Source organism: Bacillus sp. GC_Bacil_1 (assembly GCF_026540675.1).
Classification (GTDB): domain Bacteria; phylum Bacillota; class Bacilli; order Bacillales; family Bacillaceae_G; genus Bacillus_A; species Bacillus_A cereus.
In genome coordinates, this window is the sequence record NZ_JALNUG010000009.1 from 55,391 (window position 1) to 111,689 (window position 56,299).

Genomic DNA, 56,299 nt, shown 5'->3' on the forward strand with positions numbered 1-56,299 from the left:
ATAAATAGTTTACCTGTTGGACGAAAGGATATCATTATTGCTAGATATATTTCGGGTGTAATATTTATTGTAGGTGGCATGATTTCTACTACGCTAGTTGTTTTTCTTATAAGAGGTATCGCTGTCATTGGTGATATTGGAGCTTATCATCCCAATTTGTATATTGAAATTCCTTGGTATGTAGTAGTCAGAGGTGCTGTATATTCTTTAGTTTATATTACAGCATTATTCCCGAGTTATTATGGGACAAAATCAAAAGTAGTACGTGGAATATTTACAGGTGGAGCCGCTGGAATAGGTGTTATTGTTGGAATGTTTATTGGTGACGGAGAAAGTGCTACGGCATCATTCATTGATTGGATTATGAATCCATTACATTTTGGCATATTTATAGTTGGATTAATCACACTAGCTAGTGCCTATATCGCTTCTATGTTTCTTACAATTAAAATTTATGAAACGCGTGATTTATAGAGAGGAGAATTCATATGCAACAGTTGATTTTGAAGGAGTTTTTTTTACAGAAGAAGATGTTTCCTTTCTATTTTTTAATACCCATTTTATCTATTTTTAAGGATTCCGTCGAACCAATGGGGATTGCAATAGGAGTATTTATAACATGTAGTACGATTATATATATTTCTTTTTATTATGACGAGAAAAGTAAAGCAGAAAAAGTGTTAGTGAGTTTGCCTATAACGAGAAAAGAGATAATTATAGCTAAATATATTTCAAGCACATTATTTATTATGGCTGGTTTGAGTGTAACTTTTATAGTCGTAATATTAGGAAATATTTTATTGGACAGAGATATAGTTATGCCTGGGTATGCAATATTTTCAGCAATAGTAGCAACTTTGATTTATTGTGCAGTAACGATACCGACTAATTACATTGGGGGATATAAAGTTATTACTGTCTTGAATTTGATTATGCTTTTTCCTTTAATGGGTATGATTGGTCTTATGTGCAATATTTTTGGTGATAAAACAATTATGTTAAAAGTACTTCACTCTCAAGAGGCTACACTAGCAATGGGTGTTCTTAGTATTGGAGTGTTAGTAAGTATAGTCATATCAATGTTTCTCTCAATGAAAATGTTTCAGGAGGCAGAGTTATAGAAGGAGCATTTTCATATTAGGAGGGGTAATACATGATCAAGCAACTAATTTTAAAAGATTTCATTATTCAATGGAAATTTTTAATTTGGTACATACTGTATCCTGTTTTCTTTTATATGGCCTTAACAGATACGGAAAATTTATTCATCATTATGTCAGTAATTATTACAATTGGGGCAACAGTAAAAACGTTTGAAGCAGATAGTAAAAATGAGAGTGAAGTTATAGTAAATAGTTTACCAATATTGAGAAAACAAATTGTGTATGCGAAATATATAGTAGCAATTATTATTCTTTTTATAAGTGTAACGGTCGGTTGTTTCACGATGGGAATGAAGAGCGGGGTTAACTTATTTGAATTTATTGAAACGACAATAGTTGCTAGTATTAGCTTTATTTTAGTGTATTTAAGTTTGGTTTTACCGCTATCCTTTTGGCTAGGGTATAAGAAAACTATTTTTATTGCGATAGTAATATTCATGGCACCGATAATTGTTTTAGAAGCTTTGTTTCAAATCAACTTAGAACAAATTCAGCTATATAACAGCTTGTTATTCATTGGTTCAATATGCATGTTCATAGCATCTATCTTCGTTTCAGTAAAAATATATGAAAAAAGAGAATTTTAAAAGGTGCCTTAAAAAAGGCACCTTCTTCAATAACGACAATACGAGAGCAGTAGTTTATAAAAAGAAACGCTATTTGGTACATCTGTCGGAGTATGTAATATAAAGCTGAAAACGATGATGAGAATAAGAAATAGGAAAAATAAAAATAGGATTTGCTTATGTATAGAATTTTGCATATTATTCACTCCTTTTTTAGGTAGTATGTCCAAAAGAAAGGAGTGTATGAAAAATTTTAGGAGGGGAGAATGATGAACAAAAGAAAATGGTTATATAGAATAGGGGTACTTTTCGTTTCAATCGGTCTCATATTAGCAAATGTTTACTCGGATATACCACTGTTATTTCCAAGTTTACATAAAGGGGTTGGTATAAGTATTGCCATAATTGGTCTGTTTTGTCTTATCACATGTAACTTCTACAGAAAGTCTGAATGAATATAAAAAAGGACAGTTATTCTTTTTCAGAAGTACTGTCCTTTTTAAATAACTTATTCCATAGCTTGGCGATACTCCATATAATGACGATTGCAATGGAGGCAATAATTGACCAAGCAATAGATGCAATTTCAAGTGCCATGCTAGGAAGGAAGGTAAGAATGGATACTACTTTATGAAACAACCATTCTATTATATGAAAACTTATTTGTAATAGAATGACGATACCAAGTGTGATCCATGCTAATATTTTCTTTCCTTTTTCTTTCCACATGACATTCACCTCACGTTAGCTTAATAGTTTTAAGCCAACAGCGCCGCATAGAATACAGCTTAAGAAAGCAAGACGACGCCAATCCGCTGATTCTCGGAAAATGAGAATGCCTAGAAGTGCACTTCCAGCAGTTCCGATTCCAGTCCAAATTGCGTAAGCAGTTCCCATCGGTAATGTGTTCATCGCAAGAGATAAGAAGAAGAAGCTTACGCCGAAGTTAGCGATTAAAATAACTTTTGGTGCCCAGCCTTTCTTTTCAGTGGCTACTTTCATAAAGAGTACACCAATAATTTCACAAATACCAGCTAGAATTAAAAATACCCAAGCCATTTTATGCGGCCTCCTTCGCTTCTTTTTCTTCTGTTACTCGTTTTAAACCAATTACTCCGAAGAAGATTAAACCGATTAATAAAACTTTTACGATAGAGAAAGGTTCTCCGAAGATGAAAATCTCTGTAAGAACGATTCCGCCAGCTCCGATTCCTGTAAAGACTGCGTATACAGTGCCGACAGGTAAATCTTTATAAGCTCTAAATAATAAGACGAAACTAATTGTAATTAATAGAGCGACACCAGCCCATTCAAGTGGTGCCTCTGCTTTTTTTAGTCCAATCACCCAAAATATTTCAATAATACCAGCGATGATTACATAAATCCATGCCATATGTCATTTCTCCTTCCTACCAGTCGTTAGGTAAAGGGCTTAAAAACGACGCATTGCAAAGGAGCAATCCGTCAGTTTGAAAGTCCGCGCCAAAATACTTTCCAAGAAGCGTCTAAACGTGTCTCAAAACGATTTAAACCTGCGTATAGTAGTTCAACCATAAGACCGTCGAGTAAGCATAGAAAAGCCTCTAAGGCGTCTTTCACTTCAATGTTATGCAACTCATCTTGTTCGCTTGCTCTTTTAAATACAGGGAATAAAAGTTTTCCGACGTTTTCAATGTGTACATTTGCTTTATTAATAATTTGTTCGCGAAATGCATCAGGCGGAAAATAAGAAGTTCGTAACCAAAACATTGATTCTTCACTTTCACCAAAGCGTTTTGCATAGCCTTTTAATAATTTTAAAAGCAATTCTTCAGTGGACGAATTGGAAAAGCTTTCGATATCGCCTGTGAAGCTCTGCAAATCTTTTTGAAGAGCAGATTCTAAGCATATGAAATATAGCTCTTCTTTTCCTTTAAAGTGTGCGTAAATCGATGGTTTTTTAATCCCAACTTCTTGAGCAATATTTGCCAATGAAGTTCCTTCATAGCCGTAGCGTGCGAAATGAGAAAGTGCTACAGCTTTAATGCGGTTTGCTGTCATTTTCATCCCCTACCTACCGTTCGTTAGGTTCATTATATGAGATAAAAAATATAATGTCAATAGGTGAAGAGCTGAAAAAGAGCGTTATAGGTAACGCTCTTTTTAGACAGTCTCTCGCTCAATTAAATGGAATGAAAGTTCTTTTGCACTGCCGCCAATTTGCTCGCTTTGGATCTGCTTATAGAATAAAGAAAAAGCATGTGAGCCCATTGCGAGACCGGGATGTTCAATTGTGGAAATTTCTAATGCCTTTGAAATTTCATGATTATCAAATCCAAGGATAGCAAGGTCTTCAGGTACTCGAATACCATGTTTTCGAGCCTCTGTTAATAAACCAGCTGCAACTTGATCGTTCGCTGTAAAAATAGCAGTTGGACGATTTTTCATATTTAAAATACGATGGAGTATTTGTGCTCCGTCCTGCATTGTATAGCATTGGTGGAAAATCCATTCAGGATGCAACGTTTTCCCTTCGTTACGAAGGGTATCGGCGAACGCTTTTTCGCGCTCCATGGAATTTACACTTGTTTTTCTTGCTAAACAAATTCCGATTTTTTCATGGCCTTTACTTAGTAAATAGGCAGTACCGAGACGGAAACCTTCATAATGATCTACGTAGATGGATGAAATGAGGGGGTGCTTCATTTTTTCACATGAAATAATAGGGGCAAATTTTGCGAAAGGTTCGATTTGTTCCCAAGAGCTCGTTCGGGAGCAAATAATCATCCCATCAAATTGTTTCATTTTCATCATTTCAAGAACACGAATTTCTTCAAGGCTATCGTAATTTGTTTGGCATAAATTAATGTGATATCCAGCTAATAATGCTTCGTTACCGATTCCTTCAATAATGGTACTGAAGTAGGGGAGGTTAATGAAAGGAAGCATAACGCCAATTGTATATGTTTTCCCTCTTATTAAATGGACAGCATTTATATTTTTTGCGTAGTTTAATTCTTCAACAGCGTCTAGAACACGCTTACGCTTTTCTTCTTTTACGTAAGGGTGATTATTCAGAACACGAGAAACAGTTGATATCGATACACCAGCAGTTTTAGCAATTTGTTTTATATTGGCCATATGTATCACCTCTTTCCCTTATTATAAAGGGAAAATAATAAGAAAGAAAAAATCTTGACCTGAAAAGCTTTTCACAAACTATGGTATTAATAAGACTTCTTTTTATTCGCGTAACCTTTTCACTTGGGCGTAAGAATGATAGGGGTCTTTTTTGTTTGCAAAAAGTGTTGTCAAAATGTGTGAGAATAACGTGGAAAGTTTTCAAAGGTGGAGTTTGATGACAAAGCGAATATGAAGAGCATATCAACGCTTCGTTCGTTAAGAGAGCGGTATGAAAGGGCGGAAACAAATTGAAAAAAAGAATCATTTGTTTCGTGTTTTCTAGTTTTGTACTTAGTTCGTGTTCGTTTCAGCAAACGATGCAAGAAGAAAAACACTTTGTGGGAACAACAGGAGGAGCTATGGATCGTGTTACGGATCCTATTCCGCTAAAGGAACTTCCAAAATATTTTCCGGTGAAGTTTAAAGTTCCAACGTTTTTACCGTACGACATTACAAGTGATGTGAAGGGTGAAGTAAGAACGCTTGGGAAAAAGAACGCAGTCTTAACGATTAAATATAAACAGAAGGAGCCAGGTAGAAATGAGTATATTGAGTTAAATGTCGCGAACTTTCCTTATAGTTTTCCGGATCTTATGGAAGAGAAGCGATTTCAAGAACAAATGAAACTGAATAATGGAACGTCTGCTTATTTTAAAAATAAAGATGATTATGAACGTGGTGACGAATTTGCTACGCTTATATGGAAAGAGAAAGGAATTGAATATCAGCTGCTGTATCGGAATGTAGAAGAGAACGATGAAAAGGTAATCAAGCAGAATTTATTATACATTGCGAATAAGATGAAATGAAAAAACTAGCTGATTTATTCAGCTAGTTTTTTGTATGTTATTATTTCTTTTTAATTTTGCCTGTCCAAGATTTAAATCCACCTTGTAATTGGTAGAAATCTTTGTAGCCTTGTTTTTTTAAGTATTGCGCTGCACGACCTGTACGGAATCCGCTTTGGCAATATAAGTAAACAGGTTGATCTTGACGAAGTTCTTTATGGCGAAGGCGAATTTGTGATAACGGAATGTTACGTGCACCTAAAATATGCCCTGCGTTATATTCGTCTGCTTCACGAATATCGATAAGCTGTGCTTTACGGTAGCCAGCGCGAAATTCTTCTTCTGTAAGAGTTTTAATTAATTTTTTCTGATAGAAGTACATCCATACAGTGTAGCCGATAAATGCTACGATTACGGCTAATAAAATAATCCAAGTTGTTGACACGATTCTATCGCTCCCTTTTTTCTTATCCTACTTTCAATATTATAATGCCCATATGTATTTATGCAACAGATTCATTTGCATATAAGAAGAAATTTCGTATTCTTTCACAAATTTTGTCGAATTTGGTAGACTAGAGAATGTGAAAAATAATTGGTTATATGAGGTGCAGGATGGGAAAAGAAAAATGGTGTTATATTAACTCTGGTCAATGTTCACCGGCATTTAATATGGCGTTAGATGAATGTTTGTTAAATTGGCAAAGTGAAAAGAAAATGCCACCAACAATTCGTTTTTATGAATGGGAAGTACCAACATTAACAGTTGGATATTTTCAACGTGTTGAGAAAGATATTAATATGGATGTAGTTAACGAAAAAAAATATGGATTCGTTCGTCGTCAAACAGGCGGCAGGGGTGTACTACATGACAAAGAGTTAACGTATAGTGTTATTGTGTCTGAAGATCATCCAAATATGCCGAAAACAGTTACAGAAGCATATCGTGTTATTTCGCAAGGCTTATTAGATGGTTTTAAGGCATTAGGGTTAGAAGCATATTATGCAGTTCCAAAAACAGAAGCAGATCGTGAAAATTTGAAAAATCCACGTTCAGGTGTATGTTTTGATGCACCATCTTGGTATGAAATTGTAGTGGAAGGAAGAAAAATTGCTGGTAGTGCTCAAACACGTCAAAAAGGTGTTATTTTACAGCATGGATCGATTCCATTAGAAATTGATTTAGATGAACTATATGATCTATTTTTATTCCCAAATGAACGTGTGAAGGAACGTATGAAGAGTATGTTCTCTTCTAAAGCAGTAGCAATTAATGAATTAACAGACCGTACATTTACGATAGAACAGTTAATTAAAGCGTTTGAAATTGGGTTTGAAAAAGGATTGGATGTAGAACTTGTTCCATATGAATTAACAGAAGAACAGTTACATGAAGTTCAAACGTTAGCGAAAGAAAAGTATGAAAGTAATGAGTGGAATTATAAAAAATAAGAGATGGCAATTGCCATCTCTTATTTTTTTATAGTAAATTAAGTACTTTTTCTACTTTGATTCCTTTATCTTGTAAAGAACGAAGACGACTTACAACGTCCATAATTTCTTTATCAAATGTAACGCTAATACCTTGGCTTTGTAGTTCTTCTTTTAAGCCTTCAATAGAATCATCTATGTCGATGCCAAGCTCGTAATCTTGACAAACTTCAATTGTCTTTTTCACGAGTTTAACATAATTTTCTTGTAGTTTTGAATTTGTTTCAGTCAAAGCAGGCTGCTTCGGTTTTGCAGGCGCAACCGGTGCAGACTCTTGCTTTGTAACTGGAGTTGGTACTGCTTTTTTCACAGGTGCTGGAGTAGATAATTCCATAGCAGCTTCTACACTTACTGGCTTCGGTGTTGGTACCGGAGTAGGTTTAGGTGCTGCAGGTGTTTCTACTCGCGTAACAGGTTTTGGAGCAGGTGTAACTGCTTTTGGCGCTTCTACAACTACTTCTTTTTTCGGAGTAGCTTCTACAACAGTTTCTTCTTGCTCGGCAGCTTCTTTATTTTCTTTACTCCACATAACGCGTTCAATTTCTAGAGAAACATTGTTTTTGTTCATCGCTGTTAATGTAACTTTACCAACTTCAGCGTTTCCAGTGAAATCAACAATTTTATAAATAACACTCTTGTTCCAATCCACGTTTCCGCTCAAAAATAATTCTTCGTTACATTTCGGCGTTAAGCCCTCGATTTTAATTTCTGCGTTTACACCGTTTTCACTATATACCATAATTAGCGAAGCATTTACATCTTCGTCTGCTAACATTAGTTCACGTACCATTTTGCCGGTGCGTACTTGCGTTTTCTTCTTAACTGACATCTAATTTCTCCTCTCAAAAATTCAGTAATAATAAAAAAATCGTATAACGAAAAATAATTGCTCACGAAGATTTATGATACCGATAATAAAAGCATCACGTCAACAATTAACTTTAATTATTTTGCATTTTTCTTATTTTCTTTATGAAATTTTTCAATTTGTAAAATTAGACAGAAGAAAAAACAGCCTTTTGAAGGGCTGTTAAAAATTTGATTTTCTATATAGTAATTTATATAAAATAAAAAATAAGATAGCAATTAAAGCATTTTGCCAAAAGTTTAGATGATAAATGAGATAAGGTTGCTTTTGGAAATAAATATTTAAGAATACAGCGGAACAAAATGGAGTAGCAAATGCGAATCCAAATAGAATTCTTCTTTTCCAATTCATTTTCTGATCAAAGGAGTAACGCTTTAATAAATATAAAATAAATAGTATACCTAGTATAATTATTGAAACAGACAAAGTAGTTCCAAGGATGCTAAAAGGCGGACTTGATAATATATTGTTTTTTTCAAAGAGAAACATAAAAAATGAAACAATTGCATTGATTCCAAACTGTATAGCAAGAAGTAAGCTAATAGAAAATCCAATTAAAGAAGTTTTTTCTAACTTTGTTTGGGTTGGTAAAGCTGATATAAGTTCATCGCAATAAGATTGTAAATCATTACCGAAAATGTCGTAAGCACTTTTATTTTCTGCTTGTGCTTCGATAAGATGATCTAATATTTCTAGTAAAAGCTCCTCCATTTGTTGCTGAGGTACGTTTGATATTCGAAGATATACTAACATATCACCATAAGCAGCTTCGTTTTCGGAAGTTAGAAGCTCACGTTTTGTATTATTCAATTCAACCATGTCTTGGGCATTCATCCCTATCACTCCCCCTGTAATAAGTTATTTACCGTAGTTGAAACCATTCCCCAGCTTTGTTTAAATTCTTCAAGCTGCTCTAATCCTTTATCGGTTACGTGATAATATTTTCGTTTTGGACCGAGTGAGGAGGCTTTTAATGTTCCTTCAATCAATTTTTCTTTTTGCATACGTAACAATAACGGATATATGCTTCCTTCGCTTACGAATGTAAATCCGTGTTTATTTAATTTTGTGCTCAGTTCATATCCGTACACTTCTTCTTGTGAAATGATGTATAGGATGCAACCTTCGAGCACACCTTTTAACATTTGGCTGTGCATGATTTCACCACCTTTTACTCAGGTAACTTGCGTTGCAAGGTAGTCGTTATCCAAATTATAACATTCAGTAACTTGCAACGCAAGTTACTGAAGTTGAAAACTTTAATGCGTGTTAATTTTTCAACGTTTCCCATACTAACGAGAGGGAGGGAAGCACATGAAACCATTTATGCCAAAACTCGTTTACTTTGAACCAAAGGCACTTGAATATCCGCTTGGAAAAGAGCTTTATGAGAAGTTTACGAAGATGGGATTAGAAATTCGTGAAACGACATCACATAATCAAATTAGAAATTTGCCAGGAGAAAATGATTTGCAAAAGTATCGTAATGCAAAAGCGACGCTTGTCGTTGGGGTGAGGAAGACATTAAAGTTTGATACATCAAAACCGTCAGCTGAATATGCAATTCCGCTTGCAACAGGGTGTATGGGACATTGTCATTATTGCTATTTGCAAACGACACTTGGGAGTAAGCCTTACGTTCGCGTGTATGTGAATCTTGATGAAATATTTGAGAAAGCAAAGCAATATATGGATGAGAGAGCACCTGAAATCACAAGGTTTGAAGCTGCTTGTACATCAGATATCGTTGGGATTGATCATTTAACACATGCATTAAAGCGGGCGATCGAATTTATTGGAGAAAGTGAGCATGGGCGTTTACGTTTCGTTACGAAATATTCGCACGTTGATCATTTATTAGATGCAAAACATAACGGGAAAACTCGTTTCAGGTTTAGTATAAATTCACGATATGTAATTAAAAATTTTGAACCAGGGACATCGCCATTTGAGGAGCGAATTGAGGCGGCACGTAAAGTAGCAGGTGCAGGTTATCCACTTGGTTTTATAGTCGCGCCACTTTATATGCATGAAGGATGGGAAGAAGGATATCGTGAACTATTTGAGCGACTGTACAATGCGCTGAAAGATATGACGATACCAAATTTAACGTTTGAATTAATTCAGCATCGTTTTACGAAACCAGCGAAAAAGGTTATTCAAGAGCGTTATCCAAATACGAAGCTTGAAATGGATGAAGAGAAGCGAAAGTATAAATGGGGACGATATGGAATTGGGAAATATGTATATAAAAAAGATGATGCAGAAGTATTGGAGGAAACGATTCGAGGATATATTCATCACTTTTTTCCTGACGCAGAAATTCAATATTTTACATGAAAGGAACTTGTATTTGAATACAGGTTCTTTTCACTTTTGCAGATTTAGGCTCGTTTCCACCTTGTCACGTTATTCTTTCTGGTGTATCATTTTATTGATTGCTTCGTACGGAATAAGCAAAATGAAATTGGATGGAGGAAACCGATGCCTACCCCTAGTATGGAAGATTATATTGAACAAATTTATTTGTTGATTGATGAAAAGGGTTATGCCCGTGTATCTGATATTGCTGAAGCGCTTAGTGTACATCCATCCTCTGTAACAAAAATGGTACAAAAATTAGACAAAGACGAATATCTAATTTATGAAAAATATAGAGGGCTTGTATTAACATCAAAAGGTAAAAAAATCGGGGAACGTCTCGTATATCGACATGAATTGTTAGAACAGTTTATGCGCATTATCGGTGTGGATGAAAGCAAAATTTATAATGATGTAGAAGGAATTGAACATCATTTAAGTTGGGAATCAATTGACCGTATCGGTGATTTAGTACAATACTTTGAACAAGATGAGGTTCGAGTGGAAACACTTCGTGGTGTTCAAAAAGCAAATGAAGAGAAAAGTAATTAAGGGGAACGGATGGCGTTTCCTTTTTTATTTCAATTCGAAAAGGATGGGAGAATTATGAAAGCAATTATTTTTGATTTTGATGGATTAATTGTGGACACAGAAACGATATGGTTTCACTCTTTCAGAGATGCTGTTCGTGAATACGGCGGGGAACTACCTTTAGAGGAATTTGCGAAATGCATTGGAACAACAGATGAGGTACTTTATGCATATTTAAATGATCAATTAAAAGAGAAGTTTAACAAAAGTGTATTAAAAGAAAAAGTGGCAACTTTACATAAAGAGAAAATGAAAATACCAGAAGCTCGTGACGGGGTAAAAGAATATTTAGAAGAAGCGAAAGAAATGGGATTAAAAATCGCACTAGCTTCTAGTTCGTCTAGAGAATGGGTTATTCATTTTTTAGAAGAGCTACAGATTCGAGAATATTTTGAAGTAATTAAAACGAGAGAAGATGTTGAGAAGGTAAAACCAGATCCAGCTCTTTATCGAGTTGCAATAGAAGAATTAGGAATTAAGCCATCTGAAGCTGTTGTATTTGAAGATTCATTAAATGGATTGAGAGCAGCAGTTGCAGCGGGATTAACGTGCGTTGTTGTACCTAATGATGTGACACGGAATTTACCATTTAAAAATCATCATCTTCGAATTGAAAGTATGAGAGAGAAAAGTTTAAAAGAAGTGCTTCAAAGTATAAAAAAAGACCGTATTTCCTAAAAGGAAGCACGGTCTTTCTTTTTACTTTTTTTGCCTTCAATGACAGTTAAATGAGACTGTTTTCTTTTTCGTTTCAAAGTGGAAGAATTTCCTTTTTTACTTTTGTCATTAGAAGTATTTGACTTAAAGAAAGAATTGCCTAGGGGTGCTACATTTTGTTTCCCATGTTTGCGGTTCGATTGTTTTGCCGCACGCTTATATGAGCTTTGCGAATTTGCGGAACCACTGGAATTTGTAAACATCTTGTATAGCAAGTAAAAGATACCGACAACAAGTAACATGTACCCGATATTTCTTAATACACCCATGGGATTTGTAATAACAGATGAAACAAGGCCGAATATTGCCAATCCAATAATAAGCACAAATATAGCGAAAGTAAACGAACGACCGTTCATAAGGGACACCTCCTAAAAACGTATATTAAAATTAGTATATTAACGATGAGGAAAGGAGTTGAACACCATTTTTAAATAATTATTGTTTGTTCTCTAAACGTAATAATTCTTCAAACGATGCAATTGCTACTTCCACTTGGTCATCTGTTGGTTCTTTCGTTGTTAATAGTTGTAGCCATAACCCAGGATATCCAAGTACGCGTAATACGGGAATATCTCTTAATCGATTTGTAAATTGCAATACTTCAAAAGAAATACCAAGTACAACTGGAATTAATAAAATTCGGTTTATAACTCGTGCCCAAAGAGGATCTGTAGGGACTAGGAAATAAACGAACATTCCAATAATGACTGTAAATATAATAAAGCTACTGCCGCATCTATAATGGAGGCGAGTTTGCTTTTGAACGTTTTCTACAGTCAGAGGAAGGTTATTCTCATAAGCATTGATTACCTTATGCTCTGCACCGTGATACTGAAATACCCGCTTAATAAGTGGGGTTAAAGAAATAAAGTATATATAGCTCAATAATAGCATGAGCTTAATGACACTTTCGACAATGATTTGCCCAGTATGAGATGGGAAAATCGGTCTCGTTAATTCAGCTAATAGTGCAGGAACTGCTGTGAAGATGACTTTACCGAATATGAAAGATAAAACGCCAACAGCTGCAACTCCTAATACCATCGTTAATTTTGATTGTTCTTCTTTTTTATTTGCAATTTGTTCATCATCTTCTGGGTGGACGTCAAATCGTTCTGAAGCGAAGTTTAAATGCTTTGCTCCATTCGCACTTGCATCCACAATAGCGGCAATACCTCGTAAAAATGGAATTTTTTTTAGGATAGATAATACTTTATTACGAACGCGTGGTAATCGATAAAATTCAATCGATTTATCTTTACGACGAACCGCTGTAACAGTATATTCTCTACCGCCAAACATAACTCCTTCTATGACCGCTTGCCCGCCATATATTTGTTTTGACTCTTCTGCCATGTTAACACCAACCTGTATTTGTTTCTCTCTTATGTAGAAAAAGAGGCAATTGTCATACTGGGTTCTGTCGTTTTGAAATAAGACAATCACCGAGTTTCCTTTATTTTATCGGCAAATACAAGTAGATGACAAGGGAAAATGTTATGAGAGTCGGACATTTCTTATTCTTTTTATAGACAAATTTCGCAGGATTTAAACATGCTTCAAAATAGTTTCGGGCATACTATTGAGCGGAGGTGTCGATGTGAGTCAAGAACAATTAGGAACAAGGAATTTTGTACAAATCGGTTTGTTTGGTGGAATCTTTTGGGGCGGGATATGGTATTTCCTTCATATATTTTCATTCACGGAGGCGGGACCGAATTATTTCCTTTTACCATTTGCGTTTGGAAGTTGGAAGGAAGGTGTATGGGGGAATGTGTCAGGAATAGTTTGTATGGGACTTCTTTCAATTTTGATTGCCTTTTTGTATAAAGCATTTTTTGCGAAGTTTGAAGGGATTATTGCGGGAATTATTTATGGATTATTTTGGTGGGCATTACTGTTTTTGGGGATGGGTTTAATGGCTCCTGTTATTAAAAGTGCGCTCCATTTACCAAAAGAGACAATTGTAACGACAATATGTATTTTTATATTGTATGGTGTGTTTATAGCATATTCTGTTTCTTACGCAGTAAATAGCAATAAAGTAGAACAAGAAGGGCGAGAGAAGACGAACTATTCAAATAAGTAACTCCTATGTTAAAATATTGTATAGATATTTAATATTAAGGAGTTTTAAGAATATGAAAAAGTTACTCCTCGTAAACGGGCCTAACCTAAATCGCCTCGGTGTTCGTGAGGTAAATGTATATGGAAAGGGCACGCTAGCGACACTTGAAGCAGATATGAAGCAAGAAGCGGAAACAATGGGAGTGGAGTTAGAATGTTTCCAATCGAATCATGAAGGTGCCATTATCGACATTATTCATGAAGCGGAAGATATATATGAAGGGATCATTTTAAATCCGGGAGCATTTACGCATTATAGCTATGCGATTCGTGATGCCATTGCGAGCATTTCGATTCCTGTTATTGAAGTACATATTTCTAACATTCATCAGCGTGAATCGTTTCGTCACGAATCTGTGACGGCAGCTGTTTGTGCAGGACAAATTGTTGGATTTGGTTTTTATGGCTATAAGTTAGCGTTATTTGCATTAATGGAGAAATTGAGGGAGGCATAAAGTAATGGAGAAAATTGAAAGATTACGAAGTGCATTTGGTGAGGCTGGCATTGACGGTATTTTGTTAACAAATGAACATAGTCGTAGATATATGGCTAACTTCACAGGAACAGCAGGTGTAGTTCTTATTTCAAAAGATCGTGCTCAATTTATTACAGATTTCCGTTACGTCGAGCAGGCAAGTAAACAAGCGGTTGGATATGAGATTGTACAGCACGCAGGATTAATCATTGATGAAGTGGCAAAGCAAGTGAAAGAGCTTGGAATTCAAAAGCTTGGTTTTGAGCAAGATACTCTTACATATAGTTCTTATTCAGCGCATAAGGAAGCGATTGATGCTGAATTTATCCCAACTTCTGGACTTGTAGAAAAGTTACGCTTGATAAAGACTGATTCAGAGATTAAGATATTAAAGGAAGCTGCACAGATTGCAGATGCTGCCTTTGAGCATATTCTATCATTCATTCGCCCGGGAGTATCTGAAATTGAAGTGTCAAATGAACTTGAATTTTTCATGAGAAAACAAGGAGCAACATCTTCTTCGTTTGATATTATCGTTGCTTCAGGTCTTCGTTCGGCATTACCGCACGGCGTGGCATCTGAAAAAGTGATAGAAACAGGAGATTTCGTTACATTAGACTTCGGCGCTTATTACAAAGGGTATTGCTCTGATATTACTCGTACGATTGCAGTCGGTGAACCATCTGATAAATTAAAAGAAATTTATAATATCGTTTTAGAAGCACAACTACGTGGTGTGAACGGTATTAAAGCTGGTTTAACAGGTCGCGAGGCTGATGCGCTAACGCGTGATTACATAACGGAAAAAGGATATGGTGAATACTTTGGACACTCTACTGGTCATGGAATAGGTCTTGAAATCCATGAAGCGCCAGGTTTAGCGTTCCGTTCTGATACAGTACTTGAACCCGGTATGGCTGTAACAGTAGAACCAGGTATTTATATTCCAGGTATTGGCGGCGTACGTATTGAAGATGATATCATTGTGACAAGTGAAGGTAATGAAGTAATTACGAAATCACCAAAAGAACTTATTATTTTGTAATACACAGGAGGATTTTTTTACATGATTTCAGTAAACGATTTTCGTACAGGTTTAACAATTTCAGTGGACAATGCCCTTTGGCAAGTACTTGATTTCCAACACGTAAAGCCAGGTAAAGGTGCTGCATTCGTTCGTTCTAAACTACGTAACATTCGCACAGGATCTGTTCAGGAGAAAACATTCCGTGCAGGTGAGAAAGTAGAAAAAGCACACATCGAAAACCGTCGTATGCAATACTTATACGCAAGTGGTGAGGCTCACGTATTTATGGATAACGGAACTTATGAGCAAATCGAGCTTGGTGAAAAACAAATCGAGCGCGAGCTTAAATTCCTAAAAGAAAACATGGAAGTAGCAATCATGACTTACCAAGGCGAAGTACTTGGTGTTGAACTTCCAAACACAGTTGAATTACAAGTTACAGAAACAGAGCCTGGTATTAAAGGTGATACTGCTTCTAACGTAACAAAACCAGCTACATTAGAAACTGGTCTTGTTGTACAGGTACCAATCTTCATTAACGAAGGCGAAATGCTTATCATCAACACTGGTGAAGGTAAATACGTTTCTCGTGCATAGTAGAAAAGCACTCGTGATAATTCACGAGTGCTTTTTTTATAGGAAATAGGGTATATAGTAAATAGCTGTTATAATAAAACTGACTAAAACAAGTGAAAGAGTACCCATAATAGATGGAGTCAAAACAATTTGAAATGGTTTTATTTCGCCAGTCTCAACACCAGTTAATGTTTTACTTATTGCGTGATCTGTAATGTTATTTCTATGGTTACTCATAATAATTAACCACATAATTGCAAATATTGCTAAACTACCAAGGAAAAAGGTCTCTATAAATGACCAACCGACCAACAATGAAAAAAGATAAATAAGAGCTAATTCTACTACAACGGTTAAACTAATTTTCAATGCCTTCATATTTTTCCTCCTCACTCTGTAATTCCAACCAGTTTAAAAAATTTTCACGTGACACGACATGCAGAGAGCAAGGTGACTTTACTTCTTTCTCTAGTGCAGCGTGTTCGTCTGGAAACTTGTTTTCCACATGCAATGAAATATAAGGTAGTTTTTCTTGTGCTTTTAACGAGCGGATATTATTCATTTTAGCACCAGCAAATACGTAGGAAAGTTGTAAGTCTAAAAAAGCGATTTTAAAGATTTCTTTTTTAGCAGCCTCGTTATAGCCTTTTCCCCAGTACGGATAGCCGAGCCAACTACCAATGTGAGATTGCTTCTTCTCATTATTAATATGTTTAAGTGTGGTGAGGCCAATTATTTCATTCTCTTCATTTACAATCATTCTCGATAATGATTTCTTTTGATGTTCTTCTTCTATTGCGAAAAGAAGAAATGTTTTCGTGTCTTCGATGTTTTCTACCGTTAGCCCTAATGCATTTTTTATATGTGGATCACTTGATAGCTCGAAAATCACATTTGTATAGCATAAATCGAGTGGTAATAAAGTGACGTGCTGCATGGCTTATACCCCTTTTAAACTAAATATACCATAATATACCACGTAAAAATATGAATCTTCAGATTAGAATGCGGGCTTTAGAGAAAAGTTATGTTTTTGCTTCTGAAATAGACAACCTCTGCATATGGTTGTACAAATATATTTTTTTTTAGAATATGAAGTTAGTAACTGTTACGGGAGAAGGTGGAAGAATGAAACAGTGGCTAGCGGCAATGGAAACATCCGTGCTTGTTATGGGAGCACTTCGATTATTTTCAGGTAGTGCGGAGATATTTGCTGCTTTGCTTATGCTTTATGTGAATGATGCGAAGAAAGCGTTGTTTATAAATGGTATGTTAGCGTTTGTTGGACCTACCGTATTAATTTTAACAATGACAATTGGGATAGCGAGTGTAGCAAGTGAAATTTCTTTCTTGAAGCTCTTTTTTCTAGCGCTTGGAATTTGCTGTATTTTTATCGCATTACTGAAATAGTAAGTCGAGTATAGTGGGGAGAAGCCGATGAAAGAGGTATTAGAAGTTTTACCAAAAACGATGAAGTATTTAATTGAAGGATGTAAGCAATACGATGCTTTAGAGGAAATTCGTGTTCGAATTGGAAGACCGCTAGAGTGTATTGCACACGGAAAGGTGTTTTTTTATGACTATATCACTACTGCAGAGGATGCTATTTACTTACTGAATAAGTTAAGTCAATTCTCAATTTATACGATGGAAGAGGAATTAAAACGTGGGTATGTGACACTTCGCGGGGGGCATAGAATCGGATTAGCGGGAAAAGTCATTACAGAAAAAAGCGCAGTGAAAATGATTCGTGATGTCTCTTCCTTTAATATTCGTATTGCTCGTCAAAAAATAGGGATTGCTGAACCGCTTTTGCCATATTTGTATGAAAAAAGATGGTTAAACACGATGGTAATTGGCCCTCCGCAAACGGGAAAAACGACACTTTTAAGAGATGTAGCTCGTTGCATGAGTCAAGGAGTAAGTGCTTCGGAAATTCCTTCTTGTAAAGTGGGGATCGTTGATGAACGGTCAGAAATTGCTGGCTGTGTGAAAGGGATCCCGCAATATGATTTTGGTACCCGAGTCGATGTGTTAGACGCGTGTCCAAAGGCGGAAGGAATGATGATGATGATTCGTTCTATGAGTCCTGATATTTTGATCGTAGATGAAATTGGCCGTAAAGAAGATAGTGAAGCAATTATGGAGGCAGTGCATGCAGGTGTTCAGCTTTTTATAAGTGCACACGGATTTTCCTATGAGGATGTTGTGAGACGTCCATCGCTAAAGGCAGTGCTAGAGCTTGGTATATTTGATAGGTTTGTGGAGTTGTCAAAAGCGAGGGGTCCAGGAACGGTTATGCAGGTGAAAGATAAATATGGAAAACCAGTGCTATCAAGTAGAAAGGCTGAGGGCGTATGGTGAAAATATTCGGTGCAGTGTTAATCGTTGCGGTCAGCACCTTTTTCGGGTTTTCATACGCTAAAAGATATAGTGAGAGGCCGAGGCAACTTAGATTATTAAAATCAGCACTTCAATCATTAGAAGCAGAAATTATGTATGGACACACACCTTTATCTGAGGCTGCCGAGCGATTAGTTAAACAAATGCCAAAGCCATTAAATTGGATATTTCAAAGTTTCGCCAGAAGACTACAAAGCGGGGAACATACAGTAAGAGAAGCGTGGATAGATAGTTTGAAAGAGAACTGGAAGTTAACCGCATTTCAACAAACTGAGTATGAAATACTGCAGCAATTTGGTGAAACGCTCGGGCAACATGATCGTGAATCACAACAAAAACATATTCGCTTATGTATTACACATTTGGAGAGAGAAGAAGGAGAAGCGAAAGCACTACAACTGCAATACGAAAAAATGATTAAGAGCTTAGGGGTACTAGCAGGGCTACTTATTGTAATTTTACTGCTATAGGGGGGAGAAAGGCGATGTCCATTGATGTTGGATTAATATTTCAAATCGCCGGAATCGGCATTGTTTTAGCTTTCATTCATACTGTACTAAAAGAATTAAAGCGGGAGGATATTGCAAATTGGGTTATCCTTGTCGGTTTTGTCGTCATTTTATTTCATGTTGCATTTTTAATTAACACGCTATTTGACAAGATTAAAAGTGTCTTTCTCTTCCAGTAAAGGAGGCGGTTCGAATCGAAATTATACAAATTGTCGGATTAGGCCTCGTTGCTACGTTTTTAGCTGCTGTTTTGAATCAGCATAAATCTAGTATTACATCTTTATTTATTGTGTTCGTAGGTAGCGTGATGTTTCTTATTTTAATCGATCAAATTCATTCTATTTTACAAATGATTGAGAGAGTAGCAAGTGAAGCGAAAGTTAGTAACGTCTACGTGGAAACGTTACTAAAGATTATTGGAATTGCTTATATTGCTGAGTTTGGAGCCCAAATTACAAAAGATGCTGGTCAAGGTGCCATCGCTTCGAAAATTGAACTTGCTGGGAAAATCTTAATTCTCGTTATGGCGATTCCTATTTTGACGGTTGTAATTGAAACTATTCTCGGATTTTTACCGACGGGATAAGGGGGAGTGAATGTTGAGGAGGTTTGGAGCTAAGCTGCTATTTGCTTGCTTCCTTTTCTTTTCTTTACCGGTTGTTGTACAAGCTTCTCCTGTAGAAACAAACGTCGTTGATCAACAATTGGATAAGCTCGGAATTGAAGATGTGAAGCAATTTTGGGACGGGCTTGTTACAAAATATGGTGGCTATTTGCCAGAGAGTCAAAAAGGGAGCTTTATGGAGTTTGTAAAGGGAGAAAAAGAATTCTCTCTAAAAGAGTGGATGATAGGGTTATTAAAATATTTATTTCATGAGCTTGCTGCTAATGGAAAACTGCTTGGCACACTTATTATGCTCACTATCTTTAGTGCATTGTTGCAATCACTGCAATCCGCTTTTTCAAAAAGTAGCGTAAGTAAAATTGCTGATGCTGTTGTGTATATGGTACTTATTATTTTTGCTTTAAATAGTTTTTATGTCGTTATGACATATGCAAGAGAAACGATACAAACAATGGTAGATTTCATATTAGCGTTATTGCCAATTTTGCTGGCGCTTATAGCAACTGGGGGCGGGGTTGTATCTGTATCATTTTTTCATCCGGTTATCATTTTCTTAATGAATACGAGTGGGCTTCTTATGAATTATATCGTTCTACCACTTTTATTACTGGCAACGATATTAAGTATTGTAAGTACAATGAGTGATCAATATAAAGTGACGAAATTATCCAAGCTTCTGCAAAACGTTAGCGTAGGGATTATCGGTGTCTTTTTAACAATTTTTTTAGGAGTATTATCTGTACAAGGGACAGCAACAGCTGTTGCTGATGGAATAGCTGTGAAAACTGCTAAATTTGTAACAGGAAACTTCATTCCAGTAGTTGGAAGGATGTTTACAGAAGCGGCAGATACTGTTATTAGCGCATCAGGATTATTGAAAAACACAGTCGGAATTATTGGGCTCGTCATTTTATGCTTAATTGTTGCTTTTCCAGCGATTCAAATTTTCTGTATTGCATTTATTTATAAATTCGCAGCAGCAGTATTGCAACCGGTTGGCGGCGGAGCAATTATTCAATGTTTAGACATTATTGGACGAAGCATCATTTACGTATTTGCTTGCTTAGCTATCGTATCATTTATGTTCTTTTTAAGTATTACAATTATTATTGCTGCGGGGAATATTACACTTATGATGCGGTAGGAGGTGAAGAGTATGCAATTTGTTACAGAGTGGATCAGAAATATTATCGTTTTTTTGCTCTTAGCAACAATGCTTCATCTTATTCTTCCAAATTCGAATTTGCAAAAATACGTTAAATTCGTTGTAAGTCTTTTGTTAGTCGTATTAATTTTAACGCCCCTTTTTAAACTATTGCAGACAGATGTAAATGAAGTAATTGCAAATTTTAATGAAGAAAAGTACGTAGCAGAAGGATCTGTAAAAAATTCAATAGATTCGAAGAAAAAAGAAATACAAGCTCTAACACGTGCATATAGTTTAGAAGAGATGGCTACCAAAATGAAAAAAGAAGTAGGAAAAGAGTTTGAGAAAAAGTATGGTATGACTGTCTCTGAAATACAAATAGTCGCAGCAGAAAATACAGAAGAAGTAAAGTCAGCGAAAGATATTCAATCTGTTGTTGTGACGTTGAAAGAAAAAGAACGTAGTAAAAATGATGCAATCGAAACAGTAAAGCCAATTGAAATTAACACGAAAGAGCCTCCAAAAAAAGTGGAAGAAACGAATGTAGAAATGAAAGATTTCTTTTCAAGCAGGTGGCAACTAGAGGGTAAACAAATCCAAGTTCAAATGGAAGGGAGGACAGGTAGAGTAAATGGACAATAAAGATAAAAATTCGAAGTTCTCATTTTTTCGAAACTTATTGAATGGGGATCAAAAAGAAAGCAACGAGAAGGGTAAAAAGGTAACACCTAAGTTTTTACTTGTCCTACTCATACTTGGAATTTTGCTTATGTTTTCTAGTAGTCTCTTTTCAAGTAAAAAAGAAGAAGTACCTGTATTTAAAGAACAAAAAACTCAAAATCAAGAAAAAGACGTACCAACTTTCGGACAAAAAAGTAATGATAGTATGTCAAATGTAGAAAAATATGAAAAAGCGTATGAACAAGAATTAAAAACTGCTTTAGAAGAAATAGCAGGAGTAAAAGACGTAACGATTAAAGTGAATTTAGATTCATCTGAAGAAAAAATTTTAGAAAAAAATACAGTGAAACGCTCACAAACAACAGGTGAAACAGATAAAACAGGCGGTAAGAGAGAAGTAGAGGACGAGTCTCTTGATGAAAAGACTGTCATTATACGTGAAGGGGATAAAGAAACTCCTGTTGTTTTACGAACAGAGAAGCCGAAAGTACGTGGTGTTCTTGTCGTAGCAAAGGGAGTGGATAATATACAAGTTAAAGCAATGGTAAAAGAAGCTGTGATAAGGCTGCTAGATGTACCGGCCCATCGCGTTTCAGTTTCACCGAAAAATTGATAGGGAGGAAATAAAGTGTTAAAAAAACAAACAGTTTGGTTATTAACGATGTTAAGTTTAGTTGTTGTACTATCTGTGTATTACGTGACAACTCCTGACAAAATGAATACAGCATCGCCGGCAACAGGTGAAAAGATTGGACAAGAAAAACAAGGTACTGATAAAGCAGTAACAAACGAAGCGCCTAAAGAAACTCCGAAAAAAGAAAATACAAGCAAGGAAACAACAAATAAAGAAACAGACAAAAAAGAAAATGCAAAAAAAGAAACAAGTAAAAAAGAGGGCAATGTATCAGTTCAATCAAGTGATGAGAATTTCACAGCTTTACGTATGCAAATGGAAGATCAACGTAGTGAAGCGAAAGCAAAATTACAAGAAGTGATGAGTTCAACAAAAGCTTCAGCAACAGAAAAGAATAAAGCAAAAGAAAATTTTGATGCCATTACGACAATGGAAACGAAGCAAGAATTACTTGAGACAGTAATTAAATCTCAAGGAGGATATCCAGATGCTCTTGTAAGAGCTGATGGTACTGACATTAGAGTAACGGTTAAAGCGGCAAAACATTCACAGAAAGAAGCAAATAAAATTATTCAACTTGTAAGAAGTGAAGGCGGATCAAAAGATGTAGGTGTGAAATTTGATCCACCAGCGAAATAAGTGAAACTTTAATCCGCAGGGATTTCCCTGCGGATTATTATCTTTTACTAAGCAAAGGGTATGCAAATAGTAAAATAGAGTATGTAAGTAAACGTGTGAATAGAAAAAAGCTATCATTTTCGATAGCTTTTTTCTATTTCGTCTTTGTAGTTATTTTTACTATGTTCAACTCGGAATGGAGAAACACGTTGCGAGTAAAAGATTAATGGTTCATGGTACTGATGATTACTTTTTCCGGATTTGACGTGGATGCAAAGAACACATGCCCAAACGATTACGGCAGGTAAAAAGAGAATGAGCCATATCATATTTCCACACCTCGACACAATATATTTTCTACACTTTGAACATACTATTCTTATATGAAGGAATGATGAACGGCGTGTAAACAAAAAAATAATATTTGGTAAAAATATGTTATTGACTATAGGTGTAGTGAAGAGTGGAGAGGGAATGGCATGTTTGCTGTGTAACGTTTTGCTAAAGTAGTGAATGTTTTTTAAGAAGTGGTCTTGCCAATTTCATGTGAAACTTGGTATTATTACTAGGTATTAAATTTTTATTGGAATAATATTTTTACAGGAGTTTCGATTTATTATAAAGAAATATAAATTGGAATGTTTAAAAAATTTATCGTAAGATGGAAATAGTAAATATTTCTATTAGTTAATGAAATATATTTTCTAATAGAATACATCGTATTTTTACAGTCAATCTAGTTTTCGTGACGAGAATCTGTAAAAACGGGACAAACAAGAGTATGGGAGTGGATTTTACATGTTTAAAATTCAAGAAGTTCGTGAATTAATTAAATTAATTGATAGCTCTAATATTGATGAATTTGAATACAAAAAAGACGGTACAACAATCAAAATGAAAAAGCGTGGTAATGAAGTTGTTGCTGTGCAAGCACCTGCAGCAAAACAAGCTATGCAACCAGTAGCGCCTGTTGAAGTTGAAACGACAGTAGCAGCAGCGCAAGCAGAAGCGCCAAAACAAGAAGAGAAGAAAACTGTTCAAGATGAAAACCTACATAAGATCACCTCACCAATGGTAGGTACATTCTATTCTTCTTCTTCACCTGATACACCTCCATATGTAAGTGTTGGGGATAGAGTATCGAAAGATTCTATCGTATGTATTGTCGAGGCTATGAAGTTATTTAACGAAATTGATGCTGATGTAGAGGGCGAAATTGTTGAAATTCTTGTTAATAACGGACAGCTTGTTGAGTATGGACAACCGCTATTTCTTGTAAAAGCGTAATAAGGGAGTCTTTGTGATGATAAAAAAAGTATTAATAGCCAATCGTGGGGAAATTGCTGTACGAATTATTCGTGCTTGTAAAGAAATGGATATTGAAACAGTTGCAATTTATTCAGAAGCAGATAAAGAGTCACTTCACGTACAGATTGCAGACGAGGCGTATTGTGTAGGACCAACGATTTCGAAAGAAAGCTATTTAAATTTGACGAACATTATTAGCGTTGCGAAGTTAACAGGCTGCGATGCTATTCATCCGGGATACGGATTTTTAGCAGAGAATGCAGATTTCGCAGAGTTATGCCGTGAATGTAACTTGATTTTTATCGGTCCAAGTCCAGAAGCTATTTCAAAGATGGGCACAAAAGACGTTGCTCGTGATACAATGAAAGAAGCAGGGGTTCCGATTGTACCAGGTTCACAAGGGATTATTAAAAATACCGAAGAAGCGATCGAGCTTGCTAATCAAATTGGATATCCAGTTATTATTAAAGCGACTGCAGGTGGTGGCGGAAAAGGTATTCGTGTTGCACGCCATGAAGAAGAGCTTATAAAAGGAATTCAAATTACACAGCAAGAAGCTAGTACCGCTTTTGGGAACCCTGGTGTATACTTAGAAAAGTACGTTGAAGATTTCCGCCATGTTGAGATTCAAATAATGGCAGATACACACGGAAATGCCATTCATTTAGGAGAGCGTGATTGTACAATTCAGCGCCGTTTGCAAAAACTATTAGAAGAAAGTCCATCACCTGCACTTGATGAAGATATTCGCAAGCAGATGGGTGAAGCGGCAGTTAAAGCGGCGGTAGCGGTTGATTATACAGGTGCTGGTACGGTTGAGTTTATTTATGAATATAAAACGAAAACCTTTTATTTCATGGAGATGAATACGAGAATTCAGGTTGAGCATCCGGTTACTGAAATGGTAACGGGAATGGACTTAATTAAAGAACAAATTCTTGTTGCTTCAGGAGAAAAGTTATCGTTACAGCAAGAAGAAGTACAATTTAATGGTTGGGCAATTGAATGTCGAATTAATGCGGAAAACCCTGCCAAAAAATTTATGCCATCTCCAGGTAAAGTAGAAATGTACTTACCACCAGGAGGATTTGGTATTCGCGTCGATTCAGCTGTATATCCGGGATATTCAATCCCACCTTTCTATGATTCGATGGTTGCTAAATTAATTGTTCACGGAAAAACACGTGAAGAGGCAATTGCAAAAATGAAGCGCGCACTTAGTGAATTTGTCATTGAAGGCGTACATACAACAATCCCGTTCCATTTGCAATTGCTAGATCATCCTGATTTTGTAAAAGGTGAGTTTAATACGAAATTTTTGGAAGAGCATGAACTTGTGACGCAGTGATACATTAAAGGAGGTTTTTTTCATGGCTGAACATATGTTAGATATGGGTCAAGATACAACTCTTGGTAAAGTAGAAATTGCACCAGAAGTAATTGAAGTAATTGCAGGTATTGCAGCTGCTGAAGTAGAAGGTGTAGCGGCAATGCGCGGTAATTTTGCTACAGATGTTGTTGAGAAGTTAGGTAAGAAAAATCATGGTAAAGGTGTAAAGGTTGAATTAGCAAACGAAGATATTATCGTTGACCTTTATGTTGTAATGTATTTTGGTGTAGCAATTCCAGTTGTTGCACAAAAGATTCAAGACAATATTCGCCAAGCACTCTTTACGATGACAGGACTTGAGCCAAAAGAAGTGAATGTTCACATCGTTGGCGTAACATTCGAAACACAAAAAACAGAAATCGAACCAGTGTAAGAATGAAAAGGTGCCTAGTAACATAGGCATCTTTTTTATCGTTTCATTTCTTCACAAATTACAACCCTCTAATTATTATACTATTTCAAAAAATAAGAAATAAACAAGAAAATGTGTCGTTTTTCCAAAAAACGTACATTGTGATAAGATATGGAACTTGAAGTTAATCTTTTTATTATTTTTCAGCCTTGTAACCCGTGTGTGAAACGATAAATTGTGTTATTATCATTGTATTATAAGGTTGGAAAATCAATGAAAACTGTAAGAGTAAGTGAATTGACGGCTTATAAATTATAATAATATAACAAAGTATAAGGAAAGACTTGAAGCATAAAGGAGAGTTACAATGAAACGTAGGACGGCTAGAGAAAGAGCAATGCAAGCATTATACCAAATGGATATTACAGGTGAATTAGAACCGAAAGTAGCAGTGGAAAACACGCTAGATGAAGGCGAAGAAACAAATGAGTTTCTAGAGTCACTTGTAGTAGGTTTTGTAGAAAATAAAGAAGCAATCGATGAAGCGATTCGTCAAAACTTAAAAAAGTGGAAGCTTGAGCGTATTAGCATTGTTGATCGCAGTATTTTACGTGTAGCTGTGTATGAAATGAAATACATGGAAGAAATTCCACACAACGTAACAATTAACGAAGCAATTGAAATTGCTAAAACATTTGGGGATGAGGAATCTCGTCGTTTTATTAACGGCGTTTTATCTAATATAAAAGATACACTGTAAATTCTTTAAGGGGGAATCTTAAAATGGTAGCAGTAATCATCAAAGGAAATGAAGTTGCGGAGAAAAAACGAGCACAATTAACAGAAGAAGTTGTGAAGTTGAAAGAGCAAGGTATTGTACCAGGGTTAGCAGTTATTTTAGTTGGAGAAGATCCAGCATCTCGTTCTTATGTGAAAGGAAAAGAAAAAGGCTGTGAACAAGTAGGGATTTACTCAGAGCTAATTGAACTTCCTGAAACAATTACTGAGGAACGTTTGCTTGCTGAAATCGATCGCTTAAATGGCGATGACCGTATTAATGGCATATTAGTGCAATTACCTTTACCAAAACATATTGAAGAAAAAGCTATCATTGAAAGAATTTCACCAGAAAAGGATGTAGACGGATTTCACCCAATCAGCGTGGGACGTATGATGACGGGACAAGATACATTCCTTCCATGTACACCGCATGGTATTGTAGAATTAGTAAAAGAAACAAATCTTGATATTTCTGGAAAACATGTAGTAGTAATTGGAAGAAGTAATATTGTCGGTAAACCAGTGGGGCAATTGTTTTTAAATGAAAATGCAACTGTCACATATTGTCATTCTAAGACGCAAAATATGAAAGAGTTATCGAAGTTAGCTGATATTTTAATCGTAGCTGTTGGACGACCTAAAATGATAACAGCGGATTATATTAAAGAAGGAGCGGTTGTAATTGACGTTGGTGTTAACCGTTTAGAAACAGGAAAACTTTGTGGTGATGTTGACTTTGACAACGTGTTAGATGTTGCGGGTTACATTACACCTGTGCCAAAGGGTGTTGGTCCAATGACAATCACAATGCTTCTTCATAATACTGTTGAATCTGCCAAACGTGCAGGTGTCGTTTGTAAATAATTTGAGTCGGCTATGAGGAGAGAGAAATGGAGAAGCAATATTTAACCGTTACAGCGTTAACACGCTATATAAAAACAAAAATAGAATATGATCCGCATTTGCAGTCTGTTTGGTTAAAAGGTGAAATTTCCAACTTTAAAAATCATAGCCGTGGCCACATGTATTTTACATTGAAAGATGAAAATGCAAGAATCGCAGCGGTTATGTTTGCGGGTCATAATCGTAATATTAAATTCAAACCTGAAAATGGGATGAAGGTACTCGTGAAAGGGAAAATCTCTGTTTACGAGGCGAGTGGTTCTTATCAAATTTATATTCAAGACATGCAGCCTGACGGAGTCGGAAATTTACATTTAGCGTACGAACAGTTAAAAGTTCGCTTAGAAGAAGAAGGACTTTTTTCTCAAGTTTATAAAAAAGCAATTCCTCCTTACGCTAAAACAATAGGTGTGATTACGTCGCCAACAGGAGCAGCGATTCGTGATATTATAACAACGATTAAACGTCGTTATCCAATTGGGAATGTTATTGTATTTCCGGTACTTGTACAAGGGGAGTCAGCGGCTCCCTCGATTGTACAAGCGATTCGTACAGCGAATGAAATGGGAGAGATAGATGTACTAATCGTTGGTCGTGGTGGAGGTTCTATTGAGGAATTATGGGCTTTCAATGAGGAAATGGTTGCAAGAGCAATCTTTAAGAGTGAAATTCCTATTATTTCGGCAGTAGGCCATGAAACGGACTTTACAATCGCAGATTTTGTTGCAGATTTACGCGCACCAACACCGACTGCAGCAGCTGAGCTAGCAGCACCTAATATTATAGAGTTACAAGAAAAGGTATTACAAAGAACTCTGAGATTGCAAAGAGCAATGAAAGAGTTAGTACATAAAAAAGAAGAAAAACTACAAGTGTTGCAAAAATCGTATGCGTTCCGTTATCCAAGACAAGTATATGAGCAAAAGGAAGAGCAATTAGATAGAGCGCTAGAACAGCTTGTTTTAGCGAAAGAGCGCTATATTGATAAAAAGGTGAATCAGTTAAAGCAACTTTCATTTTATTTAGAGAAGCACCACCCATCTCAAAAAATTATTCAAACGAAGGTAGCTGTTGAAACTTTGCAAAAGCAATTACAACGTGAAATGCAAACGTTACTTCAAACGAAAGAATTTGCCTTTGTAAGAGCTGCTCAAAAACTTGAAGCGTTAAGTCCGCTTAAAGTAATGATGAGAGGGTACGGGCTTGTATATGATGAAGAGAAGCAAGTGTTAAAAAGTGTGAAAGATGTAAGCCTTGGAGATGCTGTTTCAGTTCAATTACAAGATGGAATACTAGATTGTAGCGTATCAGGCATAGAGGAGCGTGAATTGAATAATGGAAAATAAATTAAGCTTTGAAGAGGCAATTTCGCAACTTGAGCATCTTGTTTCTAAGCTAGAACAAGGTGACGTACCTTTAGAAGAAGCGATTTCTTATTTTAAAGAGGGTATGGAATTATCTAAGCTTTGTGATGAGAAGTTGAAGAATGTACAAGAACAAATGGCAGTTATTCTTGGGGAAGATGGAGAGCTTGAACCGTTTACTGCTTTAGGAGATGAAGCATAGTGACGATTGCTTTTGATACTTTTTTGAAGGAAAGTAAAACTTTCGTAGAAGAGAAACTTGTAAGCTATGCAAATGAATTACAATGTCCAAATGTACTTCGTGAAGCGATGGCATATTCTTTAGAAGCGGGTGGAAAACGTCTCCGCCCGTTACTTTTGTTTGCAACATTACAAGCGTTTGGGAAAGAAAGAAATCTTGGAGTAGGTGCAGCTTGTGCTCTTGAAATGATTCATACATATTCGTTAGTTCATGACGATTTACCTTGTATGGATGATGATGATTTAAGAAGAGGAAAGCCCACAAATCACAAAGTATTTGGTGAAGCGATGGCAGTTTTAGCAGGAGATGGCTTATTGACGTATGCTTTTCAAGTTATTATGGCATATGAGCAAAAAGAAATTTCTGCAGAAAAAAAAGTAAGACTTGTACTTGAACTTGCAAAAGCAGCAGGACCAGAAGGAATGGTTGGCGGACAAGTGGCAGATATGGAAGCTGAAGGGAAACGCCTTACGATTGATGAATTGGAGTACATCCATAAACATAAGACCGGAAAACTGCTTGAATTTGCTGTACTTGCGGGTGCGATACTTTCTGATGCGACAGAAGAGCAAGAAGAAAAGTTGCTTACGTTTGCTAAATATATCGGTCTAGCTTTCCAAATTCGAGACGATATTTTAGATGTCGAAGGCACCGAAGAAGAGATTGGAAAACCGATTGGTAGCGATCTTTCTAATGAAAAGAGCACATATACGACGTTGTTTACTGTAGATAGAGCAAAGGATATTTTAGAAGAAACAATTGCAGAAGCAAAAGGTGCAATTAGCTCCTTGCAATTACAAGATGAATATTTACTATCTATTTGCGATTTGATTGCAAAACGTAATAACTAATATAACAGCGTTTTCATTTGTTGAGTCATTCATCATTTTATGATATAAATGTAGGAAAAGGTTTTTCTTTTCTTGTTATTGGCAAAAATATATGTAGATTACATTGCCGTTATCACTTCGTGTTAGCGGCTATTTTTTTCATCGCCTAAAGAAATATGGTTTATAATAGGATTAAGGCGCAATAGACTGGTTAATAGCGGGACAAGACGAAAAATAGAAAAGAGAATTTCTTGTTTTGTGTAAATGTTTTTTATAATATTTGACATGTTGACAGATTATGAAATGAAAGTGAGTGATCCATGTGGATCTAACGCAAATTCAAAACCCTAGTTTTTTGAAAGATATGTCTATCAGTGAACTAGAGGGATTGAGTGAGGATATTCGTAAGTTTTTAATTGAAGAGCTCTCTCAAACAGGTGGACATATTGCACCTAATTTAGGTGTAGTAGAACTCACAATTGCTCTGCACAAATTATTTGATAGCCCGCAAGATAAATTTTTATGGGATGTAGGACATCAATCCTATGTACATAAAATTTTAACTGGACGCGCGAAAGAGTTTGGTACATTAAGGCAATATCAAGGTCTATGTGGTTTCCCGAAACGTTGCGAGAGTGAGCATGATGTATGGGAAACTGGTCATAGCTCGACTTCGTTATCGGCTGCAATGGGAATGGCTCTGGCACGTGATTTAAAGAAAACGAAAGAATATGTTATACCAATTATTGGAGATGGTGCTTTAACAGGTGGAATGGCCTTAGAGGCATTGAACCATATTGGACATGAAAAAACAGACATGATTGTTATTTTGAATGATAATGAAATGTCAATTGCACCAAACGTTGGTGCGCTTCATAATGTACTCGGTCGTTTACGTACCGCAGGAAAATATCACTGGGTAAAAGATGAATTAGAGTATATATTAAAGAAAATCCCAGCAGTTGGCGGGAAAGTGGCTGCGACAGCAGAGAAAATAAAAGATAGTCTTAAATATTTACTAGTATCTGGTGTCTTTTTCGAAGAGTTAGGCTTTACATATTTAGGTCCAGTCGATGGGCATGATTATGAAAAGTTATTCGAAACGTTGCAATATGCAAAGAAAACAAAAGGCCCAGTACTTGTTCACGTTATTACGAAAAAAGGAAAAGGTTATAAACCGGCTGAGAGTGACGTTATTGGAACTTGGCATGGAACAGGACCTTATAAAATTGAATCAGGTGACTTCGTTAAGCCAAAAGAAGTTGCACCAGCATGGAGTGCTGTCGTTAGTGAAACAGTACTTAAGCTGGCGAGAGCGGATGAGCGTATCGTAGCAATTACACCTGCAATGCCTGTTGGATCAAAACTTGAGAAATTCCAAAAAGAATTCCCAGATCGTATGATTGATGTAGGTATTGCAGAACAGCACGCTACAACAATGGCAGCAGGTATGGCAACGCAAGGAATGAAGCCATTCTTAGCAATTTATTCGACATTTTTACAAAGAGCATATGACCAAGTTGTTCATGATATATGCCGCCAAAATTTAAATGTTTTCATCGGAATAGATCGCTCGGGATTAGTAGGAGCAGATGGTGAAACGCATCAAGGCGTATTTGATATCTCATTCTTACGTCACTTGCCGAATATGGTGCTTATGATGCCGAAAGATGAAAATGAAGGGCAACATTTAGTTTATACGGCGATGCAATATGAAGATGGACCAATCGCATTGCGTTATGCTCGTGGTAATGGACTTGGCGTTCATATGGATGAAGAATTAAAGGCGATTCCAATCGGTACGTGGGAGACGTTAAAAGAGGGTACACAAGCAGCTATTTTAACGTTTGGTACGACAATACCAATGGCAATGGAAGCAGCTGAGCGTCTTGAAAAAGCTGGGGTTTCAGTGAAAGTAGTGAATGCTCGCTTTATTAAACCAATGGATGAAGCATATTTACATGATCTTCTAGGGAAGAATATACCGATTTTAACGATTGAAGAAGCTTGTTTAATCGGTGGTTTTGGAACAGGAGTAGTTGAATTTGCATCTGAAAATGGTTACCATAGTGCATTAGTTGAACGAATGGGTATTCCAGACCGCTTCATAGAGCACGGAAGTGTAACAAAATTATTAGAAGAAATTGGTTTAACGACAGATGCTGTTGTAGACCGTATTCATACAATGATTCCATCAAAACAAAAAAGGGCGTAACAAATGAGCGTAAAAAAAGAAAGAGTAGATGTACTATTAGTAGAGCGAGGACTTATAGAAACGCGTGAGAAAGCAAAGCGCGCCATTATGGCCGGACTCGTATATGCAAATGAGATGAGACTTGATAAGCCAGGAGAGAAAATCTCGCAAGATACTGAGATTACGGTGAAGGGACAAGTTATGCCGTATGTAAGTCGTGGTGGTTATAAACTTGAAAAGGCATTAGAGACATTTCATCTTGATTTACAAGATAAAGTTATGATAGATATTGGTTCATCAACTGGTGGCTTTACAGATTGCGCGCTTCAAAATGGAGCGAAATTATCTTATGCATTAGATGTAGGATACAATCAACTAGCGTGGAAATTACGTCAGGATGAGCGTGTTGTTGTAATGGAACGAACAAACTTCCGTTACGTGACACCAGCAGACTTAGAACGTGGTTTACCTCAATTTGCAAGTATTGATGTTTCATTTATATCATTAAAGCTTATACTGCCAGTTTTAAAAACAATGCTTATGCCTAACGGAGATGTAGCAGCGTTAATTAAACCGCAGTTTGAAGCTGGAAGAGAGCAAGTTGGGAAAAAAGGTATCGTTCGTGATAGAAAAGTACATGAAGCTGTTGTAGAAATGATTGTCGATTTTGCTTTAAAAGAGGGCTATGATGTGGAAGGTTTAACATTCTCACCAATTACGGGTGGGGATGGTAATATTGAATTTTTAATTCATCTGAAATGGCATGGTGAACGTGAGAATGGCGAAAATCATTCTCCGATTTCTATAGAGCAAGTTGTTACAGAAGCACATGACGTTCTAAAACAAAAAGGGAAAGGGGAATAACATATGTTGTTCCTCTTTTTGCTGTAATTGTATAATGATTGTAAAAACAATTGTGTACAAGAAACGAATTATAAGTTAACATAAATAAGTGAAGTATACCAATGTTTAAACTATGGTAAGAGATAGTGTGAGGTGCAAATGTATGAATAAAGGTCAGCGCCATATTAAAATCAGGGAAATTATTGCAAACAAAGAAATTGAAACACAAGATGAATTAGTTGATATTTTACGTAATGAGGGATTTAATGTAACGCAAGCAACAGTATCGCGCGATATTAAAGAACTGCACTTAGTGAAGGTGCCATTACATGATGGGCGCTATAAATATAGCTTGCCAGCAGATCAACGATTTAACCCGTTACAAAAATTAAAACGAAATCTAGTGGATTCATTTGTAAAATTAGACACGGCAGGACATATGCTTGTGCTAAAAACATTGCCTGGTAACGCTCATTCACTTGGAGCACTTATTGATCATTTAGAGTGGGATGAGATCATCGGAACCATCTGTGGTGATGATACTTGCTTAATTATTTGCCGTACACCTGACGATACAGGTGTTGTCTCTGATCGTTTCTTAAATATGTTGTAACAAAAAATCTTGTTTGCTTTCCATCGTAAAGTGGGAAGTGAACAAGATATTTTTATTGGTCAAAAATATGATTTTTCAATTGTAATATAATATTTTGTTTGCATAAAGTTAGAAAATAGATGGATTGACCCGTAAAACAAATGTTTGGTACAATGAAGCGGGTTAGAAGAGTATATACATACAAATATATAGCATGATTATTTGAATGAAGAAATGAGAAAATCCTTTAGTAAGGGATTATTTTATAACGAGGTGAATGGGGCATTGTTATCGGAATTATCGATTAGAAACTTTGCTATTATTGAAGCATTAAATATTTCTTTTCAAAAAGGTTTAACGGTTTTAAGCGGTGAAACAGGGGCCGGAAAATCGATTATTATTGATGCGATTAGTTTACTTGTAGGTGGCCGTGGGTCAGCAGAATTTGTTCGATATGGAACAGAAAGGGCTGAGATTGAAGGGCTGTTTTATGTTGAAGATGATAAGCATCCATGTATTGAAAAGGCAGAAGAGTTAGATATAGAAATAGAAGATGGCATGATTATTTTAAAGCGTGATATTGCTGCGAACGGGAAGAGTGTATGTCGTGTAAATGGGAAGCTTGTTACACTTAGCATATTAAAAGAAATTGGGAAAACACTTGTTGATATTCATGGACAGCATGAAACGCAAGATTTAATGAATGAAGAACGACATCTGTTTATGCTTGATCACTTTGATGGGGATCGAATCGTTAAACAACTAGACATATATCAAAACGTATACGCTGACTATGAAAAATTAAAAAAACAATTGAAATCGTTAAGTGAAAATGAACAACAGATGGCACATCGCTTAGATTTAATTCAATTTCAGCATGAAGAAATTCGCAAAGCTGATTTAAAGATGGATGAAGAAAATGAATTAACTGAGGAACGATTGCAAATTTCTAATTTTGAAAAGATTTATAAAGCATTAGGTGATGCATATCGTTCATTGAGTGCTGACGGACAAGGATTAGATAATGTAAGAAGCGCAATGGGACAAATGGAAAGTATTACACATTTAGATGAAATGTATCAAGAGAATCATGATTCAATTGCAAATAGTTATTACTTATTAGAAGAGGTTGCATATCAACTGAGAGAAAAGCTCGATATGATGGAATATGATCCAAATCGTTTAGATGAAATCGAAACACGTTTGAATGAAATTCGTATGCTAAAGAGAAAATATGGAAATACTGTAGAAGAGATTTTAGCGTATGCAGATAAAATTGAACAAGAAATATTTACAATTGAAAATAAAGACGTTCATATTGAAACGACGAAGAAACAGTTGAAGGAATTAGAAAGTGTTATTCTGAAAGAAGCAACGTTGTTAAGTAATATGCGTCATGAGCTTGCAGAACACCTTACAAATGCAATTCATCAGGAATTAAAAGAATTATATATGGAAAAAACGAAATTTGAAGTGAGAATTATGAAGAGAGAAGGAAATGCAGAAGAGCCCCTTGTGGAAGGTGCGCCGGTAAGACTTACGGCGGATGGTTACGATCATGTGGAATTTTATATTTCGACGAACCCAGGAGAGCCGCTAAAACCACTTTCAAAGGTTGCTTCTGGCGGAGAGTTATCTCGTATCATTTTAGCTTTAAAAAGCATTTTTTCTAAGCATCAAGGGGTTGCATCTGTTATTTTTGATGAAGTGGATACGGGTGTAAGTGGCCGGGTCGCACAGGCTATTGCTGAAAAAATTTATCGAGTATCAGTAAACTCGCAAGTACTTTGTATTACGCACTTACCTCAAGTAGCTTCAATGGCAGATTCGCATTTATTTATTCGAAAACAAGTAGCGAATGATCGGACAATTACATCAGTTACTGTTTTAACTATGGAGGATAAAGTAACAGAAATAGCTCGAATGATTTCTGGTGTGGAAATCACAGATTTAACGACGGAGCATGCGAAAGAATTACTTACGCAAGCGCATCATTTTAAACAGACAGCAGAGGCTATCCAGTAATGGATAGCTTTTTTTCTCAAATGACGATTTCTTAATTCTTCCGGTTATAAATAAAGCACTGCAAGGAGAGATTAAAAAGTGAAGCCAAGAGGCTGAATGTGGGGTAGGAGCGAGGAGAGTGAACAAGTTGAAATTAGAAAAATTTCGAAAAATAATAGGTCTTTGTCTCCTTGTTTCTTTAGTTTTTATTGGATGTTTTAAACCGCTTCGAACGTTTATTTCATCACCGAAACAACTTGTTGTTTTTGAAGGACAACAATCAGAAATAACATCATTACCAGTTTTCAAAGCTTCATCCACAAATCGTCATGTATTTACAGTGAGTTCGAATGAACAAAAACAAGGACTTATGGTAAATTCTCATCAAAATGGTGAAGCTGATATGGTATTTCAGCTTGCGGGTTTTCCAGTGAAAAAAGTAAATGTGAAAGTGTTAAAAGATTTTAAAGTGATTCCAGGTGGACAATCAATTGGTGTGAAATTAAATACAAAAGGTGTACTTGTTGTAGGCCATCATTTAATTCAAACTGAAAAAGGTAAAATATCTCCTGGTGAAACAGCAGGTGTACAAATTGGAGATATGATTACTGAAATTAATGGTAAAACCATTGAAAGAATGAGTGATGTAGCACCGTTTATTCATAATAGTGGAGAAACAGGTGAACCGCTTAATCTTGTATTGCTAAGAGATGGAAAATATATTCGCACGAAGCTAACGCCGCAAAAAGACAATGGTGAAGCGTCTTATCGAATTGGCTTGTATATCCGTGATTCGGCAGCTGGAATTGGAACGATGACATTTGTTCATCCGGATTCTATGAAATACGGGGCGCTTGGTCATGTTATTTCTGATAATGATACAAAAAAGCCGATTCAAGTCGAAGATGGACAAATTATGCGCTCGACAGTTACATCAATTGAAAGAGGCAGTCATGGGAATCCAGGCGAGAAATTAGCAAGATTTTCACCAGATCGTGAAGTGATTGGCAATATTACAATTAATAGTCCATATGGTATTTTTGGAAAATTAAATACGAATATGAAAAACGGTATAATGGATAAAGCAATGCCTATCGCATTATCTCATCAAGTAAAAGAAGGACCGGCAAAAATATTAACAGTTATTGATCAAGATAAAGTAGAAGCGTTTGATATTGAAGTCGTTAGTACAGTGCAGCAAAAATTCCCAGCTACAAAGGGTATGGTAATAAAAGTAACAGATAAACGTCTATTAGCGAAAACGGGCGGTATCGTACAAGGAATGAGTGGAAGTCCAATTGTACAAAATGGAAAAGTAATTGGTGCTGTTACACATGTATTTGTAAATGATCCAACATCAGGATATGGTGTTCATATTGAATGGATGTTACATCAAGCTGGAATTAATATTTATGATCAAGAGAAAAAAGCGAGCTAATACATATTAGCTCGCTTTTTCTGTTGAAAAATTCGTTGAAATTTTGTAAAAGCTCCGCAAGAGGTGTTTTTTGTTGTAAAATAAAAGAAAAGGGTTGAACGTTTCGTTGTATTTCTATGATGGAATGTGTTGCGAAAGGGAATAAATGAACGATAAACATATTTTTTTGTGATTTTATCGGAAAGTAAGAAACTTTAAAAGGGAATTTTCACACAATTGTCGAACAATTCATGTAGCCTAGAAGGATACACATGTCGGAGAATCGATTCGGTAAGGGAGGAAAAGCTGTGGAGAAAATTAAAGTATGTCTTGTGGATGATAATAAAGAACTAGTATCAATGTTAGAGAGCTATGTAGCTGCTCAAGATGATATGGAAGTAATTGGTACTGCTTATAATGGTCAAGAGTGTTTAAACTTATTAACAGATAAGCAACCTGATGTACTCGTTTTAGACATTATTATGCCACACTTAGATGGTTTAGCTGTATTGGAAAAAATGCGAAATATTGAAAGGTTAAAACAGCCTAGCGTAATTATGTTGACAGCATTCGGGCAAGAAGATGTGACGAAAAAAGCAGTTGACTTAGGTGCCTCATATTTCATATTAAAACCATTTGATATGGAGAATTTAACGAGTCATATTCGTCAAGTGAGTGGTAAAGCAAATGCTATGATTAAACGTCCACTACCATCATTCCGATCAGCAACAACAGTAGATGGAAAACCGAAAAATTTAGATGCGAGTATTACGAGTATCATTCATGAAATTGGTGTACCCGCTCATATTAAAGGATATATGTATTTACGAGAAGCAATCTCCATGGTATACAACGATATCGAATTATTAGGATCGATTACGAAAGTATTGTATCCAGATATCGCAAAGAAATATAATACCACAGCAAGCCGTGTGGAGCGAGCAATTCGTCACGCGATTGAAGTAGCTTGGAGCCGTGGGAATATTGATTCTATTTCGTCCTTATTCGGTTATACAGTATCCATGTCAAAAGCAAAACCTACGAACTCTGAGTTTATCGCAATGGTTGCGGATAAGCTGAGACTTGAACATAAAGCTAGTTGAGAGTAAAAGTAGTAAGGGATTTAAGCTTTAGTAAAGCTTAATAATTCTTGAAATTGATACTCGATATCAAATTTAAAACCAATGAACTTTTTATTTAAAGACCAATGAATATTATAATTCGTTGGTCTTTTTATTTTGTTGGGAAAAAGAGATTATTTGATAGTGTGGAAAATAAAACCTATTTTCAGTAATATTACATGTAAGTGAGTTTTTTATAAGGCGATAAAATAGATATAGATAGGGAGAAGGGGAATGGAAAATAAAATTTCAACTTGGCTAGGAATAGTAGTAGCTATGGGAGTTCTTGCTATTGCAGTTACATTTGGAATGTTAGAACTTGCAGATAATCCAGTAGATAAAGAAGTGAGCGCTCAAATAGATAAAAAAGAAGACCAAATAATAGTAGGTAGAGAGGTAGATGGGGTCTTTGTTGATGTGTATGTTACTGAAAATTCTACTGAAAGAGAAGTCATTACAGCGATGCATCACATGACTCATCAAAAAGTGGTGGCAGAACGAAAATCGGGCTCTATCCCAATGATTCAAAATAATGCTAAAAAATTAAAAGAAATTATAAATAAGAGTAGTTTTGCGAAGAAAAATGAGCTTTTAGCAATTGCTGATAGATGGGTGAAAAAAGATTTTAGTAAAATTGTAGAAGATCACAATTATTTCTCGGATGCTCAAGAAGATAGCGTTTGTAAAGCAACTAGAGCAATGGATGCGTTAGAAGAGCAACATTATATTTTAACTACATTCGGGGAGGAAAAGGCGAAAGAACTATACGAATCAGGGGATGCTCCTCACGTTCAATAAAAAATAATATAAAGGGTTTCTAGTTTTGTATTATCGTGTTTTAAGGATGCAATGGGGAGTTATAAATAAATAGTCTGCTTTCTTTATGACTTGTAACAAAAAAGAAAAGATGTAATTCATTATTATATGATGAAGGAACGGCTAAATGGCACCGAAGTACATCTATTAAAGAATTTTAGTAGGGAAAGTATCCATGGTATAATGGAGGGAAATAAAAAGCCCTGCAAAACAGGACTGTATTACTCTTCGTCTTTATTTTGTTTTTCTAATTCAACTAGCTTTTGAATTAAAATGTGCTGCGGCATATGCATGAGTTGTTCAAGTGGAACACCTAGTGCTTTTGATAAGCGGACTGCAGTATCTGGAGAAATTTGTAATGGTCTCATAGAAGTACCTCCTTTTTCGTATAGTATAGCATAAGATTGGGGGAGTGAGGATGACTCTTATATTTGCACATCGTGGTGCGGCTGGAACGTACCCAGAAAATACAATGATTTCATTTGAAGCGGCTGAGTCTTTTAGAGCGGATGGAATTGAACTTGATGTTCAATTAACGAAAGATGGAAAAGTTGTCGTCATTCATGATGAAACGGTGGACCGAACAACAAATGGAAAAGGTGCGGTTCGGAATTATGTATATGAGGATTTATGCAAGCTAGATGCAAGTTATAAATTTGGTGATAAAGTAGGGTTTTGTAAAATACCACTTTTAGAAGAGGTATTAGAATGGCTTGAACAAACGAGTTTGCTACTTAATATTGAACTTAAAAATAATAAAATTCCATACAGAGGTTTAGAGGAAGAAGTTATAACGCTTGTACGGAAATTTAGTTTAGAGGATCGTGTTATATTTTCTTCGTTTAATCACTACAGTATGAAACGGTGTCATATGATGGCTCCTGATATTCAAACAGCAATTTTATATCGCGAAGGTTTGCATAGTCCGTGGGCATACGCGAAAAAAATGGGGGCTACAGCAGTACATCCGAATTATCGTTACCTTCAAGATGCTATTGCTGAACTAACGATGGAAAGTGGTGTAGAGGTTCGCCCTTATACAATTAATGAAGAAACGCTTATGCGTAAATATTTTGATATGGATATATCGGCGATTATTACTGATTACCCTGAAACGGCAAGAACGTTGTTGCCAATAAAAAAATGAGACCGCGTGTAACGGTCTCATTTTTTTATTTATAAATAGTGGGGCCTTCCTATCTTCTAAAGCGAGCCTGTACTTTATTTCGTTTACGGTCTCGGTGCAAGACGAAGCCACCGAAGATATAAAACCCGAGCCCGAAGCAGAGAGAACCGATTAAAAATTGTAACCACAGTATAGAGATTGGTGGAAATAGAATCCCGAATACAGTATCTCTCATTAACTTTATACCAAACACAGCTAATGAAATAGGGATGAGTGCTAATAGTAGAGCAACGTAACGCTGCATACATAACTCTCCTTTTCAGATTATTTCGTATATTTTAATGATGTTATACGGAAAGGGGGTTTGTCAAGAGGGTGCTGAACGAGTAAGATAAGGGTGTGAAAAAATTTGCAGAGTTACTTCGAGAGGAAGTGTAATATATGAAACAAAAAGTATTAATTGTTGGTGCAGGTGAAGGCGGGAGCGCACTGCTGAATCTGTTACATAGTTCGAATATATTTCAAATTATAGGGATTATTGATATAAATCCGTTGGCAAAAGGATTACAAATTGCTAAGGAATATGGAATTTCAATTGGAGAAAGTGTAACTCCATTTCTTTTTATGCATATCGATGTAATATTTGATATGACAGGTGAAGATGATGTACATAAAGTTTTATTGGAAAAAAAGAAAAAAGACACTCTTCTTATACCAGGTGATATTGCAAAAATTGTTACAGGATTAGCGCATGAGAAGGAAGGGTTAATTGGGCGGTTAGAGGAACAAACGCAACAAGGAGAATTAATTTTAAATTCTACGCATGACGGCATGATCGTAATTGATCGAGAGGGACAAGTTCGTCTTTTTAATAAAAGTGCGGAGCGTATTATCGGATATAAAAAAGAAGAGGCGATAGGAAAATATATTTTAGAAGTCATTCCCACTAGTAAATTACTTCGCATTATACGTACGAAACAAATAGAAGTAAATTATGAACTAACATTAGAGAATGGAAAGAAAATTATTACAACGCGTATACCGATATTAAAAGAAGGCGGAGAGGTACAAGGGGCATTTGCAATTTTTAAAGATATAACAGAAGTTGTAGATTTAGCGGAAGAAGTTACAGACTTAAAAGAAATTCAAACACTATTAGAGGCAATTATCAACTCATCTGAAGAAGCGATTTCGGTTGTGGATGAAAAAGGAAGAGGTTTAGTCATTAACCCGGCATATACGAAATTAACGGGTCTAACAGAAGAAGATATTATTGGGCAGCCTGCTACAACTGATATTGTAGAAGGCGAAAGTATGCATATGAAAGTACTTCGAACGCGTCGTGCGGTGCGCGGAATACATATGAAGATTGGGCAAAAAAAGCGCGATGTAATTGTAAACGTAGCGCCAGTTATTGTGGATGGAATATTGAAAGGAAGCGTTGGCGTTATCCGTGACGTGTCGGAAATTCAAAAGTTAACAAATGAATTGAATAGAGCAAGGCAAATTATTCGCACATTAGAAGCAAAATATTCATTTGATGATATTGTCGGAAATTCAGATGAAACAACGGCAGCTATCGAACAGGCGAAGCTAGGAGCGAATACACCAGCAACGGTACTGTTACGCGGTGAATCTGGGACTGGTAAAGAATTGTTTGCACATGCAATCCATAATGGAAGTAATCGAAAATACAATAAATTCGTCCGTGTAAACTGTGCGGCCATTTCGGAGACGTTGTTAGAAAGTGAATTATTTGGTTATGAGGAAGGGGCGTTTTCTGGAGCGAAAAGAGGCGGGAAACGTGGGTTCTTTGAGGAAGCGAATAACGGTAGTATTTTTTTAGATGAAATAGGGGAGTTATCTGCAAATACACAAGCGAAACTCCTTCGTGTATTGCAGGAAAAAGAAATTGTAAAAGTTGGTGGGACGAAAGCGATACCCATTAATGTTCGAGTAATTGCAGCGACACATGTGAATTTAGAAAAGGCTATTCTAGAAGGGAAGTTTAGGGAGGATTTATATTATCGATTAAATAAAATTCCAATTCAAATTCCATCTCTTCGTCAACGTAAAGGAGATATACCGAAAATTGCGGACAGGTTGATTCAAAAAATTAATCAAGATTATGGTCGTAATGTAGAAGGGCTCACTGATTCAGCTATTTTATATTTACAATCATACGAATGGCCAGGAAATGTGAGAGAACTTGAAAATATTTTAGGACGAGCGATTATTTTTATGAATTATAACGAGATCTATATTGATGTACAACATTTACCACCATTACATAATGAAGAGCAGGTGGAGTCAAAGCAATCTCATTTATTACCTGAATTAGAAGAAAAGCCACTTGAACATTTAGTAACAGAGTTTGAAGGGAATATTATTCATGAATATTTGGAGAGATTTGATGGGAATAAAACACAAACTGCAAAAGCGTTAGGGATTTCCGTTCGAAATTTATATTATAAGCTAGAAAAGTATGACCATGCAAAAAATAGCATGCAATAAATTGCGTACCGTGCAATTTATTGCATGGTATACAAAAAGCGACAAAATAAGACAGAATCTTTTGTTATTTTCCAAAGTATTGATTTTACTGCATTTTGAATGCGTTTTCATTATTGGTAAGACCACTTTTAAAAGTTGGCACGGTATTTGCTTTATAAATAGACGAGGGACGACGGAAAGGGTTGATTACAAAATATGAAGTTAGAATACTTAATTGATCAAGCAGCGGGACAGCCTAAAAAAACTGTAGCTGTAGCAGTAGCTGAAGATCATGAAGTAATTGAAGCTGTAGCGAAAGCAATTAAATTACAGCTAGCTCAATTTCGTCTATATGGAAATCAAGAAAAAATAATGGGGATGCTACAAGAACATGGTTTACAAACTTCAGAACATGTTGAAGTGATTGCAGCAATGTCTAATGCAGAGGCTGCAGAACTTTCTGTTAAAGCTGTGAGAAATGGTGAGGCAGACGTGCTTATGAAGGGGAACATCCCAACAGCGAATATTTTGAAGGCTGTGTTAAACAAAGAGTGGGGCCTACGTAAAGGTAGCGTACTTTCACATGTAGCAGCATTTGAAGTTCCAAATTATGATCGTCTTATTTTCGTTACAGATGCAGCGATGAACATCGCACCTGATGTAACACAAAAAGCTGCTATTATACAAAATACTGTAGAAGTTGCCCGGGCAATAGGAATCGACTTGCCAAAAGTGGCACCAATTGCAGCAGTAGAAGTTGTGAATCCAGCGATGCAGGCGACAATTGATGCAGCGATGTTAACACAAATGAATCGCCGCGGACAAATTAAAGATTGTATCGTTGATGGACCACTTGCTTTAGATAATGCAGTATCACAAATTGCAGCAGAGCATAAAGGCATAGTAAGTGATGTAGCAGGTAAGGCAGATATTTTACTCGTCCCAACGATTGAAGCTGGAAATGTGCTATATAAATCACTCGTATACTTTGCGGATGCAAAAGTAGGAGCAATGATTGCTGGCGCAAAAGCACCGATTGTTTTAACATCTCGTGCTGATTCAGCAGAAACAAAAGTATATTCATTAGCATTGGCAGTTGCGACTGCTTCAAAATAAACCAAAAAGGGTAAAACATTAGGGGGAAACGACAATGACATTAGAAATCTTCGAATACTTAGAAAAATATGATTATGAGCAAGTGGTATTTTGTCAAGATAAAGAATCTGGTTTAAAAGCAATTATTGCAATTCATGATACAACACTTGGACCAGCTCTTGGTGGAACAAGAATGTGGACATATGATTCTGAAGAAGCGGCGATTGAAGATGCATTGCGTCTTGCAAAAGGGATGACATACAAAAACGCAGCAGCTGGTTTAAACTTAGGTGGTGCGAAAACAGTAATTATCGGTGATCCTCGTAAAGATAAGAGCGAAGCAATGTTCCGTGCACTAGGACGCTATATCCAAGGACTAAACGGACGATACATTACAGCTGAAGATGTTGGTACAACAGTAGATGATATGGATATTATCCACGAAGAAACTGACTTTGTAACAGGTATCTCACCATCATTCGGTTCTTCTGGTAACCCATCTCCAGTAACTGCATACGGTGTTTATCGTGGTATGAAAGCAGCTGCAAAAGAAGCTTTCGGTACTGACAATTTAGAAGGAAAAGTAATTGCTGTTCAAGGCGTTGGTAACGTAGCATATCATCTATGCAAACATTTACACGCTGAAGGAGCAAAATTAATCGTTACAGATATTAATAAAGAAGCTGTACAACGTGCTGTAGAAGAATTTGGTGCATCAGCAGTTGAACCAAATGAAATTTACGGTGTTGAATGCGATATTTACGCACCATGTGCATTAGGCGCAACAGTTAATGATGAAACTATTCCACAACTTAAAGCAAAAGTAATCGCAGGTTCTGCAAATAACCAATTAAAAGAAAATCGTCACGGTGACATCATTCATGAAATGGGTATTGTATACGCACCAGATTATGTAATTAATGCAGGTGGCGTAATTAACGTAGCAGACGAATTATATGGATACAATAGAGAACGTGCACTAAAACGTGTTGAGTCTATTTATGACACGATTGCAAAAGTAATCGAAATTTCAAAACGCGATGGCATAGCAACTTATGTAGCGGCAGATCGTCTAGCTGAAGAGCGCATTGCAAGCTTGAAAAATTCTCGTAGCACTTACTTACGCAACGGTCACGATATTATTAGCCGTCGCTAATCATTCATATATAACTTTTACAAAAGGTGTGGTTACCTCTTATGAGGTTTCCGCTTCCTTTTGAATTTATTAGTGGAGGTAGCAACATTGTCTGTAAATCGAATTCTTGTTATTAACCCAGGTAGTACATCCACAAAAATTGGTGTTTTTGATAATGAAAGACCTGTTCTAGAAGAAACGATTCGTCATGACGTAGAACAGATTGGAAAATATAAGAGAATTATCGACCAATATGAGTTTCGAAAAGAAACGATTTTAGAAGTTCTACATTCTCATGGTATTAACATTTCAAAATTAAACGCTGTTTGTGGGCGTGGTGGATTACTTCGTCCAATCGAAGGCGGTACGTATACAGTAAACGATGCGATGTTAGAAGATTTGAAAAATGGCTTTAGCGGTCATCACGCTTCAAACCTTGGAGGCATTTTAGCATATGAAATTGCTTCTGGATTAAACATTCCTGCATTCATTGTGGATCCTGTCGTTGTAGATGAGATGGAGCCGGTTGCTCGTATAAGTGGTATTGCTGGTATGGAACGCAAAAGTATCTTCCATGCATTAAATCAAAAAGCAGTTGCTCGTAAAGTAGCTGAACAGTTAAATCACAAATACGAGGATTTAAATTTATTAGTTACACATATGGGTGGCGGTATTACAGTTGGTGCTCATAAAAAAGGAAGAGTAATCGATGTGAATAACGGTTTAAACGGAGAAGGACCATTTAGTCCAGAGCGCGCTGGTACAGTACCAGTAGGGCAACTAGTAGAAATGTGTTTCTCTGGTGAGTATTACCGTGATGAAATGATTAAAAAACTTGTCGGACAAGGTGGACTTGTAAGTTTAATCGGTACAAATGATGCGATTAAAGTAGAGCAAATGGTTGAAAAAGGTGATCCTGAAGCAACTCTTATTTATAAAGCAATGGCATATCAAGTTGCAAAAGAGATTGGCGGAGCTAGCGCTGTACTTCACGGGAAAATCGATGCAATCGTATTAACTGGTGGACTGGCATACAGTAAAATTCTTGTCGATGAAATAAAAGAGCGAGTGGACTGGATTGCAGATGTTATCGTACATCCAGGCGAAGATGAGTTAGAAGCGTTAGCAGAAGGAGCACTTCGTGTATTACGTGAAGAAGAAGCTCCAAAAGAATACGTTGTACGTGAAAAAGAAACGGTAGCTAGGGGTTGAGATAATGGCAAAAGAATATGATTTAGTCATCGTTGGCGGCGGTACTGGTGGATATGTTGCTGCAATTCGTGCATCACAATTAGGGTTAAAAACAGCACTAGTCGAAAAAGAAAATCTTGGTGGTACTTGTTTACACAAAGGATGTATTCCTAGTAAAGCTCTTTTACGTAGTGCGGAAGTATATGCAACTGCTAAAAAAAGCGAAGAGTTCGGAGTTATTGCAAGCAATGTAGAACTAAACTTTGCGAAAGTACAAGAGCGTAAAGAGAAGATTGTAACGCAGCTTCATAAAGGCGTTCAACATTTAATGAAACAAGGTAAAATTGATGTGTTTGAAGGTATTGGTCGTATTCTTGGCCCGTCTATTTTCTCTCCTATGCCAGGGACAATTTCAGTTGAACTTGCAAGTGGAGAAGAGAATGAAATGTTAATTCCAAAAAATGTACTTGTTGCAACAGGTTCTCGTCCAAATTCATTACCAGGTTTAGAATTAGATGGAGAATACGTAATGTCTTCGGATCATGCCCTAAAAATGGAAACGCTTCCTAGTTCGATTATTATCGTTGGTGGCGGTGTAATCGGTATTGAGTGGGCATCTATGCTTGCTGACTTCGGTGTAGAAGTTACAGTATTAGAGTATGCAAAAACGATATTACCACTAGAAGATCAAGACGTTTCAAAAGAAATGCAACGTCTATTCAAGAAAAAAGGTATTAAAGTGGTAACTGGTGCAAAAGTATTACCAGAAACATTGGTAAAAGATAATGGAGTAACAATCCAAGCTGAACACAACGGTGAAAATAAAGAATTTAAAGCAGAAAAAATGCTTGTATCTGTAGGAAGACAAGCGAATACGCAAAATATTGGCTTAGAGAACACAGATATCGTTGTGGAAAAAGGATACATTCAAACAAATGAGTTTTATCAAACGAAAGAATCGCATATTTACGCAATTGGAGATGTAATCGGTGGCCTGCAACTTGCTCACGTTGCTTCTCATGAAGGAATTGCTGCAGTAGAACATATTGCAGGGAAAGAAGTTACACCAATTGATTACTCTATGGTATCAAAATGCGTATATAGCAGTCCAGAAGTTGCTTCTGTTGGCTTAACAGAACAAGAAGCGAAAGAAAAAGGCTATAAGTTAAAAGTAGGTAAGTTCTCATTCCGCGCAATCGGAAAAGCACTTGTATACGGAGAATCAGATGGTTTCGTAAAACTTGTAGTTGATGAAGAGACAAATGACATTCTTGGTGTTCATATGATTGGACCACATGTAACAGATATGATTTCTGAAGCTGGTCTTGCAAGAGTACTTGATGCAACACCTTGGGAAGTAGCACATACAATTCATCCGCATCCATCATTATCTGAGGCGATTGGTGAAGCAGCACTTGCTGTAGATGGAAGAGCGTTACACGCATAAAAATGTGGATTTAGGAGGTTATGAAAAATGGCAGAAGTAAAAGAAAAGCGCCATGAAGAGCTTGGCTTAAGTGATGAGCAAGTATTAGAAATGTTCCGTACGATGTTACTTGCACGTAAAATCGACGAACGTATGTGGTTATTAAACCGCGCTGGTAAAATTCCATTCGTAATTTCTTGTCAAGGACAAGAGGCTGCACAAGTTGGAGCGGCGTTCGCTCTTGATAGAGAGAAAGATTATGCATTACCATACTATCGTGATATGGGTGTTGTACTAGCATTTGGTATGACAGCTAAAGAGCTTATGTTGTCTGCTTTCGCGAAAGCTGGAGATCCAAACTCTGGTGGTCGTCAAATGCCTGGTCACTTCGGTCAAAAGAAAAATCGTATTGTTACAGGTTCATCTCCAGTAACAACGCAAGTACCACATGCAGTTGGTATTGCACTAGCTGGAAAAATGGAGAAGAAAGATTTAGTAACGTTCGTTACATTTGGAGAAGGTTCTTCAAACCAAGGTGACTTCCATGAAGGGGCAAACTTTGCTGGTGTACACAAACTACCTGTTATTTTTATGTGTGAAAATAACAAATATGCAATCTCTATTCCGGTTGAAAAACAATTAGCATGTAAAAACGTATCAGATCGTGCAATTGGTTATGGTATGCCTGGATATACAATAGACGGAAACGATCCGCTTGCAGTATATAAAGCTGTAAAAGAAGCAGCAGATCGCGGTCGTCGTGGTGAAGGCCCAACTTTAATTGAAACAGTATCATATCGTTTAACAGCACATTCTAGTGACGATGATGATCGTGTTTATCGTGATAAAGAAGAAGTAGAAGAAGCAAAGAAAAAAGATTCAATTATAACATTCGCGGCTTATTTAAAAGAAGCTGGTGTGTTAACTGAGGAATCGGAAAAACAAATGTTAGACGAAATTATGCATATCGTAAATGAAGCAACAGAATATGCAGAAAATGCTCCGTATGCAGCACCTGAAGATGCATTGAAGCACGTATACGCAGAATAGGGGGGAACGTTTCATGGCTGTAATGTCTTATATTGATGCTATTACATTAGCAATGCGCGAAGAAATGGAACGCGATGAGAAAGTATTCGTTTTAGGAGAAGATGTTGGTAAAAAAGGTGGCGTGTTTAAAGCGACACACGGTTTGTATGATCAATTTGGTGAAGATCGTGCGCTTGATGCACCGCTTGCAGAATCTGCAATTGCTGGGGTAGCAATTGGTGCAGCAATGTATGGTATGCGTCCAATCGCTGAAATGCAGTTTGCTGATTTCATCATGCCAGCAGTAAACCAAATTGTTTCTGAGGCAGCAAAAATTCGTTATCGTTCTAATAATGATTGGACTTGTCCAGTTACAATCCGTGCACCGTTTGGCGGGGGGGTTCACGGTGCATTGTATCATTCACAATCTGTAGAAGCGATGTTTGCAAACCAGCCAGGTTTAAAAATCGTTATCCCTTCTACACCATATGATGCAAAAGGCTTATTAAAAGCAGCCATTCGTGATGAAGATCCAGTATTATTCTTCGAACATAAACGTGCATATCGTTTAATTAAAGGTGAAGTGCCGGAGGATGACTACGTATTACCAATCGGAAAAGCAGATGTAAAACGTGAAGGTGATGATATTACAGTTATCACGTACGGATTATGTGTTCATTTTGCTCTTCAAGCAGCTGAAAAGTTAGCACAAGATGGCATCTCTGCACACATTCTTGATTTACGTACTGTATATCCATTAGATAAAGAAGCAATCATTGAAGCAGCTTCTAAAACAGGTAAAGTTCTTCTTGTAACAGAAGACAATAAAGAAGGAAGCATTATGAGTGAAGTGGCAGCAATTATTGCTGAAAACTGTCTATTTGATTTAGATGCGCCAATCGCACGTCTTGCAGGTCCAGACGTTCCAGCAATGCCATATGCACCAACAATGGAAAAATTCTTTATGGTAAATCCAGATAAAGTTGAAAAAGCAATGCGTGAACTTGCGGAATTTTAATCGGGGGGACTATACATGGCTGTAGAAAATATTACAATGCCTCAGCTCGGGGAGAGCGTTACAGAGGGCACAATTAGTAAATGGCTCGTTAATGTTGGCGATCACGTAAACAAGTATGATCCGCTTGCAGAAGTAATGACTGATAAAGTAAATGCTGAAGTACCATCTTCTTTCACTGGTATTGTGAAAGAGTTAATCGCTGGTGAAGGTGATACGTTAGCTGTAGGTGAAGTAGTTTGTGTGATTCAAGTAGAAGGCGCAGACGAAGTAGCAGCAACAGCTGTTGAGGAAAAAACGAAAGAAGAACCAAAGGCAGCAGCAATTACGCCTGAAAAAGCACCGAAAGTAAAACAACCAACTGATGGAAAACCACGTTTTTCACCAGCTGTGTTAAAACTTGCGGGTGAGCATAACGTTGATTTAGATCTAGTAGAGGGTACGGGAGCAAACGGCCGTATCACTCGTAAAGATATTTTAAAGCTAGTGGAATCTGGAAATATTCCGCAAGCAGGTGCGGCGAAGAAAGATGAAGCTGTAGCGGCGGTAGTAGAAGCTCGCCCAGAAGCACCAAAAGCAGCACCAGTAGCGCAAAAAGTAGAAGCTGCGAAACCAGTTTCTGTACCTACAATGCCTGGAGATATCGAAATTCCAGTCACAGGTGTGCGTAAAGCAATCGCAGCAAACATGTTACGTAGTAAACACGAAGCACCACATGCTTGGATGATGATTGAAGTAGATGTGACAAACCTTGTGTCATACCGTAACTCAATTAAAGGTGACTTTAAGAAGCGTGAAGGCTTTAACTTAACGTTCTTTGCTTTCTTCGTAAAAGCAGTAGCACAAGCGTTAAAAGAGTATCCTCAAATTAATTCAATGTGGGCTGGCGATAAAATTGTTCAGAAGAAAGATATTAACCTTTCTATCGCTGTTGCAACAGAGGAAGAACTATTTGTACCAGTAATTAAGCAAGCGGACGAGAAAACAATTAAAGGTATCGCTCGTGAAATTACAGAACTTGCAGGAAAAGTACGTACGAAATCGTTAAAAGCAGACGAAATGCAAGGTGGAACATTTACAATTAATAACACAGGATCATTCGGTTCTGTTCAATCTATGGGTATTATTAATTACCCGCAAGCAGCTATTTTACAAGTTGAATCAATTGTAAAACGCCCAGTAATTATGGATAACGGAATGTTCGGTGCTCGTGATATGGTTAACTTATGTTTATCACTTGATCACCGAGTACTTGATGGTTTAATTTGTGGTAAGTTCTTAGGACGTGTTAAAGAAATTTTAGAAAACATGTCAGAAAACAATACATCTGTATATTAATAAAAAGCTCGCTTATGCGAGCTTTTTATTATCTTATTTCTTCATCTACATCCTACTATATGTATAAATATCTTTCCCAGTAATCTTACAATAAACGATTATGTATTAGGAATTTACGAAAATACATTGCTGATATATGGTATATGGATATAAAATAAGAAAAGAATAATTTTTTTGGCAAATCTTACTGACGAAACTGTAGTATAATATATTGTATTGTATGAAAAAGAGAGTTATTCTATATAAGTGTTTTATAGATAATGTGTAATCAGTCGTCAAAACATGAAGAATGTTGACTCCTGGTTTTTTATTTTTGCCGTAACAATGTTTCAGGAGGATGTCATGAAAAGAAGTACCGAGTTTCTAAAAAGTTTAGATGTAAAATTAATTTTAATTTTGTGTGCACTATGTGTGACGAGTATAGCTGCTATATATAGCAGTCAGCAAACGGGACAGTATGGAGCTGCAAACTTTGCTATGAAACAAGGTGTTAACTACATAATTGGGGTTGTATTGTTACTTCTTGTTGCAAGCATCGACTTAGATCAATTGCAAAAATTATCTTGGCCACTTTATATTGCCGGGTTTGGTTCACTTATTCTTTTGAAAATACTACCGGTTTCCACCTTCACACCTGAAAAATTAGGTGCAAAAAGATGGTTCGTTTTTCCAGTACTTGGACAAATTCAGCCGTCTGAGTTTTTCAAAATTGCATTGCTACTTGTAGTAGCGAGCATAGCTGTGAAACATAATGCGCAGTATATGGCGAGGACATTCCAAACGGATTTAAAATTAGTAGGTAAAATTATGCTAGTTTCTCTTCCGCCTATGGCTGTTGTATATAGCCAACCGGATACAGGTATGGTGTTCTTATATGCTGCTGCTATTGCATGTATTTTATTTATGTCAGGTATTCAAAAGAAATTGATAGCATTATGTACAGTTATTCCGTTGACCATATTATCTGCTTTAATATTTATTTTCTTTAAGTATCCAGATTTTTTCTATAATAAGTTAGTTACTTTACTAAAACCTCACCAACAGTCGCGTATTGTAGGTTGGTTAAATCCATTTGAAAATGCAGATCAAGGTTATCAAACACAGCAATCGATTTTAGCTGTAGGTAGTGGAGGAATGGAAGGTAAAGGATACGGTGGAGGAAGCGTCTATATCCCAGAGAAGCATACTGACTTTATTTTCGCTACAATTGCCGAAGAAGGTGGATTTATCGTAGCAGCCTTAGTTGTCTTCTTGTTCCTATTACTACTATATCGAACAATTATTATTGGTTATTCCGCTGATAATTTATTTGGTACATTATTATGCGCTGGATCAATCGGTATATTAACAGTTCAAATATTCCAAAACATCGGTATGATCGTTGGATTAATGCCTGTAAAAGGTATTGCATTACCTTTCTTATCGTATGGGGGAAGTTCCTTATTCTCGAATATGATTATGATGGGGCTCATACTATCGGTACGGAAAACTTATAAAAAATATATGTTTTCAGTTAAGTAAAAAAAGCTGGTTCGTTTTTAAACGAACCAGCTTTTTTTACATATATGCTCATAAACGTTGCAAACTAAAACAGGATAGCAGTTTGAGACGGGTAAGGAGTGCAAAGTGATGCATATGCATATTTTTGAAGGAGCACGGCATCTTTCTAATAGTGAATGGGTTATTCGGGCTATTATAGCATACATATTTTTAATATTAGTTGCGAAAGCAATGGGGCAAAGGTCTATCGCACAACTTCGTTTTTTAGATGTTGTATTAGTGTTATTGCTTGGTGGGAATATTTCTAACGCATTGTCTGATGAAAAAGTAGGGTTACTGGGCTCGATGATTACAACGTTCATACTCGTTGTACTTCATATTATAAGCTCAGTTTTAATGCTGAAATGGGATAGATGGAGACGCTTTTTAGAGCCAGCACCTATCATTCTTATACATAATGGTTCCATTGATTTTAGCAATTTGAAAAAGGCGAGAATTACCGTGGAATATTTGTTTTCGGAACTTCGCATGCGAAATGTGAGCGATATTCAAACGATTAAATTAGCATTATGGGAAGCGAACGGTGTCGTTTCTATATTTCGGTATCCAGAATATGAAGCAGTTTCGCGGCTTGATCTTAAAGTGGCGGGAAGAAAATCTCCAGTTTCTTTTGTATTAGTAAAGGATGGGAGGATTCAGAAAGATGTTCTTGCATTATTAGGAAAAACAGAAGCGTGGGCGAGAGAATTTCTAGAGGAGAGTACAGAAGTCGAATCCATTATGTTAGCTACAGTAGATGAATCACATAAAATAAATATTTTGTTAAAAAAATGAAAAATATACGCATTTTGTCGTTTCGTACATATGATACAATAGTGTGGACAACGAAAAAGGAGGCGATACGGTGGGATATGTAGAAGAATTACGAAAAATAGTTGGTCATCGCCCTTTAATTTTAGTTGGTGCTGTTGTACTCGTTATAAATGAAAATGGATATGTTTTATTGCAGCAGCGGACAGAGCCGTACGGAAAATGGGGGCTACCTGGCGGGCTAATGGAGCTTAGTGAATCACCAGAAGAAACAGCTTATCGTGAAGTATATGAAGAGACAGGAATAAAAGTGAAGAACTTGCGACTAATCAATGTATTTTCTGGAGCGAACTACTTTACAAAATTAGCAAACGGTGATGAATTTCAATCTGTAACAACCGCCTATTATACGGATGAATACGAAGGGGATTTTGTTATGAATAAAGAAGAAGCAGTTCAGCTTAAATTCTTTTCAGTAACAGAACTACCTGACTATATTGTAGGATCGCATAAAAAAATGATTGCTGAATATATGAAGATTATGGAAAAAAAGATATAATAATAGTGAAAGAAATACAAAAACACAGTTCTGGTTGGTAGTCCAGACGCATGATTTCATGTCAGTAACCTTCCCCCTCCGGGATGTCCCGTATTTCTAATCTTTTAAAGGAGGGGCTGTCAATGGATTTGACAGTATATCACGATGGCCAATTTTTTGTTGGAATTATTACATGCAAAGAACAAGGGAAATTGTATGGAGCGAGGTATATTTTTGGAGCGGAACCGTCAGATGAAGAAGTGCTTATGTTTGTGAATGGTTCACTTTTAGAGCATTTTCAGCATTTTGCAAAATGTGGTGTAGAAGTTAAAGAAAAACAGCGTCCTAAAAACATAAAGCGTATCATACGACAAGCAGCAAAAGAAACAAATGTTAAACGTTTTACTAAGGCGCAAGAGGCGATTAGTTTATCTTATGAATTTCATAAACAAGAAAAGAAAGTGCAGTCTAAGGAGAAGCGAGAAGCTGAAAAAGAAAGAAGACGTTTAATTAAAGTACAAAAAGCAAAGCAAAAACATCGTGGTCATTAAAGAAAAGGTGTTAGAGCAATTGCTCTAACACCTTTTCTATACTTAAATACAAGTAAACTTACTTGTATTTCATAAACATTAACTGGTAAGATACAAATAGGTAGTTTTAGAGGAGGGAAAAGAGTGATTAATTTTAACTTTTTTATGAATGATGTTGTCCGCCAAGCGCGTGAAGAGATTGTCTCTGCTGGATATACAGAATTGACGACGCCAGAAGCGGTAGAAGAAGCGTTTAAAAGAAATGGAACAACACTTGTAATGGTAAACTCTGTATGTGGTTGTGCAGGTGGTATTGCTCGTCCTGCTGCTGCGCATTCCGTACATTATGATAAACGTCCTAACCACCTTGTAACGGTGTTTGCAGGTCAAGATAAAGAAGCGACAGCAAGAGCGCGTGAATATTTCGAAGGGTACCCACCTTCTTCTCCATCATTTGCTTTATTAAAAGATGGAAAAATTGTAACGATGGTAGAGCGTCATGAAATTGAAGGTCATGAACCGATGCAAGTTATTGCGAAACTACAATCATATTTTGAAGAGAATTGTGAAGAACTATAAAAAATAAGAGAAAAGGCGGCACATCCACAATCAAGTGGATGTGCCGCCTTTTTTATTTATTATTAAAATTTCAGAGATATGCATAGTTATGTTGTTTTATGCATTATTTTATACATAAAAAATAGCGTATATATTGTTTTATTATTTATTTTTATTTTATATATTGCATAAAAATAAAAGTGCTGATACAATACAAACATCGAATAAATATTCTATTAAACTTTTAAATATACATTATTAGGGGGAAGAAAGATGAAGAAGTTAGTATCAATATCGTTTGCACTTATTTTAATTGTAAGTATATTCAGCGCTTGTAGTAATGGGGAATCGAAAGAAACAAAAGGAAATAAGAAAGTACTCGTAATGGGGACTTCAGCAGATTATAAACCATATGAATACGTGGAAGCTTCAAAAAGTGATGAAATTATTGGTTTTGATGTTGATGTTGCTAAATATATCGGAAAAGAACTTGGGTATGAAGTGAAAGTGAAAGATATGGATTTTGGTGGTTTATTAGCATCTCTTAGTTCAGGAAAAGTTGATTTCGTAATGGCAGGCATGACGCCAACTGCAGAGCGTAAAAATAATGTTGATTTTACAGATATTTATTTTGTTGCGAAAAATATGGTTGTTTCTAAAAAGGATTCTAACATTAAATCTGTAGAGGATTTAAAAGGGAAAAAAGTAGGGGTACAAACAGGATCTATTCAAGAAGAGAAAGCGGCAGAATTTAAAAAACAAGTAGATTTCCAAGTTGAGGGACGTGACCGTATACCAGAAATCGTACAAGAAATTAAAGCTGGTCGTTTTGACGCTGCAATTATAGAAGACACAGTTGCTAAAAATTATTTAGAGAAAATGAAAGATTTACAAGGAATTGAAATTAAAGAAGCGCCAGAAGAAGTTGGAGCAGCAATTGCCCTTCCGAAAAACAGTGATAAAACAGCTGAATTTAATAAAGTAATTAAAAAAATGCAAGAAAATGGAGAAATGGATAAATTAGTGAAGAAATGGTTTGGCAGCGGAAAATAAGCTGCCTTTCACTTTTCTGTGAGGGGAATGAAAAGAATGAACTTAGATTTTTCGGCGATTACGCCTTCGATACCATATATACTAAAAGGTTTAGAAGTTACTTTGAAAATTGTAGCGGTATCAGCTTTAGCAGGATTTATTTTAGGAACGTTATTAGCACTTTGTAAAATTGCTAGAATACGAGCATTAAATATAGCAGCAGATTTTTATACATCAATTTTTCGTGGTACACCACTTGTATTGCAATTAATGATTATTTATTTCGGTGTCCCGCAAATAATTGGTTATGAAATACCAGCATTCTTAGCAGCTGTACTTGCATTTAGCTTGAATTCAGGTGCATACATGTCAGAAGTAATTCGTGCTGGTATTCAAGCAGTTGATAAAGGACAAACAGAAGCAGCAATGGCTTTAGGGATACCATACGGAAAAATGATGAGAAATATTATTTTCCCTCAAGCATTAAAAAATATATTACCAGCGCTTGTGAACGAATTTGCGACACTTACGAAAGAATCAGCTGTAGTAACAGTAATAGGCGCGACTGATTTAATGCGTCGTGCTTACATCGTAGGCGGTGAGACATTTAAATATCTTGAACCATTACTTTTTGTTGGATTGATTTATTATATGTTAGTCATTATTCTTACATTAGTCGGGAAGGCAATTGAAGGGAGAATGAAGAAAAGTGATTAAAATTGAAAACCTTCATAAATCATTTGGTAAAAACGAAGTATTAAAAGGAATTACAACAACGATTGAAAAAGGGGAAGT

70 protein-coding genes (2 of these 70 cut by a window edge) are annotated in these 56,299 nt (G+C 36.3%); 54 read left to right on the forward strand and 16 right to left on the reverse strand.

The features are described 5' to 3' along the window. The 4 genes from OXT04_RS15160 to OXT04_RS15175 form a co-directional block, all read left to right on the forward strand. Positions 1-474: the 3' portion of an ABC-2 transporter permease gene (locus tag OXT04_RS15160; RefSeq protein ID WP_078400978.1), read on the forward strand. Its footprint begins 192 nt before the window's first position; 474 of the gene's 666 nt are visible here — the last part of the coding sequence; its start codon lies off the left edge, out of view; the stop codon is at positions 472-474. Between the two features lie 14 nt (positions 475-488). Continuing rightward, positions 489-1,121, forward strand: a complete 633-nt coding sequence (locus tag OXT04_RS15165; protein ID WP_267415685.1) for an ABC-2 transporter permease — start codon at positions 489-491, stop codon at positions 1,119-1,121. Positions 1,122-1,156: 35 nt separating this feature from the next. Next, a complete protein-coding gene (locus OXT04_RS15170) occupies positions 1,157-1,750 on the forward strand; it encodes an ABC-2 transporter permease (protein ID WP_080476022.1) in 594 nt (197 codons plus the stop codon). A gap of 245 nt (positions 1,751-1,995) precedes the next feature. Beyond that, positions 1,996-2,184 carry a hypothetical protein gene (locus OXT04_RS15175; protein WP_097925253.1) on the forward strand — a complete coding sequence of 63 codons (189 nt, stop codon included), beginning with the start codon at positions 1,996-1,998 and terminating at the stop codon, positions 2,182-2,184. A 16-nt stretch (positions 2,185-2,200) separates the two neighbouring features. Here OXT04_RS15175 and OXT04_RS15180 read toward each other — a convergent pair whose 3' ends face one another. The 5 genes from OXT04_RS15180 to OXT04_RS15200 form a co-directional block, all read right to left on the reverse strand. Beyond that, entirely contained in the window at positions 2,201-2,458 is a 258-nt protein-coding gene (locus OXT04_RS15180) for a DUF3975 family protein (RefSeq protein WP_000265371.1), read from the reverse strand. A 15-nt stretch (positions 2,459-2,473) separates the two neighbouring features. Further along, positions 2,474-2,788, reverse strand: coding sequence for a DMT family transporter (locus tag OXT04_RS15185; RefSeq protein ID WP_000312623.1), 315 nt, complete (start codon positions 2,786-2,788; stop codon positions 2,474-2,476). 1 nt (position 2,789) lies between these two features. Then, positions 2,790-3,122, reverse strand: coding sequence for a DMT family transporter (locus OXT04_RS15190; RefSeq protein WP_000312339.1), 333 nt, complete (start codon positions 3,120-3,122; stop codon positions 2,790-2,792). A 71-nt stretch (positions 3,123-3,193) separates the two neighbouring features. Further along, on the reverse strand, positions 3,194-3,775 hold the full coding sequence (locus tag OXT04_RS15195; protein WP_002005730.1) for a TetR/AcrR family transcriptional regulator: 582 nt from the start codon (positions 3,773-3,775) through the stop codon (positions 3,194-3,196). A 96-nt stretch (positions 3,776-3,871) separates the two neighbouring features. Then, positions 3,872-4,849: a LacI family DNA-binding transcriptional regulator gene (locus OXT04_RS15200; protein ID WP_001273987.1), complete on the reverse strand. Its 978-nt coding sequence runs from the start codon at positions 4,847-4,849 to the stop codon at positions 3,872-3,874. Positions 4,850-5,163: 314 nt separating this feature from the next. Here OXT04_RS15200 and OXT04_RS15205 point away from each other — a divergent pair, with 314 nt between their 5' ends. Further along, a complete protein-coding gene (locus OXT04_RS15205) occupies positions 5,164-5,700 on the forward strand; it encodes a hypothetical protein (protein WP_033695179.1) in 537 nt (178 codons plus the stop codon). 40 nt (positions 5,701-5,740) lie between these two features. Here the strand turns inward: OXT04_RS15205 and OXT04_RS15210 are convergent, their stop codons facing one another. Then, positions 5,741-6,124 carry a rhodanese-like domain-containing protein gene (locus OXT04_RS15210; RefSeq protein ID WP_000108653.1) on the reverse strand — a complete coding sequence of 128 codons (384 nt, stop codon included), beginning with the start codon at positions 6,122-6,124 and terminating at the stop codon, positions 5,741-5,743. 170 nt (positions 6,125-6,294) lie between these two features. Here OXT04_RS15210 and OXT04_RS15215 point away from each other — a divergent pair, with 170 nt between their 5' ends. Next, positions 6,295-7,131, forward strand: a complete 837-nt coding sequence (locus OXT04_RS15215; RefSeq protein WP_000514076.1) for a lipoate--protein ligase family protein — start codon at positions 6,295-6,297, stop codon at positions 7,129-7,131. Positions 7,132-7,159: 28 nt separating this feature from the next. On the opposite strand, the gene OXT04_RS15220 is transcribed toward OXT04_RS15215, so the two are convergent. The 3 genes from OXT04_RS15220 to OXT04_RS15230 all read right to left on the reverse strand — a co-directional run bounded on the left by OXT04_RS15220 (position 7,160) and on the right by OXT04_RS15230 (position 9,195). Beyond that, on the reverse strand, positions 7,160-7,999 hold the full coding sequence (locus tag OXT04_RS15220; protein ID WP_098250888.1) for a hypothetical protein: 840 nt from the start codon (positions 7,997-7,999) through the stop codon (positions 7,160-7,162). Between the two features lie 201 nt (positions 8,000-8,200). After that, positions 8,201-8,872, reverse strand: a complete 672-nt coding sequence (locus OXT04_RS15225; protein WP_141541667.1) for a DUF1129 family protein — start codon at positions 8,870-8,872, stop codon at positions 8,201-8,203. 5 nt (positions 8,873-8,877) lie between these two features. Next, complete coding sequence (locus OXT04_RS15230; protein ID WP_000556083.1) at positions 8,878-9,195, reverse strand: PadR family transcriptional regulator; 318 nt, start codon at positions 9,193-9,195, stop codon at positions 8,878-8,880. A gap of 157 nt (positions 9,196-9,352) precedes the next feature. On the opposite strand from OXT04_RS15230, the gene splB reads away from it, so the two are divergent. The 3 genes from splB (at position 9,353) to OXT04_RS15245 (ending at position 11,668) form a co-directional block, all read left to right on the forward strand. Next, positions 9,353-10,378: a spore photoproduct lyase gene (splB, locus tag OXT04_RS15235; protein ID WP_097925421.1), complete on the forward strand. Its 1,026-nt coding sequence runs from the start codon at positions 9,353-9,355 to the stop codon at positions 10,376-10,378. A 144-nt stretch (positions 10,379-10,522) separates the two neighbouring features. Next, a complete protein-coding gene (gene mntR / locus OXT04_RS15240) occupies positions 10,523-10,951 on the forward strand; it encodes a transcriptional regulator MntR (protein ID WP_001143080.1) in 429 nt (142 codons plus the stop codon). 54 nt (positions 10,952-11,005) lie between these two features. Then, positions 11,006-11,668, forward strand: a complete 663-nt coding sequence (locus OXT04_RS15245; RefSeq protein ID WP_053565474.1) for an HAD family hydrolase — start codon at positions 11,006-11,008, stop codon at positions 11,666-11,668. Here the strand turns inward: OXT04_RS15245 and OXT04_RS15250 are convergent. Together OXT04_RS15250 and OXT04_RS15255 are read right to left on the reverse strand one after the other, a co-directional pair. Then, the gene (locus tag OXT04_RS15250; protein ID WP_001014463.1) at positions 11,665-12,066 is read right to left on the reverse strand and encodes an SA1362 family protein; all 402 of its coding nucleotides are present in this window, start codon (positions 12,064-12,066) and stop codon (positions 11,665-11,667) included. The genes OXT04_RS15245 and OXT04_RS15250 overlap by 4 nt on opposite strands. Positions 12,067-12,145: 79 nt before the next feature. Next, on the reverse strand, positions 12,146-13,066 hold the full coding sequence (locus OXT04_RS15255; protein ID WP_000807120.1) for a DUF1385 domain-containing protein: 921 nt from the start codon (positions 13,064-13,066) through the stop codon (positions 12,146-12,148). Between the two features lie 244 nt (positions 13,067-13,310). Between OXT04_RS15255 and OXT04_RS15260 the strand changes: the two genes are divergently transcribed. Genes OXT04_RS15260 through efp form a run of 4 tightly spaced genes read left to right on the forward strand, consistent with a single transcriptional unit; the run spans position 13,311 to position 15,937 of the window. Then, entirely contained in the window at positions 13,311-13,799 is a 489-nt protein-coding gene (locus tag OXT04_RS15260; protein ID WP_000076886.1) for a YqhR family membrane protein, read from the forward strand. A 52-nt stretch (positions 13,800-13,851) separates the two neighbouring features. Further along, a complete protein-coding gene (gene aroQ / locus OXT04_RS15265; protein WP_000735140.1) occupies positions 13,852-14,292 on the forward strand; it encodes a type II 3-dehydroquinate dehydratase in 441 nt (146 codons plus the stop codon). 4 nt (positions 14,293-14,296) lie between these two features. Next, positions 14,297-15,358, forward strand: a complete 1,062-nt coding sequence (gene pepQ, locus OXT04_RS15270) for a Xaa-Pro dipeptidase (RefSeq protein ID WP_000411057.1) — start codon at positions 14,297-14,299, stop codon at positions 15,356-15,358. Positions 15,359-15,379: 21 nt separating this feature from the next. After that, positions 15,380-15,937, forward strand: coding sequence for an elongation factor P (efp, locus tag OXT04_RS15275; protein WP_000626513.1), 558 nt, complete (start codon positions 15,380-15,382; stop codon positions 15,935-15,937). A 36-nt stretch (positions 15,938-15,973) separates the two neighbouring features. Here the strand turns inward: efp and OXT04_RS15280 are convergent, their stop codons facing one another. Continuing rightward, a complete protein-coding gene (locus OXT04_RS15280; RefSeq protein WP_267415686.1) occupies positions 15,974-16,294 on the reverse strand; it encodes a hypothetical protein in 321 nt (106 codons plus the stop codon). Beyond that, entirely contained in the window at positions 16,275-16,853 is a 579-nt protein-coding gene (locus tag OXT04_RS15285; protein WP_001164993.1) for a GNAT family N-acetyltransferase, read from the reverse strand. Before OXT04_RS15285 ends, OXT04_RS15280 begins: the two co-directional genes overlap by 20 nt. 191 nt (positions 16,854-17,044) lie before the next feature. On the opposite strand from OXT04_RS15285, the gene OXT04_RS15290 reads away from it, so the two are divergent. The 9 genes from OXT04_RS15290 to OXT04_RS15330 are packed head-to-tail and all read left to right on the forward strand — an operon-like array spanning position 17,045 to position 22,554. Continuing rightward, entirely contained in the window at positions 17,045-17,326 is a 282-nt protein-coding gene (locus OXT04_RS15290) for a YqhV family protein (protein WP_000816050.1), read from the forward strand. Between the two features lie 27 nt (positions 17,327-17,353). After that, positions 17,354-18,280 (forward strand): stage III sporulation protein AA, encoded by a 927-nt coding sequence (gene spoIIIAA, locus OXT04_RS15295; RefSeq protein WP_267415687.1) that lies wholly within the window; start codon positions 17,354-17,356, stop codon positions 18,278-18,280. Beyond that, complete coding sequence (spoIIIAB, locus tag OXT04_RS15300; protein WP_097925426.1) at positions 18,274-18,789, forward strand: stage III sporulation protein SpoIIIAB; 516 nt, start codon at positions 18,274-18,276, stop codon at positions 18,787-18,789. Before spoIIIAA ends, spoIIIAB begins: the two co-directional genes overlap by 7 nt. 14 nt (positions 18,790-18,803) lie before the next feature. Then, positions 18,804-19,007: a stage III sporulation protein AC gene (gene spoIIIAC / locus OXT04_RS15305; RefSeq protein ID WP_000020914.1), complete on the forward strand. Its 204-nt coding sequence runs from the start codon at positions 18,804-18,806 to the stop codon at positions 19,005-19,007. Positions 19,008-19,030: 23 nt separating this feature from the next. After that, on the forward strand, positions 19,031-19,414 hold the full coding sequence (spoIIIAD, locus tag OXT04_RS15310; protein WP_077393170.1) for a stage III sporulation protein AD: 384 nt from the start codon (positions 19,031-19,033) through the stop codon (positions 19,412-19,414). Between the two features lie 10 nt (positions 19,415-19,424). Further along, entirely contained in the window at positions 19,425-20,597 is a 1,173-nt protein-coding gene (gene spoIIIAE, locus OXT04_RS15315) for a stage III sporulation protein AE (RefSeq protein ID WP_000946113.1), read from the forward strand. A 12-nt stretch (positions 20,598-20,609) separates the two neighbouring features. Further along, positions 20,610-21,242, forward strand: a complete 633-nt coding sequence (gene spoIIIAF / locus OXT04_RS15320; protein WP_001161037.1) for a stage III sporulation protein AF — start codon at positions 20,610-20,612, stop codon at positions 21,240-21,242. Beyond that, positions 21,232-21,894, forward strand: a complete 663-nt coding sequence (gene spoIIIAG, locus OXT04_RS15325) for a stage III sporulation protein AG (protein WP_000368890.1) — start codon at positions 21,232-21,234, stop codon at positions 21,892-21,894. Before spoIIIAF ends, spoIIIAG begins: the two co-directional genes overlap by 11 nt. 15 nt (positions 21,895-21,909) lie before the next feature. Next, the gene (locus OXT04_RS15330) at positions 21,910-22,554 is read left to right on the forward strand and encodes a SpoIIIAH-like family protein (RefSeq protein ID WP_065485172.1); all 645 of its coding nucleotides are present in this window, start codon (positions 21,910-21,912) and stop codon (positions 22,552-22,554) included. Positions 22,555-22,667: 113 nt separating this feature from the next. Here the strand turns inward: OXT04_RS15330 and OXT04_RS15335 are convergent, their stop codons facing one another. Next, positions 22,668-22,862, reverse strand: a complete 195-nt coding sequence (locus tag OXT04_RS15335; protein ID WP_002000935.1) for a hypothetical protein — start codon at positions 22,860-22,862, stop codon at positions 22,668-22,670. A 469-nt stretch (positions 22,863-23,331) separates the two neighbouring features. On the opposite strand from OXT04_RS15335, the gene accB reads away from it, so the two are divergent. The 15 genes from accB to OXT04_RS15410 all read left to right on the forward strand — a co-directional run bounded on the left by accB (position 23,332) and on the right by OXT04_RS15410 (position 38,670). Next, the gene (gene accB, locus OXT04_RS15340) at positions 23,332-23,820 is read left to right on the forward strand and encodes an acetyl-CoA carboxylase biotin carboxyl carrier protein (protein ID WP_000472863.1); all 489 of its coding nucleotides are present in this window, start codon (positions 23,332-23,334) and stop codon (positions 23,818-23,820) included. A gap of 16 nt (positions 23,821-23,836) precedes the next feature. Continuing rightward, positions 23,837-25,189 carry an acetyl-CoA carboxylase biotin carboxylase subunit gene (gene accC / locus OXT04_RS15345; RefSeq protein ID WP_000592870.1) on the forward strand — a complete coding sequence of 451 codons (1,353 nt, stop codon included), beginning with the start codon at positions 23,837-23,839 and terminating at the stop codon, positions 25,187-25,189. Between the two features lie 22 nt (positions 25,190-25,211). Then, positions 25,212-25,604, forward strand: coding sequence for an Asp23/Gls24 family envelope stress response protein (locus OXT04_RS15350; RefSeq protein WP_000807630.1), 393 nt, complete (start codon positions 25,212-25,214; stop codon positions 25,602-25,604). Between the two features lie 346 nt (positions 25,605-25,950). After that, positions 25,951-26,343 carry a N utilization substance protein NusB gene (gene nusB, locus OXT04_RS15355; protein ID WP_000830247.1) on the forward strand — a complete coding sequence of 131 codons (393 nt, stop codon included), beginning with the start codon at positions 25,951-25,953 and terminating at the stop codon, positions 26,341-26,343. Between the two features lie 23 nt (positions 26,344-26,366). Beyond that, positions 26,367-27,227, forward strand: a complete 861-nt coding sequence (gene folD / locus OXT04_RS15360) for a bifunctional methylenetetrahydrofolate dehydrogenase/methenyltetrahydrofolate cyclohydrolase FolD (protein WP_000226732.1) — start codon at positions 26,367-26,369, stop codon at positions 27,225-27,227. A gap of 26 nt (positions 27,228-27,253) precedes the next feature. Next, positions 27,254-28,612: an exodeoxyribonuclease VII large subunit gene (gene xseA, locus OXT04_RS15365; protein WP_000415244.1), complete on the forward strand. Its 1,359-nt coding sequence runs from the start codon at positions 27,254-27,256 to the stop codon at positions 28,610-28,612. Continuing rightward, positions 28,602-28,832, forward strand: coding sequence for an exodeoxyribonuclease VII small subunit (gene xseB, locus OXT04_RS15370; protein WP_000428423.1), 231 nt, complete (start codon positions 28,602-28,604; stop codon positions 28,830-28,832). Before xseA ends, xseB begins: the two co-directional genes overlap by 11 nt. After that, positions 28,832-29,722 (forward strand): (2E,6E)-farnesyl diphosphate synthase, encoded by an 891-nt coding sequence (gene ispA, locus OXT04_RS15375; protein WP_000150374.1) that lies wholly within the window; start codon positions 28,832-28,834, stop codon positions 29,720-29,722. Before xseB ends, ispA begins: the two co-directional genes overlap by 1 nt. 301 nt (positions 29,723-30,023) lie before the next feature. Continuing rightward, the gene (dxs, locus tag OXT04_RS15380; RefSeq protein ID WP_000366452.1) at positions 30,024-31,916 is read left to right on the forward strand and encodes a 1-deoxy-D-xylulose-5-phosphate synthase; all 1,893 of its coding nucleotides are present in this window, start codon (positions 30,024-30,026) and stop codon (positions 31,914-31,916) included. A 3-nt stretch (positions 31,917-31,919) separates the two neighbouring features. Then, entirely contained in the window at positions 31,920-32,759 is an 840-nt protein-coding gene (locus tag OXT04_RS15385) for a TlyA family RNA methyltransferase (RefSeq protein ID WP_000111872.1), read from the forward strand. Between the two features lie 142 nt (positions 32,760-32,901). Beyond that, on the forward strand, positions 32,902-33,351 hold the full coding sequence (argR, locus tag OXT04_RS15390; protein WP_001032580.1) for an arginine repressor ArgR: 450 nt from the start codon (positions 32,902-32,904) through the stop codon (positions 33,349-33,351). Positions 33,352-33,615: 264 nt separating this feature from the next. Further along, positions 33,616-35,355 carry a DNA repair protein RecN gene (gene recN, locus OXT04_RS15395; RefSeq protein WP_267415690.1) on the forward strand — a complete coding sequence of 580 codons (1,740 nt, stop codon included), beginning with the start codon at positions 33,616-33,618 and terminating at the stop codon, positions 35,353-35,355. 118 nt (positions 35,356-35,473) lie between these two features. Then, complete coding sequence (gene spoIVB / locus OXT04_RS15400; RefSeq protein WP_002094138.1) at positions 35,474-36,772, forward strand: SpoIVB peptidase; 1,299 nt, start codon at positions 35,474-35,476, stop codon at positions 36,770-36,772. A 287-nt stretch (positions 36,773-37,059) separates the two neighbouring features. Further along, positions 37,060-37,854: a sporulation transcription factor Spo0A gene (gene spo0A / locus OXT04_RS15405; protein ID WP_033657527.1), complete on the forward strand. Its 795-nt coding sequence runs from the start codon at positions 37,060-37,062 to the stop codon at positions 37,852-37,854. 252 nt (positions 37,855-38,106) lie between these two features. Then, on the forward strand, positions 38,107-38,670 hold the full coding sequence (locus OXT04_RS15410) for a PRK06770 family protein (RefSeq protein WP_071713555.1): 564 nt from the start codon (positions 38,107-38,109) through the stop codon (positions 38,668-38,670). Positions 38,671-38,909: 239 nt separating this feature from the next. Here the strand turns inward: OXT04_RS15410 and OXT04_RS15415 are convergent, their stop codons facing one another. Further along, a complete protein-coding gene (locus OXT04_RS15415) occupies positions 38,910-39,056 on the reverse strand; it encodes a YycC family protein (RefSeq protein WP_001247671.1) in 147 nt (48 codons plus the stop codon). 50 nt (positions 39,057-39,106) lie between these two features. On the opposite strand from OXT04_RS15415, the gene OXT04_RS15420 reads away from it, so the two are divergent. Further along, positions 39,107-39,835: a glycerophosphodiester phosphodiesterase gene (locus OXT04_RS15420; protein WP_065229334.1), complete on the forward strand. Its 729-nt coding sequence runs from the start codon at positions 39,107-39,109 to the stop codon at positions 39,833-39,835. 49 nt (positions 39,836-39,884) lie between these two features. Here OXT04_RS15420 and OXT04_RS15425 read toward each other — a convergent pair whose 3' ends face one another. Next, the gene (locus OXT04_RS15425; RefSeq protein ID WP_065229333.1) at positions 39,885-40,118 is read right to left on the reverse strand and encodes a DUF2627 domain-containing protein; all 234 of its coding nucleotides are present in this window, start codon (positions 40,116-40,118) and stop codon (positions 39,885-39,887) included. A gap of 137 nt (positions 40,119-40,255) precedes the next feature. On the opposite strand from OXT04_RS15425, the gene OXT04_RS15430 reads away from it, so the two are divergent. From OXT04_RS15430 to OXT04_RS15505, 16 genes are all read left to right on the forward strand, one after another. Further along, entirely contained in the window at positions 40,256-42,328 is a 2,073-nt protein-coding gene (locus OXT04_RS15430; protein ID WP_065229332.1) for a sigma-54 interaction domain-containing protein, read from the forward strand. A 195-nt stretch (positions 42,329-42,523) separates the two neighbouring features. Then, positions 42,524-43,423, forward strand: a complete 900-nt coding sequence (gene yqiS, locus OXT04_RS15435) for a phosphate butyryltransferase (protein WP_000764675.1) — start codon at positions 42,524-42,526, stop codon at positions 43,421-43,423. Positions 43,424-43,457: 34 nt separating this feature from the next. Beyond that, positions 43,458-44,558: a leucine dehydrogenase gene (locus tag OXT04_RS15440; protein ID WP_000171357.1), complete on the forward strand. Its 1,101-nt coding sequence runs from the start codon at positions 43,458-43,460 to the stop codon at positions 44,556-44,558. Between the two features lie 87 nt (positions 44,559-44,645). Then, positions 44,646-45,749 (forward strand): butyrate kinase, encoded by a 1,104-nt coding sequence (gene buk, locus OXT04_RS15445; protein WP_000115781.1) that lies wholly within the window; start codon positions 44,646-44,648, stop codon positions 45,747-45,749. Positions 45,750-45,753: 4 nt separating this feature from the next. Further along, entirely contained in the window at positions 45,754-47,175 is a 1,422-nt protein-coding gene (gene lpdA, locus OXT04_RS15450; protein WP_001051295.1) for a dihydrolipoyl dehydrogenase, read from the forward strand. A 27-nt stretch (positions 47,176-47,202) separates the two neighbouring features. Beyond that, complete coding sequence (gene bfmBAA, locus OXT04_RS15455) at positions 47,203-48,204, forward strand: 3-methyl-2-oxobutanoate dehydrogenase subunit alpha (protein ID WP_000852551.1); 1,002 nt, start codon at positions 47,203-47,205, stop codon at positions 48,202-48,204. A gap of 13 nt (positions 48,205-48,217) precedes the next feature. Beyond that, complete coding sequence (gene bfmBAB, locus OXT04_RS15460; protein WP_000290071.1) at positions 48,218-49,201, forward strand: 3-methyl-2-oxobutanoate dehydrogenase subunit beta; 984 nt, start codon at positions 48,218-48,220, stop codon at positions 49,199-49,201. 15 nt (positions 49,202-49,216) lie between these two features. Continuing rightward, positions 49,217-50,536, forward strand: coding sequence for a dihydrolipoamide acetyltransferase family protein (locus tag OXT04_RS15465; RefSeq protein ID WP_000257642.1), 1,320 nt, complete (start codon positions 49,217-49,219; stop codon positions 50,534-50,536). Positions 50,537-50,878: 342 nt separating this feature from the next. After that, positions 50,879-52,057 carry an FtsW/RodA/SpoVE family cell cycle protein gene (locus OXT04_RS15470; protein WP_000831182.1) on the forward strand — a complete coding sequence of 393 codons (1,179 nt, stop codon included), beginning with the start codon at positions 50,879-50,881 and terminating at the stop codon, positions 52,055-52,057. A gap of 108 nt (positions 52,058-52,165) precedes the next feature. Next, a complete protein-coding gene (locus tag OXT04_RS15475; protein WP_000550963.1) occupies positions 52,166-52,870 on the forward strand; it encodes a DUF421 domain-containing protein in 705 nt (234 codons plus the stop codon). A gap of 70 nt (positions 52,871-52,940) precedes the next feature. Beyond that, complete coding sequence (locus tag OXT04_RS15480) at positions 52,941-53,405, forward strand: NUDIX hydrolase (protein ID WP_000542551.1); 465 nt, start codon at positions 52,941-52,943, stop codon at positions 53,403-53,405. A 122-nt stretch (positions 53,406-53,527) separates the two neighbouring features. After that, positions 53,528-53,935: a YjdF family protein gene (locus OXT04_RS15485; RefSeq protein WP_097821462.1), complete on the forward strand. Its 408-nt coding sequence runs from the start codon at positions 53,528-53,530 to the stop codon at positions 53,933-53,935. A 144-nt stretch (positions 53,936-54,079) separates the two neighbouring features. Next, a complete protein-coding gene (locus OXT04_RS15490) occupies positions 54,080-54,493 on the forward strand; it encodes a BrxA/BrxB family bacilliredoxin (RefSeq protein WP_001979317.1) in 414 nt (137 codons plus the stop codon). 252 nt (positions 54,494-54,745) lie between these two features. Continuing rightward, complete coding sequence (locus tag OXT04_RS15495; protein ID WP_000737678.1) at positions 54,746-55,525, forward strand: transporter substrate-binding domain-containing protein; 780 nt, start codon at positions 54,746-54,748, stop codon at positions 55,523-55,525. 36 nt (positions 55,526-55,561) lie between these two features. Further along, a complete protein-coding gene (locus OXT04_RS15500; protein ID WP_001046915.1) occupies positions 55,562-56,221 on the forward strand; it encodes an amino acid ABC transporter permease in 660 nt (219 codons plus the stop codon). Next, positions 56,214-56,299: the start of an amino acid ABC transporter ATP-binding protein gene (locus OXT04_RS15505; protein WP_000590203.1), read on the forward strand. The gene runs 637 nt beyond the window's last position; the window shows 86 of its 723 coding nt (coding positions 1-86); it begins with the start codon at positions 56,214-56,216; its stop codon lies beyond the right edge, outside the window. The genes OXT04_RS15500 and OXT04_RS15505 overlap by 8 nt, the downstream gene beginning before the upstream one ends.

Excerpts from the sequence above, each read along its gene's own strand:
- OXT04_RS15165 (WP_267415685.1), top strand. The coding sequence starts at position 489 with ATGCAACAGTTGATTTTGAAGGAGTTTTTTTTACAGAAGAAGATGTTT.
- OXT04_RS15175 (WP_097925253.1), top strand. The coding sequence starts at position 1,996 with ATGATGAACAAAAGAAAATGGTTATATAGAATAGGGGTACTTTTCGTT.
- OXT04_RS15180 (WP_000265371.1), bottom strand. The coding sequence starts at position 2,458 with ATGTGGAAAGAAAAAGGAAAGAAAATATTAGCATGGATCACACTTGGT.
- OXT04_RS15185 (WP_000312623.1), bottom strand. The coding sequence starts at position 2,788 with ATGGCTTGGGTATTTTTAATTCTAGCTGGTATTTGTGAAATTATTGGT.
- OXT04_RS15190 (WP_000312339.1), bottom strand. The coding sequence starts at position 3,122 with ATGGCATGGATTTATGTAATCATCGCTGGTATTATTGAAATATTTTGG.
- OXT04_RS15195 (WP_002005730.1), bottom strand. The coding sequence starts at position 3,775 with ATGAAAATGACAGCAAACCGCATTAAAGCTGTAGCACTTTCTCATTTC.
- OXT04_RS15200 (WP_001273987.1), bottom strand. The coding sequence starts at position 4,849 with ATGGCCAATATAAAACAAATTGCTAAAACTGCTGGTGTATCGATATCA.
- OXT04_RS15215 (WP_000514076.1), top strand. The coding sequence starts at position 6,295 with ATGGGAAAAGAAAAATGGTGTTATATTAACTCTGGTCAATGTTCACCG.
- OXT04_RS15220 (WP_098250888.1), bottom strand. The coding sequence starts at position 7,999 with ATGTCAGTTAAGAAGAAAACGCAAGTACGCACCGGCAAAATGGTACGT.
- OXT04_RS15225 (WP_141541667.1), bottom strand. The coding sequence starts at position 8,872 with ATGAATGCCCAAGACATGGTTGAATTGAATAATACAAAACGTGAGCTT.
- OXT04_RS15230 (WP_000556083.1), bottom strand. The coding sequence starts at position 9,195 with ATGCACAGCCAAATGTTAAAAGGTGTGCTCGAAGGTTGCATCCTATAC.
- splB (WP_097925421.1), top strand. The coding sequence starts at position 9,353 with ATGAAACCATTTATGCCAAAACTCGTTTACTTTGAACCAAAGGCACTT.
- mntR (WP_001143080.1), top strand. The coding sequence starts at position 10,523 with ATGCCTACCCCTAGTATGGAAGATTATATTGAACAAATTTATTTGTTG.
- OXT04_RS15245 (WP_053565474.1), top strand. The coding sequence starts at position 11,006 with ATGAAAGCAATTATTTTTGATTTTGATGGATTAATTGTGGACACAGAA.
- OXT04_RS15250 (WP_001014463.1), bottom strand. The coding sequence starts at position 12,066 with ATGAACGGTCGTTCGTTTACTTTCGCTATATTTGTGCTTATTATTGGA.
- OXT04_RS15255 (WP_000807120.1), bottom strand. The coding sequence starts at position 13,066 with ATGGCAGAAGAGTCAAAACAAATATATGGCGGGCAAGCGGTCATAGAA.
- aroQ (WP_000735140.1), top strand. The coding sequence starts at position 13,852 with ATGAAAAAGTTACTCCTCGTAAACGGGCCTAACCTAAATCGCCTCGGT.
- pepQ (WP_000411057.1), top strand. The coding sequence starts at position 14,297 with ATGGAGAAAATTGAAAGATTACGAAGTGCATTTGGTGAGGCTGGCATT.
- efp (WP_000626513.1), top strand. The coding sequence starts at position 15,380 with ATGATTTCAGTAAACGATTTTCGTACAGGTTTAACAATTTCAGTGGAC.
- OXT04_RS15280 (WP_267415686.1), bottom strand. The coding sequence starts at position 16,294 with ATGAAGGCATTGAAAATTAGTTTAACCGTTGTAGTAGAATTAGCTCTT.
- OXT04_RS15285 (WP_001164993.1), bottom strand. The coding sequence starts at position 16,853 with ATGCAGCACGTCACTTTATTACCACTCGATTTATGCTATACAAATGTG.
- OXT04_RS15290 (WP_000816050.1), top strand. The coding sequence starts at position 17,045 with ATGAAACAGTGGCTAGCGGCAATGGAAACATCCGTGCTTGTTATGGGA.
- spoIIIAA (WP_267415687.1), top strand. The coding sequence starts at position 17,354 with ATGAAAGAGGTATTAGAAGTTTTACCAAAAACGATGAAGTATTTAATT.
- spoIIIAB (WP_097925426.1), top strand. The coding sequence starts at position 18,274 with ATGGTGAAAATATTCGGTGCAGTGTTAATCGTTGCGGTCAGCACCTTT.
- spoIIIAC (WP_000020914.1), top strand. The coding sequence starts at position 18,804 with ATGTCCATTGATGTTGGATTAATATTTCAAATCGCCGGAATCGGCATT.
- spoIIIAE (WP_000946113.1), top strand. The coding sequence starts at position 19,425 with ATGTTGAGGAGGTTTGGAGCTAAGCTGCTATTTGCTTGCTTCCTTTTC.
- spoIIIAF (WP_001161037.1), top strand. The coding sequence starts at position 20,610 with ATGCAATTTGTTACAGAGTGGATCAGAAATATTATCGTTTTTTTGCTC.
- spoIIIAG (WP_000368890.1), top strand. The coding sequence starts at position 21,232 with ATGGACAATAAAGATAAAAATTCGAAGTTCTCATTTTTTCGAAACTTA.
- OXT04_RS15335 (WP_002000935.1), bottom strand. The coding sequence starts at position 22,862 with ATGATATGGCTCATTCTCTTTTTACCTGCCGTAATCGTTTGGGCATGT.
- accB (WP_000472863.1), top strand. The coding sequence starts at position 23,332 with ATGTTTAAAATTCAAGAAGTTCGTGAATTAATTAAATTAATTGATAGC.
- accC (WP_000592870.1), top strand. The coding sequence starts at position 23,837 with ATGATAAAAAAAGTATTAATAGCCAATCGTGGGGAAATTGCTGTACGA.
- OXT04_RS15350 (WP_000807630.1), top strand. The coding sequence starts at position 25,212 with ATGGCTGAACATATGTTAGATATGGGTCAAGATACAACTCTTGGTAAA.
- nusB (WP_000830247.1), top strand. The coding sequence starts at position 25,951 with ATGAAACGTAGGACGGCTAGAGAAAGAGCAATGCAAGCATTATACCAA.
- folD (WP_000226732.1), top strand. The coding sequence starts at position 26,367 with ATGGTAGCAGTAATCATCAAAGGAAATGAAGTTGCGGAGAAAAAACGA.
- xseA (WP_000415244.1), top strand. The coding sequence starts at position 27,254 with ATGGAGAAGCAATATTTAACCGTTACAGCGTTAACACGCTATATAAAA.
- xseB (WP_000428423.1), top strand. The coding sequence starts at position 28,602 with ATGGAAAATAAATTAAGCTTTGAAGAGGCAATTTCGCAACTTGAGCAT.
- OXT04_RS15385 (WP_000111872.1), top strand. The coding sequence starts at position 31,920 with ATGAGCGTAAAAAAAGAAAGAGTAGATGTACTATTAGTAGAGCGAGGA.
- argR (WP_001032580.1), top strand. The coding sequence starts at position 32,902 with ATGAATAAAGGTCAGCGCCATATTAAAATCAGGGAAATTATTGCAAAC.
- OXT04_RS15410 (WP_071713555.1), top strand. The coding sequence starts at position 38,107 with ATGGAAAATAAAATTTCAACTTGGCTAGGAATAGTAGTAGCTATGGGA.
- OXT04_RS15415 (WP_001247671.1), bottom strand. The coding sequence starts at position 39,056 with ATGAGACCATTACAAATTTCTCCAGATACTGCAGTCCGCTTATCAAAA.
- OXT04_RS15420 (WP_065229334.1), top strand. The coding sequence starts at position 39,107 with ATGACTCTTATATTTGCACATCGTGGTGCGGCTGGAACGTACCCAGAA.
- OXT04_RS15425 (WP_065229333.1), bottom strand. The coding sequence starts at position 40,118 with ATGCAGCGTTACGTTGCTCTACTATTAGCACTCATCCCTATTTCATTA.
- OXT04_RS15430 (WP_065229332.1), top strand. The coding sequence starts at position 40,256 with ATGAAACAAAAAGTATTAATTGTTGGTGCAGGTGAAGGCGGGAGCGCA.
- yqiS (WP_000764675.1), top strand. The coding sequence starts at position 42,524 with ATGAAGTTAGAATACTTAATTGATCAAGCAGCGGGACAGCCTAAAAAA.
- OXT04_RS15440 (WP_000171357.1), top strand. The coding sequence starts at position 43,458 with ATGACATTAGAAATCTTCGAATACTTAGAAAAATATGATTATGAGCAA.
- lpdA (WP_001051295.1), top strand. The coding sequence starts at position 45,754 with ATGGCAAAAGAATATGATTTAGTCATCGTTGGCGGCGGTACTGGTGGA.
- bfmBAA (WP_000852551.1), top strand. The coding sequence starts at position 47,203 with ATGGCAGAAGTAAAAGAAAAGCGCCATGAAGAGCTTGGCTTAAGTGAT.
- bfmBAB (WP_000290071.1), top strand. The coding sequence starts at position 48,218 with ATGGCTGTAATGTCTTATATTGATGCTATTACATTAGCAATGCGCGAA.
- OXT04_RS15465 (WP_000257642.1), top strand. The coding sequence starts at position 49,217 with ATGGCTGTAGAAAATATTACAATGCCTCAGCTCGGGGAGAGCGTTACA.
- OXT04_RS15470 (WP_000831182.1), top strand. The coding sequence starts at position 50,879 with ATGAAAAGAAGTACCGAGTTTCTAAAAAGTTTAGATGTAAAATTAATT.
- OXT04_RS15475 (WP_000550963.1), top strand. The coding sequence starts at position 52,166 with ATGCATATGCATATTTTTGAAGGAGCACGGCATCTTTCTAATAGTGAA.
- OXT04_RS15485 (WP_097821462.1), top strand. The coding sequence starts at position 53,528 with ATGGATTTGACAGTATATCACGATGGCCAATTTTTTGTTGGAATTATT.
- OXT04_RS15490 (WP_001979317.1), top strand. The coding sequence starts at position 54,080 with ATGAATGATGTTGTCCGCCAAGCGCGTGAAGAGATTGTCTCTGCTGGA.
- OXT04_RS15495 (WP_000737678.1), top strand. The coding sequence starts at position 54,746 with ATGAAGAAGTTAGTATCAATATCGTTTGCACTTATTTTAATTGTAAGT.
- OXT04_RS15500 (WP_001046915.1), top strand. The coding sequence starts at position 55,562 with ATGAACTTAGATTTTTCGGCGATTACGCCTTCGATACCATATATACTA.